This window comes from Cytobacillus sp. IB215665 (assembly GCF_033963835.1).
Classification (GTDB): Bacteria; Bacillota; Bacilli; order Bacillales; family SM2101; genus Nanhaiella.
In genome coordinates, this window is record NZ_JAXBME010000015.1 from 57,672 (window position 1) to 115,342 (window position 57,671).

A 57,671-nucleotide genomic window follows, 5' to 3' on the forward strand; every position below is an offset into this window, starting at 1 on the left:
ACAGCAGTTTCAAAAAAAGCATTTGATGAAGCTTATCGTGCAGTAAAACGCGGTGGAAAATGTGTTGCTGTCGGACTACCTCCTGAAATGATCGAAATACCAATATTTGATACAGTTTTAAATGCTGTTAGTGTAGTGGGATCGATTGTTGGAACTAGAAAGGATTTACAAGAGGCTTTACAATTTGCTGCAGATGGCAAAGTGAGAACAACAGTAACGAAAGCTAAGTTAGAAGATATTAACGACATATTTGCTGATCTTGAAGCGGGCAAAATTAACGGACGAGTTGTTATGGAAATATAAAAAGACTCTTTTCGTAAACTTTGTTGCTATTGTTATCCAATTAGTACCAAAAAAAGTGGTTTAACATGGACAGTCATTGTTGTACAGAAGAAAAGATGCCACGAACTCTAGTAGTGTACGTGTTTGGTTCTTATTACGAAAAGCAACAATAAATGCGAAAACAGCCTATAAAAAAGAAGAAGAAAGCTCAAAAGCAAAAAATTGCTTTTGAGCTTTTCTATATTTATAAGGTTCCCTCAGCTGAATCAACGGTATGTTTTAATAACATTGATATAGTTACAGGTCCAACTCCTCCTGGAACTGGAGTGATTGCACTAGCATATTTTAAACAGCTATCATAATCTGCATCACCAACATTTCCTTTGTTGTAACCTGCATCAAGTACGACAGCACCTTCTTTAAGCCATTCCCCTTTAATAAAATTAGGTTTGCCAACTGCAGCAACGACAATATCTGCTTGTTTAATAATGTCTGCTAAATTTTGTGTTTTTGAATGACATGTCGTTACAGTCGCATTCCTGTTGAGTAGCATCATTGATACTGGTTTTCCTAAGATAGGGCTTCGTCCAACAACAACTGCATGTTTACCTTCAATTGGCAAGGAATAAAAATCGATAATTTCTAAAATAGCTGCAGGTGTACACGAAGGATATTTTCCAAAGCCGAACGATGTTTGTCCAAAACCGAGACTAGTAACACCATCTACATCTTTTTCAATATCAATTGCTTCAAAGGCAGCCCGTTCATCTATTTGGCTTGGCACTGGGTGCTGCAATAAGATGCCATGTGTAGAAGGATCATTATTAAGCTCCTGAATGATTTGTAATAGTTCTTCAGTTTGAGTTTCTTTTGGTAGATGAATGCGTTTTGAGAAAATGCCTAACCGGTCGCACGCATTCCCTTTCATTTTTACATAAGTGGCAGAAGAAGGATCATCTCCAACTAAAATTGTAGCTAAACAAGGAATAACGCCTCGCTCTTTTAATGCAGATACACGCATTGTTAAGCTGTCTTTTACAGAATTGGCAACCTTAGTTCCATCTAAAATCAATTTTTCTTCCAACTTTATCCCTCCTATATTATATACAAAGAGGCTGGAGAAAACGTAATAGTGCTTAATAGTCTAATATTTTCATGTATTCCTGTTTAATGAGAAGCCTAATTTTGTTTTAATGTATGGTTCCTACATTCTTATTAATAAAAACTCCTAGACTAAATTTGGCACATACGCTGATCCAGATGCCTCTGCCCAGACGACACGGCAATTTCTTTTACAGCTCCCTCGTGGTTCATTCCACAATTGTCGTCAGTAACTGTAAAAAATAACGGCTCTTTTTTCGTAAACTTTGTTGCTAATGTAATTAAATTCAACAGTATGTTGAGGATATCATGCAGCTTTCAACAAAATAACAAGAAGAATAGATGCCTGTACGCTCGTTCGTATACTGTATTTTCTTTGTTAGAGAAGCAACAGTCAATGCAAAATATGATAGACCATGTTTATTGTATAATAAATCACGAACAATATCTACAAAATCACATCTTAATGTTCAGTTTTTTATGTATAACTAATATTATTGTCACATTTCACGAACCCACTGTGATATTTTGTTAGTCAAGTCTTGAGAAGTGTCTGCATTTGTATGGGATTTGAGTGAAGAATAAAGTATGCTTTTAAGCGTTTCAGCGTCCTGTTCATAATCAACTTTGAAAGACCACTCAATAATTGGAATGGCGATAATAGTATATTCTTCTTTTTTATTTTCGTATAAGTATATTTTTTCTTGTTGGTTATTGATTATAGCTTTGCGAATTTTCATCTTCATCATCCTTATTATCCATAATGTTTTAGTAAATAGTAGCCTGCTTTATATACTAATTTGTTGTTGCTTTCATTGTGCACAACAGAAGCAGCTTTTCCATACATTTATTTTTGATGAATTTATATGATTTGTAAAGTCTGTAAATGAATTTCATAAAAAACGAAATAAATGAAGGCGTTTTCAATTATGTGAATAGGTGTGGCAGTTTTGTGAAATAAATGTGAAGTTTTATTTTGAAATTGTCAAAAAGTATCTTGTCGTGATGTTAATTAATGTGAGATTTATCACATTTTTCAATTATTTAAAATGGTACTTTTATTATGATAGTAATGTTTTTAAGATCTTTGCTCAAGGAGGGGGGATCATTCTGAAAGGTATGAATCTGCTAAAAACATTAATAGGTGGTCTAGCTGCTTACGAATTACTTTCACTTATGAAAGGTGGAAACAAAACTGTTCTTCGTCCTCCTGGAGCAGCTGAAGAAGATGAATTTTTAGCACTATGTGTACGTTGTGGAAAGTGTAATCAAGCATGTCCGTATGACAGCATTAAGATGGGTACTGAGGCGCATGGTTTCGGCTTAGGTACACCATTTATTGAAGCTAGAGAAAATCCTTGTAGATTATGTGAAGATTTCCCTTGTGTTGAGGTTTGTCCTACAACTGCCTTATCAGGAATTAACCAAGTTGAAGACGTTCAAATGGGAACAGCAATCATTGATCCTGAACATTGTATCGCTTATGAGGGGGTGCGTTGTGAAGTATGTTATCGCGAATGTCCGCTTATTGATGAAGCGATTAAATTAGATATTTACCTAAAACCCGGTGACGATATTCATGCAGTGTTCGCCCCAATCATTGATGTCGATAAATGTGTAGGATGTGGGATTTGTGAACAAAGATGTGTTGTTGACAATCCTGTTGCAATTCGTGTGAAGCCACGAGAAGTAAGAGGATTGTTTTAGCTTTTATAAAAAGAAACAGAATTTGTAATGGGGGAGGAGTTATTTAATGGAGTTAACACGCAGATCTTTATTAAAAGCAACTGCAGTTTCCGCAACATTAGCAGTTGCAGGCTGTAAAAAGGATGAAGCGACAACACCAGTAGAACCACAAAATGATCCTGTCGTACAGGAAATGGCTAACGTTGAACCTGATGAATGGAAATCAACGGTATGTCGCTTCTGTGGGACTGGTTGTGGAGTACTCGTTGGTGTAAAAGATGGTAAAGTTGTTGCCACAAAAGGTGATCCTGAAAACCGTTCGAGTCGTGGCTTAAATTGTATTAAAGGCTATTATGTAGGAAAGATTCTTTTTGGCAAAGATCGCTTAACTAAGCCATTAATTAGAGAAGACAAAAGTAAAAAAGGAACGATGGAAGGTTTTCGAGAGGCATCTTGGGAAGAAGCTTTAGATTTAGTTGCAAATAAATTAAAAGAGAATCACGCTAAAGATCCTAAATCTATTGCCTTTTGGGGGTCTGGTCAACAGACGATCACTGAAGGGTACGCATCAGTGAAGTTATGGAAAATAGGATTGTTAAATAATAATATTGATCCAAATGCACGTCTTTGTATGGCAAGTGCAGTTGCTGGATTTATGAAGACATTCCAATCAGATGAACCAATGGGATCTTATCGTGATTTAGATGAAGCTGATGTATTTGTCACATGGGGAGCAAATATGGCAGAGATGCATCCAGTTCTATATTCTCGCCTAACTGCAAGAAAATTAAGTGGTACGAATGTCAAACATTATGACTTAACAACGAGACCATCTCGTACATCTGAAACTGCGGAATCAGTACTTGTCTTTAGACCACAAACTGATTTAGCTATTGCGAATGCCATCGCCAACTATCTTATAGTCAATGATGCGTATGACAAGAAGTTTGTTGAAGAACATTGTCAGTTCAAAGCAGGTACCGAAAACCTTGGCCATACATTTGATGACAATTATGAAGCTACAGAGGTAGGAAAGGTTGCAGGGAAAGACTGGAATATAACATTTGAAGAATATAAACAAATGGTGAGTGAATACACGCTTGAAAAAGCCGCAGAATTATCTGGTGTTCCAGCTGCACAGATTGAAGAATTAGCAAAAGAGTTCGGTGATCCGAATAAAAAAATCATGTCACTTTGGACGATGGGAATGAACCAGCATACAAGAGGGACTTGGATTAACAATTTAGTATACAACCTTCACCTTATGACTGGTAAAATAAGTAAACCTGGTAACGGCCCATTTTCATTAACGGGCCAACCAAGTGCGTGTGGGACAGCTCGGGAGGTTGGTGTATTTGCACATCGTCTACCAGCTGACTTAGAGGTGAAAAAACCGGAACATAGACAATTTAGTGAATTGATTTGGAATCTTCCAAAAGGATACTTAGATCCGATTGAAACACCAGGATATCATACGGTCAAAATGTTCCGAGAATTGGGTAACGGAAATGTTAAGTTTATGTGGAGTATGTCAAACAACTGGGGACAAACGATGCCTAAGCTCAACCGCTTCAGAGGGAATGACCCTGACGGAAAAGGTGTCAAGGATGGATTTATCGTCGTATCTGAAGTTTATCCGACTCGTTCAACTGAGATGGCAGATGTTGTTTTTCCAGCATCCATGTGGGTGGAGAGAGAAGGACAATTTGGTAATGCTGAAAGACGTAGTAATGTTTTTGAAAAATGTACCGAACCGCCAGGTGAGGCAAAATGGGATTTATGGGCAATTGTTCAAGTAGCAAAACGTGTGCTTGAAGGTAAAAAAATAGGTGGTAAAGATGCCTTTGATGTTATCTTCGGCAATATTTGGGATTATGACAAAAATGATTTACTTGAGGACCAGCATGAAGTAAACAAAATACTTTGGGAAGAGTACCGAATGTTCTCTAATCCACATACGCATGAAAATCCTGAAGTACAGGAGCTCGGCAAGCAATTAAAGACTAAAGCAAAACAGTTAGCACCATATGAAGAGTACTTTAAGCAACACGGTATTTGCTGGCCTGTTCGTGAAGTGAATGGCGAATGGCTAGAAACAAATTGGCGTTATTCGTATGGAAAACAAGAGGATGGTTTTGACCAATACAATATTGAGGAATTCGGTCAACCAGGAAGATATAAAGACATTGATTTTTATAAATCTACTGATCATAGACCTACGATTTTCTTCCGTCCATTTGAGGATGCATCTGAGATTCCAGATAAAGAGTATCCGTTTTGGTTATGCACTGGTCGCGTGTTGGAGCATTGGCATAGCGGTTCGATGACGAGACGTGTTCCAGAATTACACCGAGCAGTACCTGAGGCATTTTGTGAAATTCACCCTGAGGATGCAGAAGCATTGGGCATTAAAACAGGTGATATGGTCAAGGTTATTACACGTCGTGGTGAAGTGAAAGTGAAAGCTACGACAAAAGGGCGTGGAAATCCACCTAAAGGTCTTATCTACGTACCATTTTTTGCGGAAGAAACATTAATTAATTTAGCAACACTAGACACATATTGTCCGATTTCTAAACAACCCGACTATAAAAAATGTGCAGTTAAGATTGAAAAGGCGTAGGGGGTGAGCACATGAAAAAAAGAACTTTGTTATTATTTGTAATTTCTGTATTAGTCTTTGGTCTTATTGGTTGTTCAAATGATACTGCAGATCCGGTTCAGCAAACAGAACCAGAAGTAACTGAAGAACCTGTCGTTGAGACAGTCACATTACCACAATTATCATCTGAGGACAGAGAAGATGCTGCATCGATGGTATTACAAGGAGCACCACCAATGCAACCAGATGACCATATTGACAGATGGAACCCTGAGTTACGATATGAAAGCTGTACTGCATGTCATGGAAATGAAGCAACAGGTGCGCCTACACCGCCTGCCGACCATTATGTAGATGACAAAATAGGCAATCCAATCTATAGAGATAACTGTATTCAGTGCCATGCTACACAAAACGATACAAAACCTGCTTTTAACCAACCTTAAATGAAAATATTACATCAATAATAAGGGGTATAGGTGATTGTTAGTTTCTAAAGGAAAACTTTGCAGTCTATCTATTTATTTCTTAGGACGAAAAACAACAACAAAAATATGTCATAAGTAGTACAACAGGCCTCACAATTTCAATATGCTGTACAGGAGTAATAATTACTCAGCATATAGATTTTATTCATTGTGAGGTCAGTTTTATTTATTTTTTCTCATCAAGATGTATGTGTAAAGGGGGAGATTTTATGGTGATTTCTGGCATCCTTATTGAAACGATTATAGGAAAAGCAACGGCAACTGCTACCGAACTTGAAAAAATTACTGGAGTAGAGGTTCATCATATTGAAGCTGAATCAAAAGTAATTATTACTCTAGAGGCAAATACGATTAATGATAGCTATGAAACATCGAAGTTATTTCAGGGAATTGAGGGTGTGCTAACGGTATGTCTTGTGTATACAAATTTTGAGGAGCAACAAAACTCTGAGGCAGATGTTATACAATGACTGAGAAAATGACTAGGCGCAGTTTCTTTTCACTTAACATTAGTTCAACAATCGGTTTTATAGGGAATTTTATTGCACCACAAATAGAACAAGAGAGGGACTTTATTCGACCTCCAGGTGCAGAAAATGAATTGGCCTTTTTAACTTCGTGTACACGTTGTGGTATTTGTAAAGATATATGTCCAGAAAGTACGATTTCTCTTTTTTCTATGAAACACGGAGCAAAGCTTACCAACACTCCCTATCTTGATCCTAATGATACTGCATGTACTTTTTGTGAAAAGTGTATTGATCATTGCCCTACAAGCGCGTTAAGTAAAGATGGCTTGATGCAAAACCCTGCCATAGGCAAAGCTGAAATCAAACAACAAAATTGTTTGGCTTTTCGTGAAGTGATGTGTGACTATTGTGTGAGGTCATGTCCAATTGATGGAGCATTAACGATAATAGATGGGAAACCTAAAGTTGATGATAAACTTTGTAATGGATGTGGACTGTGTGTTTCTAGCTGTATTCAACAGTACAAAGGGATATTTGTAAATACTATATAAGCTTACTTTGGAGGGATCAAGTATGTTATCGAATATTGGTGTACCAGGCCTTATCCTCATTCTCATCCTTGCTCTTGTCATATTTGGACCTAACAAGCTTCCAGAACTAGGGAGAGCAGTTGGGTCAACATTAAAAGAATTTAAAAAAGCAACAAAAGAGTTAGTTGACGATACAGACAAAGAAGTGATAGAAGTAAAGCAGGTGATTGAGGAAAGCAATGAATCAGTAAAGCAATAACTCTTTCAATGCATAAGAAAGCTCTGTTAACATTCCAAAAAATTGTTGTTTTCTAAGAAAACACTATTTTACTTTAAACTAGAGTTCGTGTTTATTTTTCTTCTTTAAAGTGGTGTCAACCGTATAAAACGTCAACAAGGTTAATGATAAAAGCAAAATATATAATGAGAACAAGGGAACCTCATGTGAGGATGAGATGGATGAGATTGAAAAGAAAATCATATCATAAATGGACAGTTGTACGAAGGTTAGTGCAGTTTGGAATTTTATTGTTGTTTCTTTCTCCATTGTTTTTCGTAGACATTGAGGGTGAAAACTTCTTTTTCGGTTCATTATCATCCTCTAGTTTTTTTGGAATTGTTTTATCAGATCCTTTTGCTACACTACAAGTAATGCTTGCTTCAAAAACCTTTCATTTAACTTTTATCGGTAGTGCGTTAATTATTTTGCTGTTTTATGTACTGATCCGTGGGAGAGTATTCTGTAGTTGGGTATGTCCAGTCAATACGATGTTAGATTTCATTGATAAAATCAGGTTAATTATCCAGTTGCCTGATAAACACATGGATAGGCATTTAAAGGTATACCTTGCTGGACTTATACTACTATTATCATTGGTAATTAGTGTGCCAGTATTTGAGGTTTTCTCACCAATCGGATTTACGATGCGAAACATGTTATTCACTGGTGGAGTTGGTTTTTGGCTATTGCTTTTTATCATGTTATTTGACCTGTTCATTTCAAAAAGAGGCTGGTGTCGATATATTTGTCCTCTTGGAGGCTTCTATCAAGCCATTGGTAGAGTTGGAATGTTTCGAGTGAAATTTGACCATGATTTATGTACTGGCTGTGATCGTTGTAGACAAGTTTGCTTCGCTGATCCAGATATCTTAGAACCTGCAATTAATCGTGAAGAGCAATACGTATCTGCAGGTGATTGTAGCCTTTGTGGCATGTGTGTTGATCACTGTCCAACAAACGCCTTAATAATAGCGATGCGAAAAAACGATGATCTCAAAAACGAGTATTGGCATGATGAACGGATGAAAGCATAAAAATACTATGTTGTTAAAGGTATTCATCAACAACATAGTATTTTTCTTATCATTGCAAAAATTCTTCAGCAATTTTTCATTTCTTTTTCGGAATGGTAACCGTAATGGTAGTTCCCTCATTTATTTTACTTTGGATGTTAAGCGTGCCGTGATGAAGATCAATAATTTTTTGAGATATTGCAAGTCCAAGGCCTGTTCCTTCTTTGTTGGCATTTGTTTGATAGAACATTTTCGTAATGTTAGATATTTCTTCTTCCTCAATACCGTTGCCTTCGTCCATTACAGTAACGATTACATTATCATTCGTTTCAGTACATGTAATAGTAATGCTACTGTTTTGTGGAGAATATTTAATTGCATTATCCAGTAAATTAATGAGCACTTGCTTCATACGATTCGGATCGATCTCACTTAATACTTGGATATCTGAGGTTTCGAAGATAATTGATATATGTTTGTTTAAGGCCTTTGCTTTCATTTGAGAAGTTACATCATTAATTAGGCTTGAAAGGTCTATAGTTGAAAGATTTAATCTAATCGAATCTCTGTTATATGCAGAGAAATCTAACAGGTCTTCTACTAAGCCTATTAATCGATCTGTTTCCTTTTGAATTATTGATAGTCCAAGAGTTGTCTCTTCTTTATTTGCTAAGTCCCCAGAGAGCATTGTTTCACTCCACCCTTTAATACTTGTAAGGGGTGTGCGAATTTCGTGGGATACTGAAGATATAAATTCGTTTTTCATTTTATCATTTTTCGTTAATTCTTCAGCCATATAATTAAAGGTCTTTGCTAGTGTACCAATTTCATCAATGTAAGATTCTTCTATTCTACTTTCAAAATTACCTTTCGCAATTTTTTTTGTTGCGCCCGTTAATTCATAGATTGGCTTAGCAATGGAGTTTGCTAAAGTATAACTAATAAGAAAGGTTGCAATCATAACGACAACACCTATACTGATCGATATCAAATAGATATTTTGAACTGCCCTGTCTACATCTTCTAAGGAAGTAATATAGCGAATCACAGCGTAAGGTTCGCCTTCATCTATGAGGGGAGTAGAAACAGCGAGCAGTCTTTCATTTGCTACATCGTTATTCATGTACCAAGAAATTGTTTTGCCCCTTAATGCCTCTTGAACATCTTTTGTTTTAATAAGCGATTCAATTCCAAAGCCACTCGATGTAGTTAAAACTCTTCCTTCTTCGTTAATGACTTGTAAATCTGCTCCTTCATGTATGAGGTTATCTCGAATAATGGACAAGTTCTGATCCAAATTCTGTTTTGTAATGTTCATTTGTCTATTAGCTAAGGAAGCTGAAATTTCTGCATGGTTAATTAACGATTTTTCTATCCCATCATAATAATAAAAGTGAATGATACCGATAAAAATACCTTCAAATAGCGCTACTGTTAATAAAATAACGAGCGTATAATGTATAACAATGCGTCTCTTAATTCCAGTAATCATATTTCTTTATCGCTCCACTGGTATCCGTAACCCCAAACTGTGGATATAAGAGTAGGGTGAGAAGGGTCTTTTTCGATTTTTTGTCGCAATCTACGAATATTTACATCAACTATTTTTGTATCACCTGGATAATCAAGCCCCCATACTTCATCAAGTAAATCATTTCGATTAAAAGGCTGTTCTTTGTTCTCGATAAGTAGCTTTAATAAAGCAAATTCGGTCGGTGTTAAGTCTATAAGTTGATCTCCTTTTTTAACTTGCTTTTTCTGAGGGAAAAGTTCAATAAATAAATCATTACTAACATTGTTATGTTCCGAAATTTTCTTAGTTAACATGTTAACCCTTCTAATTAACGATTTAATTCGAGCTAATAGTTCTTTCGGACTGAATGGTTTATTGACATAATCATCAGCTCCAGTGATTAAACCTTGTACACGGTCAACTTCTTGAACTTTTGCTGTTAGCATAATAATACCAACACTTTCGTTTTGCGCTCTAATATGTTTACAAACCTCAAACCCGTCCATCCCAGGTAACATAATATCTAATAAAATAATAGAAATTTCTGGATGTTCACGAGCGATTGAAAGGCCTTCTTCACCGTTATCTGCTTCAAGAACATGATATCCTTCTCGTTTCAAATTAATTGTTATAAAGCTCCTAATACTTTCTTCATCTTCTATTACTAATATTGTATACATATGTCCACCCTCCAATCTCTTTCTGAAGTTAATAGTGAATTAGCTTAAAATGCTTCTGGAGTGTTTTATCAAAAAATGACGTATAAAAAACTCTCGTTTTTGTTCTAGCGAGCATGAATTCTTCTTTGGCTTGTTGTGCCTCAGATATAGGTGAAATAGTAATATCAAATAACTTTTCTCCATTACTTGCTTTAATAAAGGTGATGCGAGAGCTTATATCACCTTGTAATAATGTAAAATCACTATCCCATTCTGAAGGTATTTCAAAATAAAATCCATTTTCATAGTTATAATACCTTTCATTAACGAGGGATAGAGAGGTAAGGCCATCCCATTCAAAATATGTGGTGATATAAGGAATCATCCGATAATGTATGTCCTCGTAAAAAGCTGGAACTCGCTCCTCGGCTATTTCCAAAATGCCGTCATGGTTAGTGTCCTCACTATTTATCATATTAAATTTGTAGAATCTATATTGATCATTAAATGCTTGTTGAAGCGTGTTATTTTCTACTGTGATGATCTCAGTACTGTAACTATTAGGACCAAGCGAATAATCAAGTAACACGCCTTTTTTTGAATCAGTCACAAAGCCATTGATGACATTGTAAAATCCTAGTGTGGAATTTAATCTTAATTCATCAAGCACTATAGGTTGGTTATTCTGAAAGTTATATAGGGACAATACTGGGACAACATAAGGATTGGTAGATTCTAGTTCATATTTTACAACTATAAAATCTAATTGGTTATCCTGGTCTAGATCATCAATAACATATGTGTATAGTGGTGTATTAAGGATTTCTTTTAGCATACCCTCGTTATATTGAAATATGGACATTTGTTTTTCACTGTAGCCATTTTCACTTGTAGTACTGATAATTACTTCAGGGTGTCCATTATTTGTTAAGTCGAAAAATGTTAATTCTTCAATATATTCACCGTTAAGCTCAATTTGATCAACTACTGCCCAATCGTTGTTATTCTGTTTAAGTATTAAGCCAATTAATATTTCAGATTGTTCTTTTTCTGTATAAAAAACTACACCTTCGTCATATTTATCGTCGTCAAGGTCGATTAAGGTGATTGTATTATTACTTTGCGTCTGCAATGGAGTTATTAATGTTGCATCGATAGGTAATAGCGTATCGATCGTGTTTTTTAAACTAGCTCTTTTCTTATCTAGTTGAGGTGGTTTCATTAGTTCGACGTTTGATTGAATAATATTACAGCCAGTTAGAAGAATAACACTAAATAAGAACGAAGCATAATAAATCTTTTTCATTAAGGAATCCTCCTTAAATAATTGTTAATATTCCTTCAAATAAACTTTGTTATTTTTAGTTAAGGACTGTTTTCGCATTGTTTTGTTATTTTACTTCCTAAGAAATTGTCACGTACATAACGAGAGTTCGTGGCAGCTTTACCTGTAAAACGATCTATCGAATAAAACCACTTCATGCGGTTCTATTTTTTCAACAATAGCAACAAAGTTTACAAAAAGAGCCTAAGTTAATTAATGAAGAACGTTTAAAGGAATTGAATTCATATCCCTATTTTGAGGTCAATTCAATTACTTTTTTTAGTACTCCATTACTTCGATAGTACATTAAAATGTTGTAGAAGCGTTTCATCATCAAAGTTAGTATAATAAACTCTAGTATTTGTTCTTGCAATTTCTATTTTATTTGGTAACTCCTCTGCATCGGATATTGGAGATATGAAAATATCGAACAAAGGTTCATTTTCATTGATAGTAATAAAAGTGATTTGACTATCGTCGTCTGATAGATGCAATGTATAATTTTGTTCCCAATCTGTTGGGATGTCAAAGTAGAAGCCATTACTATAGCTATAAAATCTTTCATTAATAAATATTAAGTCTGTTTTTCCATCCCATTGATAGAACCTAGTTATATAAGGAATCGTTGCATATGAATTATTCTCATATCCGGCTGGTATTCGAAGTGTTGCTATTTCCATTATGCCATCATTATTTATATCCCCACTCTCGACGTGATAATCTTTCCACAAGGGATCAGGCTCTGTATAACTTCTTTGTAATTTGTTACGTAACGTTTGGTTTTCAACAGCAATGATATTTGTAGAAGCAGAGCGGCTTCCAAGTCCAACATCAAGTAAAATTCCTTTTTGGGTAGGCGTAACAAGACCACTGACAACATTGTAGTATGATCCTTCAAAAGGAAGTGAAATACTGTCAATAGAGACAAAGTGTTCATCTTCATAATGATATAAAGTGAGTACTGATGAAATGTCTTCATCGTGATAGATCGTAACGAAGTCTACGATACCATCTTGATCTAAATCATCAATGACAATATTAGCTAGCTTGTCAGTATATATATTCATCATTTTTCCATTGTTTAATTTGAAAAGGTTAAATTCCTTTTCTCGGGAGAAACGTGGGTATTCAACGGAAGAGCCTATAATCATCTCAGGGAATCCATCGTTAGTAATATCTGCAAAATCTAAATTCGTTAAATAAACACCATTAAAATTGATTTTATCTAGAACTTCCCAACCCTCATCCGTCTCCTTAAATATTAAGCTTATTAAGTGTTGTTTATCTTGTTCTGTTTGATAAATGACTACAGCTTCATCATTGCCATCTTTATCTAAATCTACGAGAGTGATCGTATTAAAATCGCCACTTTCTGTCGTACTAATCAATGTATCACCTTCACTTAATAATGAATCAACATAGTTTTTTAAACTTGCCTTTTTACTATCTAATTGAGGTGGCTTCATTAATTCGACATTTGGCTGAATAATATCACATCCAGTTAGCAAAATAGCACTAAATAAGAACGATAGAAAAAACATTTTCATGAAGGAATCCTCCTGAATATATAAATAGTTTCCCAAATGTTCTACGTATTATTTTCAAAGATCCCGCTCTTGCTTTGGTAGTTGTATTTTATGCTAAATAATTATCACTACTATTATAGAGAAAAACAATTAGGAAACAATTACAGAACTATTCCATCGGTATTATATCGAAAAACAGCGAACGAAGGGTAACAAAATAGTAACAAACTGTTGAATGTGATTATTGGAAGTCGTAAATATGAGTTTATGGATGTTTATTAAACTTCCTAGACTCGACATAGAAAGCTTGAATGATATGATATGTATATTATGTATATAGTTTGACAATTATTTTGTCTAAGGAGAGAGGAAGATGAATAAAGCATCACAAATGTATTGGGATGAATTTTGCAAGTCCCAAGGTGGTCATGATGAGCAAAAATCAGTAAGTGCATGGCAATTTGGAGCTAATCCAGACCATTTAGCTCAATTGGTAATAGATGGTATAAAAAAAGCGACATGCTCTAGATTAATATTTTATGAAATTGAAAACGAGCCACTACCTGCTGTTGAAGATTTTAGTATTGTATTAAATAGTAAGGCTCTTTTCGTAAACTTTGTTCCTTCTTTCACTTATATTTGAGTAGTTGATGTGTATGATTTGTTTCTTATATTCTTTAGCGATGGAAAGATGCCCACGTGAAATTCTTCTCTAACGAATTAAATAATTTAGGGATTTAATTTTCAGAGGATATGATCATTGTTTGTGAGCGTTTTAAATTAATCGATGTAAAAAACAATTGATTTAACGCTTGGAATTTATTCCAAGCGTTATTGAATATTTCTAATTTGTAATGATATTTAGTTTTTTCAAAGACTCTTTTCGTAACCTTTGTTGTTTTTTTACTACAAAATTTTGAGAACTCAATAATTTTATAAGTAAAAAAGATGTGCCTAACGTTAGATATTTACGTGTTTATATCTAAGAACAAAAAGCAATAGCCTTTTCAAATATGGTTTAATTCGAAGGATTAATTTTAGATAACCTTTGAACTTTTCCATAAGTTATCGTTCTCCATATCCATTCAAACGGTCCGAATTGAAATCGACGAAGCCAAATGTAGCTAAAAATGATTTGGATCGGAAAGATAATAATGGTTACGATAAGACCTTGCCATAAGGTGATTTTCCCATATAACCCAAAGCCAAAGAATAGAATGAAACAAATTATTGTTTGACCAAGGTAGTTGGTCAGTGCCATTTGACCTGCATAACGCAGCGGCTGTAATAACTCTTGCCATAATTCACTTTCTAGCAACAGTATAATTGTCACAATATAAAAAATAGAGAGTACCATTCCGCTAAAGCTTACAAAAAAATAGTTCTGCGCACTAAACATAAAAGTTACTGATTCATGCTGGCTGTACAGATAAATGATCATAGCTAATGATGGAATACTAAGCAGCAAGGTGATGAGCTGAGTTCTTTTAAGCTGTTTTTTCAACGCTGATACTCTTCGGAATAAATCGATTTTACCAGCGAACAAGCCGAGTAAAAATGTCCCTAATATGTCTGGTAAGATTAGTGGAAGGTTACCTAATAACAATGGTACCTCGTTGGATATTCTCCAGTTCATTAATTGAACATAAGACATTGTTTGAAAGGCATGCTTTTTTTCAATCCCCTCTGCCATTGTCTCTTGAACAATTTCTTCATTTAAATTTACATCTGTGAATGATTCAGATAGTTGGGCAAATAACGCTGAAACTCCCATAAGAAACTGAAATGAAAGAAGAAGGACGAAAGCCCAAATTAATATTGTTTTTGCTTTTCTACGATAAAATAGTAGTAGAAGAAAGCCTGCTACCGCGTATGTATGTAATATATCGCCATGCCAAAAAAAGAGGATGTGAAGTACTCCAAATAGCAAAAGTGCCAATAATCTTTTTGAAAATATCCAATTAACGTTTGCCCCCCTCGCTTCGGCACGAGTCATAAAAATATAAAATCCTAGACCAAATAGAAACGAAAAAATAGTATAAAATTTTGTTTGAACGAATAAATCAAATAATAGCCTTATCGTTTTATCGATTCCTGTATATGTCATAAACTCACTGCCAGAAAAAGAAGGCATATTTACTAAGAATATACCAAACAGTGCAAAACCCCTAATAATGTCTAATGATACGATCCTATCTTTTCCTAAAGCGGATACGCTATTCATGTTATTTCCTCCTTATGTAGACATAATGTATTACAATTATATAGTATTAATTAGGAAAATGTTACAAATAATGAAACTAAAGCTAGTTATAAACGTATTATAATAGACCTATAGTAAATAGGAGGGGATATTATGGAAGTTGCTTTGCAAATTAAACAACTTACGAAAGACATAGGCAATAAGAGAATTATAGATGATTTGACATTTGAGGTTTATCAAGGCGAAGTATTTGGTTTTCTTGGTCCCAACGGTGCAGGAAAAACAACGACTATACGGATGCTTGTCGGTTTGATGTCTATCACTTCAGGTGAGGTTCATATTAAAGGAATAAACCTAAAAAAGAACTTTGAAGAAGCACTTAGTCAAGTAGGCGGAATTGTTGAAAATCCTGAAATGTATAAGTATTTATCAGGTTATCAAAATTTAGTTCATTACTCACGAATGATCAAGGGTATAACAAAGGAACGAATTGACGAAGTTGTTCGTTTAGTTGGACTCGAAAACAGAATAAAAAATAAAGTGAAAACCTATTCTCTCGGTATGCGCCAACGTCTAGGGTTAGCACAAGCATTGTTACATAAACCATCGTTGCTAATACTAGATGAACCTACAAATGGGCTTGATCCTGCAGGGATTCGTGAAGTAAGAGATTATTTACGTAAATTAGCGAGAGAGGAAGGATTAGCGGTGATTGTCTCAAGTCATTTGCTATCCGAAATGGAGCTGATGTGTGATCGGATTGCGATCATTCAGCATGGTAAGTTGATCGGAGTTCAGCAGGTGAATGAATTTGTTAACGAGGGTGAAAAACTGAGTGTGTCGTTTTCAGTTGACTCTATCGATCAAGCACAAGCAACGATTGACGCAGAATTTCCGACTATTAAATCTCATATTCAACACGATAGAGTAGAAGTTGAAATTGACAGAGAAAGTATACCTGAGCTCGTTGCAAGTCTTGTACATAAGCAAGTGAAAATATATGAAATTGAACAAAAATCAAAATCTCTTGAAGATAGATTTTTAGAAGTGACTGGAGGGAATGTCATTGACTAATATGCTCTCACTTATTAGAAATGAAAATATGAAAATATATCGTCGTATATCTACATGGGTATTGCTGGGCATATTAATTACATTTGTAACCATTTTTGGAGTAGCCTTAAAAGTAAATACTCCTGAAGGAATTACTATGTGGACATTCATTGAAGAATCAAGTGGTTTAACAGCAATCATTACATTGTTTACTGTTATTATTGCAGGTGGAATTGTTGCTACAGAATTTACACAAGGTACGATTAAGCTACTTCTCATTCGTCCTGTTAGTAGAACGAAAATACTGCTATCAAAATATTTGTCGACGATGTTTTTTGCATTAACGACACTCATGCAATTATTTGTTACCGCCTTTTTGTTAGGTGGATTATTATTTGGATTTGAAAGCTTTACAGACCCATATATTGCCCCTGAAAGTACAGTAGAAAAATCTATGCTCGGGCATGTATTAAGCTTATACGGTTTAAATTTTGTGGACGTTGTGATGATGTCAACATTTGCGTTTATGATATCTACTGTGTTTAGAAGTAGCTCATTATCAATAGGGCTGGCTATATTCTTAATGTTTGCTGGTACTACAGCTGTCATGCTTTTAATAGGTATTGGATATGAAGAATGGGCGAAGTATTTATTATTTGCCAATACAGACCTTTCCCAACATATTAACAACCGTCCATTAATAGAAGGGACGACAATGAGGTTTTCAATTAGCGTCCTCATAGTATATTTTGCTAGCTTTGTTGGGCTATCTTGGGTCGTCTTTAATAAAAGAGATGTAGCTGCATAGTACTTGGTTGTCCAATAAGTTTTTATATGTGAAGCATCCAAAGGGAAATTGACCTTTGGATGCTTCTTCGATGATAGAGAAGCTAGTGCTTAATAAGTAATTCCGTTAAAAAAATTATATAGTTGTTACAAACATAATAGTTGTATAAAAATGATAGTAACCGTATTCCACACAACGGACAGCTTGTAGAACAACTTATTAAGGGAATTATGGAATTTTTAGACGACAGTTATTAAGTTATAGGGCAGGATCATTTAGAAACAAGGAGTGGTTAAAATTAGAAATACTTCAAAATTATTAGGAATAGTAGGAGGTTGCTCCAGCATAATTTTATGGACTATATTTAACTATTATAATCCTTATTCAAACCTAAAAGATACTGAACCGATGGTAATTACATTTATAATGTTGTTCCTTCCTGCTTGTTTAGCAATTATAGCTTCTATCAATTTTAACAAATATGTAATGTTAATCGCATTTTTGTGGTCATTACCAATCAGTTTATATACAATGGGTACCCCTGGAATTTTTGCCTTATTTGGAGTTACGAGTATTACTTATTTAATTAGTTTTCTTTTTATGATATTAGCTAAGAAAAGGGATGCATTAGGTCATTGATTTTAATCTAGTGGCTGGAAATGTTCAGTAACAGCTGAAAAGTCCCCGTTCAAACTATCAAATTGATAGAATAATACATAGGAAAAAGTTATATAAAGTACTTATATGGGAGACGTGATGAAAAAATCATATAAAATTATATGAATTTCAGTATTTTTAATGAGTATATTAAGGTGACTAAAAGTCTGCAAGCAAGAATCGAAGACTTAGATGCAATTGAGATAGATTAAAGAAATACTAAATGAAGAGTAATACCGATAATATTAAATATCTTAAGCTTCTAAATAAAAACTTTAAGGACTTATTAGGAGGAATATGGTGGATAGGCAACGTACATATTTTTACGGATTTATAGTTGGGTTTGTATTGATAATTTTACCTGTGCCTCATTTTTTCTTTTGGGAAGATATTATGGATATAGTTGATGTGGTATTTCAATATAGTGGATTTATATTGTTAATGGTTTGTGTATTTCCTTTGGTAATTGAAGTCTTTCGGAATTTTTATCATAAATATTTTCAATAAAATTAAGAGCGAAGCATTTATTAAAAGTAAGAAGGTTGGATATTTATTTTTTATTAGGTAGGTATTGTTGAAGTTGAGAAAAATAATATAGTAACATTAATGTACATTGTATAACTAATAAAAAACCGACCTCAATTTTGAGTTCGGTTTTTTTAAAAAAGTAAAGTTTTCATAATGCTTGTATAATAAGTCTCTTTCAGCTGCATGAATTGACCTATTTTACTTCGTCAATTAGGTGTGAAAGACACAGCAAGTGGATCTTTACCAACCGGCACTGTTGCAATAACCTAGTGCGTTTTCACATCTATGACCGATATAGTTGTAGCACAGCTGGTATATATAATTTTATAAATAGCACAAACAATCAAGTGATTGTTTGTCATTTTACTAGTTAGTTACTGTGGTTCATTGATTCTTAAAGGCTGTTCTATTGTTGTTTATCCTTCCTAATTTTTTAACTTAATTCAATATGACTGGTTTTATCTGTTTAGTGTAATTAAAGAATAATAAGGGATTCGCACCAAAGAGATTAATGCTGCCGTCCTTCATAACAAATACATGATAATGAAGGCCTGGTCCTTCTATTCTGTATGCATAAAGTGATTCGATTAAATGTATATCATCTAAATTATTTATGTGGGTTATTAACGGGGTCCCCACAATATTATGGTCTTTCATCTCACCGGAATTATTGATTGTAACGTTCCCTGTAATTAAGTGAATATTCTCAAGTACTTTCTCATGTATAAAGTTACTGTCTTCATCTAGACTTATTCCGTATAAATTTCCCTTGTCATCTAATGCACGTACTGAACCTGCTAGAACAGTTTTATTATGTCCGCTATCTGGAGCATAATCATAGCTTAAGTCAACGATATTGTGTAAATTCTCAATCGGTTTCATAATAATTGTGTCATCTAATATTTGATCTTCGTAATAAACCGTTCCGTCCGTTGTTAAAATAAACGTTTTATTAAAGTTGTAAATATTTTTGATTTCAATATGTTGGTCTTGGTCAAAGGTAATTGTTTTATAGTGGTTATTGTTAAAGGTCGAATGATATAGTTTATCATCTTCACTTTGAATTGCTATGTCTGATCCATATGCATATATGTTTTTAATTGGGAAATCAGTTTTCAAAGTTTCACAGCTTTCTTCAGTTAAATCATAGATTATTTTTCCACTAGAAGTTAAAAAAATAGTTTGTCTCATATTGCTTATCATCGTTTGTACATCTTCAGAGATGTCTAATTGTTTTATCTTCACATCTTCGGTTACAGTCCAAACCTGTCCGTCACGCAGTATATATATTGTCTTACTATTGGGAAGAATTTGGTCTATGTCTGACATTGTCCCGATTGCAGTAAGGTGTTGAAAGAGAGTAGGGGAAGTTCCAAGCTGTCCTGTCATATTATTTCCCCAAGAATAAACATTACCCTTACGACTCAATGCTAATACGTGGTCTGTACCTACTTGTATATCAATGATGTCAGTCAAGCCTTCAATTTGTATTGGAGTGTCCAGTTCAAATGAATTAGAATTTACTATAAGTCCATTTTGATCCCCCCACCCCCAAACAGTTCCATCGTTCTTTAATGCAAAATTGGCATGAGTATTATGAGCTATTTTTTTTACATCATCTAATTTTTCAAATGGTGTTAACGTAGGTGGTTGCTCATGTTCTTTTTGGTAGATTAGCCATTTTCCTGATTGCAATTTAATAAATGTACTATTGATGTTAAATCCTTCAGCGACGCCAATTACAGTATCAGCAATATTTACTTGATCAGCAATTGGCTCCTCCGCATTACTAAAAAAACTATTATTATATTCTTCAGTCCATAAAGTACCATCCGTTTTTATTGCAAAAAGAGTATTGCCAATATTAAAGAGTTTACTCACATTTGTTATATTTGATAAAGGAGTTGCTGAAAAAGTGTTTGTATTGTATTGAAAGTTGACATGAATAATCGTACCGTCCTCTGTTAAAGCAAAAAGCGTGTCTTGTCTTACTTCATTAATTCCTACAATATTTGTTAATGAAGATAACATAAATGGTTTACCACCTTCATTTAAATACCATACTTCACCTGATTCGGTTAATATAAATTCACCTGATATTGAAGTGGCTTGTGGAATATCGTTTATAAGTTGAGGAAAGGCCGGATTCCTATCTCTAGGGTACTCATCTCTAGAGCCCCAAGCATATACGTTGCCATTTTCATGTAATGCATAAGATGTTCCATAATGTGCTCCATAACCTGCTTCATCGATAATTGTTTTAGTTGATATTGCTTTTATATCTGTTAATAATTCTCCTTCAATGAATGGATGCGAAAGAAGTAAATTTGTGTTGCCGTTATCTTGCTTTAATAACATGTCAGCAGAGCAAGGTGTTGCTATAAATTGAGCTTTTGGTTCTTCATCGGAAGTTTCTTCAACATCACTATTATCTTCCTTTACTTGATCTCCTTGAGTGGAGTCACTAGAAATTGATTCCTCTTGATTTTGATTAGTAGCTTGATCTTGTTGAATGGGACGATTACATGCTGTGCTCAAAAAGATGACTAATAATATAACATAACGAAGTAGTTTTCTTTTTGTAAGCATCTTTTGCTCCTCCTTATGTAAATGTAAGCATTCGGACATATAAATACAGGCTCTATTTACAAATTATAGTAAATACATTGTTAATTATATATTAAGCTATGATTTGATAAAATGATTATTTTGAGTTTTCAAATATTATTATTGCGCTATTATCAAACACATAATCTAATGAAATATTGTCTTTTTAAGAGGCTCTTTCGTAAACTTTACTGCTCTCATTAAGCCGATTGAAAAACTTTGCATTGTCATTGTTGTATTGAATGCTAAATAACTACTATTTTACAAGTAATAACAATTAACACAAAAAGAGCTTTATAAAAAGGTATAGCTCCCCTAAAAACCTTGTTGCAACTATTTAGAACATCTAACGAAGCAATGTTGCTGCTAGCTAATTTTTTACGTGTATGTTTTAGTACAGTCAAAATAAAATACAAAGTTGCAAGATCATATCACTACAATGATATTTCGATGACCATGGAATAAAATGCACTATACAATGATGTTGTAAATAAAAGCTCTTTTCAAAAACTTTGTTGCTTTTTTCACTTATATATGAGTAGGTGATGTGTATGATATGATTTTTTTTTCAGAGAAGAAAAGGCCATGAAATCAAGTTGTGTACGTGTTTACTTCGTAATAAGAAAAACAACAATCAATGCGAAAACAGCCTATATTAAAGAATTATAGGGAGATGTTATTATGGATGCAAAAGCTTTAATTCTTCTTGATCTAACGGAATGTAGGCGTAGATTCCTCATAGTTGCTAGAGGATTTTCAGATGATTTATTATGTTGGAAGCCTGATGTCGAGGCATTAACAGTTGGGGAAACCATTAGGCATGTACTATTGCATGATTTCTCATGGCTTACAATCTTGCGTGAGCATAGATTACCTTCTGAAGAAGAAAGGAAACAATTATGGGGAAAACCATTCGTTACAATTGAAAGTGAAATAGCTGGCAGCAATATATATCATGATAGCTTGCTATCGTATGTTAATGGAATACCTTCTTCAACATATAGTTCAAAGATGGTTAAATGGCCGCATAAAGATATTGAAAGGTCATTAGGAGACACACTAGAAAGAAAATCATATCATGATGCAGTACATACTGGACAGTTACTTCAATATATGAGAATGCTGCAAATTGAACGACCTGATATATGGGACTAGATCAGTTAACAGTATCTGGTCTTCGCTATATGTGAGTATATTTTTTAAATCAGGTGGAGGGTTCCTCCACCTGATTTGCTTATTCATAATCTAATATCGTTTAATCGACAGACTTATCTATGCGATTTACAGTCTCAGATTTACTAATAGGAAAGGCAATAATAAATTTGGTACCGTGCTGTTTTTTAGTGTCAACGGTAATTTCACCACCATGTAAATTTACGAGCTGTTTAACGATAGCTAAACCTAATCCAAACTCTCCGTAAGGATTATTTCTACGTGAAATATCAGCTTTGTAAAAACGATGCCAGATCATTTCAATTTCTTTAGAATCTATGCCGATCCCTGTGTCCTCGATTTCAATGATTACCTCGTTATATCCCTTCATTCCTCTTAACCAGATCGTACCATCAGACGTGAACTGAATGCTGTTTTTCGTAATGTTTATTAATATTTGCATTAATCTGTCATAATCAGCATGGATATATATGCCCCTATCAACCTGTATGATTACCCGATTATTCTTTTCCTCTGCTTGAGTAATTAAATGCTCTTTAATAATTTCGAATATTTCTAACAGCTGTATGTCGACTTTATGTAATTGAATTTGAAGTGAACGAATATTTTCATAATCCAAGTTTTCATTTACAAGTCTAATAAGTCTCTTTGACTCTGTACTAATTAAGTTCAGGCCTTTATCTTTTTCTTGCTCTGGAATCATGTTATTTTTTAAACCTTCAATTATGCCACTTATTGTCGTTAATGGTGTTCGCAATTCGTGTGATACATCTGCAATAAATTGTCTACGCCGTTTTTCTAGTCGATTAATTTCATCATTTGATTCTCTTAACTTTGAAGCCATTTGGTTAAAGTCTGCTGCTAATTCACCTAGTTCATCTAGGGTTGTATCTGGCACATTAACATTATAGTTTCCATCTGCAATCATGGAAGTAGCTTCACGAATGTGTTCGATTCGTCTAACATGCAATTTTGATAATAACCAGCTTAATAATAAAGAAATAGATAATGAGATAATAACTGTGTACAGTAAAGCTCTATTCAATGAACTAATCATATCCTGTGTATTGCTAATAGGTGCAATTAATAAGATGCCCCCTTGCACTTTTTGATCGATAACATAAGGAATAGCAACCAATGATGCTTCTTGATCAAAGCGTTGTATATCATGCTTTATAACTACCGTATCGCCGTTCGATATTTGCTGCAATTCTTTTTCGTCTAACTGTATTTGTTTAAAACGATCAGCAAATGGGGATAGAATGGATCCCTTATTATCAAACATTATTAATCGAATGTTCCTTGCCCTTAATACTTCGTTATATTGCTTTAAGGGTTTCTCAGTCTCAATGCTGCTTTGATCTATAACACTTAAAATTTCATCACCAAATGACAGCAATTCATCAACTTTGTTTTGAAAGATTAAGTTTTCAACAAAATGAGTAAATAACAAACTTAAAATTAACAATGCAATAATTAAAATACTAATGTGACTTCCAATAAGTTGATATATATACTTAATTCTCATTACTTTCGACCAATTCATCAAATTTATAACCTACACCCCATACTGTGTGGAAAAAAGGGCGGGAGTTGGTACCTAGTTTTTTGCGTAATCTTTTAATATGTACATCAACAGTTCTTTCGTCACCATAATATTGATAGCCCCAAACTTTTTCTAATAAATGCTCTCTTGAAAACACTTGTCTTGGATGTTGAATAAAGAAGTACAAAAGATCAAATTCTTTTGGTGTTAAATTTGAAATTAATGTATTATCTAAAAATACTTCACGCGTATTTTTATTTATTTTTACAAAGTCAGTTTGAATCTCATCCGTTTCATTACTTTGCGGCTGTCCTTGATGATATCTTCGGGTAACTGCTTTTATGCGTGCCATTAGTGTAAGTGGACTAAATGGTTTCGTTACATAGTCATCAGCTCCCATATCCAAACCTAACACTTGATCTGACTCACTATCTTTAGCTGTTAACATAATGATAGGAACGGTACTTTGCTCTTCTCTTATTTTACGACAAATACTTACACCATCCATATTCGGAAGCATCCAGTCGATAATCAACAAGTCCCAATTTTCTTTTTTGAATTGGTGATAGCCTTCTAGTCCATCATTTACAAATTTTCCTGACAATCCTTCTTTTGAAAAAAACATTTCTAGCATAGAGCAAACACTTTCATTATCTTCGATGACTAGAATCTTCATCTTACACCTCCAATAAAAATTACTTTATTTAAAGTTAAATTGAAAAATGACTATTTTCAACCTCTATCTAAAATATTTCGTTTTCGTTAAAGGTTACGAAATAGTTCATTCATAGTTTGGACATATATAGGCGTTAAGATTTATACATTCATATAAAAAAGTCCAAAGATTGGAGGGTATTAATTATTAATAAAGGCTCTTTTGGTTATTACTGCAAACTAGAATAACTAGAAAAGATATGGAATTATCTTCGTTTTACTATGAACTCTAGTTTTGTGCGTTGTAAAAGTAATACGAAAACATCCTTAGAAAAAAAGCACAAGACATATTAATTAGATATAAATAATTGTAAATGATTAGGAGGAATAAGAATGAATTTCTTAAAACGTGCTTTCTTGAGTGTAACTGCTCGCAAAGGAAAAAGTATGTTACTAGTATTTGTTTTTTCAGTGATTTGTGTTTTAGTACTGGCTGGTCTATCTATTCAAACCGCAGCTCAAAAGTCTAGCGAATTAGCGAGACAACAGTTAGGTGGAGAGGTCACCTTACAAGTCGATAGAGAAAAGCTCATGGCAGAAGGAGGGCAACAACAAGCTGGAGGTAGACAACAAGGGCGTATCCAATCTGTCCCAGTTCCAGTAGAGTCTGCTACAGCATTATTATCATTAGATAACATAAAAGGATATAACTATTATTCCTCAGCATCTGGGTTGGCTGAAGATTTCGAACCGATTGTAAGTGAAACGACTGATGAAGAGGAAACGAACGCAGGGCAAGGGGGCTTTAATAATTCTGGAAATATGCGTGGAGTCCAGGCAGATCTAAGTGTTCAAGGGGTATTATTTACAGATTCGGTCGAGGCCTTTTTAAATGATGAAGCTTCGATTGTCGAAGGTCGCCATTTGACGGAAGAGGACATAGGGGAGGACGTTGCATTAATAGAACAAAATTTAGCTATTGCAAATGATTTAGCTATTGGTGACACGATAACGATTCAAAGAACAGATGAAACTAGCTCGGTAATGCTTGAGGTTGTCGGAATCTATGAAACAACAGAACTAGTAGATGATCAAGCAGCAAGCTTCGATTTTTTGAACCCATATAATAGAGTATACACGCCTTATACTACTGCTTCTAGCTTGAAGAGTGAAGACTATGAAGGCGCTATAGATTACGCAGTATATTTTATGGACGACCCTGCAAATATTCAAACCTTTATTGATGAAGCATCTCTTGAAAGTACTATCGATTTTGATGTTTTTAAGCTAGATGCTAACGATCAATTATATGAACAGATGATTGGTCCTATCGAAAATGTTGCATCATTTTCAACCAATGTCGTTTATTTAGTAACGATTGCTGGTGCAATTATTTTAGGGTTAATTGTCATGATGTCAATTCGTGAACGAAAGTATGAAATGGGTGTTTTATTAGCGATAGGTGAAAAGAAATGGAAGCTAATTGGACAATTTTTAGTAGAAATTTTAGTTGTAGCAGTTATAGCACTCGGTATATCTGCTGTAAGTGGAAATGTCGTTGCAGGACAAATAGGTGATCAGCTGTTATCACAAGAAATACAACAATCTGAAGAAACAGCGTCAAATCCTGCTTCTTTCGGACAGAGAATGCCAAGGCAAGTACAACAACAAATAGATGTTGAGCCAGTTGATGAGTTGCAAATAGATGTGACAGCTGGAGATTTAAGTATGCTAGGGATGATTGGCTTGTTAATTGCAATATTATCAACACTAATTCCATCTATGTCAATATTAAGCCTTCAACCAAAAACAATTTTATCAAGGCAAGATTAACTGAGGAGGAAATGAAATGAGTACCCTATTGGAATTCATAGACGTAAATTATTGGTATGAGCATGAAAATGAAAAGCAGACAATTTTAAATAATGTTAATGTAAGTTTTGAAAAGGGGAATTTTTATTCGATAGTTGGGCCTTCTGGTTCAGGTAAAACAACCTTTTTAGCTATGGCGAGTGCACTAGATATGCCGAAAAGTGGAAAAATTTTATATGAAGGAAAAGATATAAAAAAAATTGGTTTATCTAACTTTAGAAACAAATACGTGTCGATCGTTTTTCAGTCATATAATCTACTACCTTATATGACAGCTATTCAAAATGTTATAACCGCAATGGAGATTACTGGATCAGATGAAGCAAATAAAAGAGATTTTGCATTGAGTATGCTTAAAAAGGTAGGTATTACTGAAAAACAAGCTGGACAAAAGGTGCTTACGCTTAGTGGAGGACAGCAACAGCGTGTTTCTATTGCACGTGCATTAAGTTGTAAATCAGATTTAATAGTCGCTGATGAGCCGACTGGAAATTTGGATGAAAAGACTGCTAAAGATATCGTTAAACTATTTCAAGATCTAGCACATAAAGAGGAAAAATGCGTCATCGTTGTTACACATGATAACAATATTGCAAATGTATCAGATGTTACAGTTAGAATTTCCAAAGGTAACTTTAGAGTCATATATAACAATCAAGCTTCTTCAATTAAGTAAGAAGAAAATTGCTCCCCATTAAATATTAGGGGAGCAACTTTTTATTTCTATGTAATTTCTCTTAAATTGAATAAGTTAGCCATTCTCCCTTAACTCCACCCATTTTTTTATAGAAGTTTTGAGCACGGATATTATCAGGTGCTGTTTCCCAAGACATAAAAGCAAAGTTATTAATATCCTTGTACTCTACACACGTTTGAAAAATCTTCTCTGCAACCCCAGTTCCGCGATAGTTATTTCTTACATATAGATCATTTAGTACTACAACCTTTTGTGCGCTTAATGTACTGTATGAAAAGTATAATGTAGCAAAGCCAATTAATTCTCCATGGTGCTCTGCTACAAATTGAATTCCTTCTTTTTGTTGAGTGAGCATATTTATTAGGTTGTCGATCTTACTTGATGGTGGTTGCTCCTTTTGATAAAAATCACAAATATACTCAAGCATTAAAGCTTTAATTTGTTCGTTGTCTTCTAGATGAGTTGGTCGGATAATAGTTTCATTCATCATATCCATCTCACTTTTCACTCCCTTTTCAAATTAGTAGTAGATGTATATATTATATTCTTTATCTAATTAATATAATAACTAGAATTTTAAAAAAATTATGCAATTTTACCACATGTCTTAAATGTGGAATTCTTAAAGCACGTTGATATCTGATTTTCTTCATTTGTCTAAATAAGAAAGGATGTTTCGAATGAATGGTTTCGTAATAAAACCTATAAAATTTTTAAGACTATAACAATTTAATAATACATATCAGTTACTCAAAGTTTACGTAAAGATCATAAGAAAAAAGCACTCCTTAGTATCTACTTATGTAATACTTTGTTAATCTTTTCGTTATGCTTTTATAAGGTTCTTTCTATACTCTATGAACTATGATGAATTACATTTTTAGAGAGGGGTATAAAAGTGCAAAAAAACAAATGGAAAATAACGATGATCCTATCGGTGAGCCTAGTTATCATTGTTGTCATGTATTTTTTATTTGGATCTAATCAGCAGGCAGCTACTGTGAAACAAAGTTATGATGAATCAATGTATGCGAAAGCGACGTTTGCAGGTGGTTGCTTTTGGTGTATGGAGCCACCGTTTGAAAAGCTTGATGGTGTGGTAGATGCCGTATCAGGATATACTGGCGGTCAGCAAGAAAACCCAACATACAAAGAAGTGTCTGCTGGAACAACAGGTCACATTGAAGCAGTTGAGATTATATATGACCCCCAAGAAATAACCTACGAAACTTTATTAGAGGTGTTTTGGAGACAAGTCAACCCAACAGATTCAGGTGGGCAGTTTGTTGATCGTGGAGAACAGTATCGAACAGCAATCTTTTATCAAAATGAAGAACAAAAAGAGATAGCAGAACAGTCAAAAAGCAGCTTGAATGAATCTGGACGATATAATGATCCGATTGTAACAGAGATTCTACCAGCTGCAACATTTTATAAAGCAGAGGAGTATCATCAAGATTACTACAAAAAGAATAGCTTAAAGTATAAATTTTACCGACATAACTCGGGAAGAGATCAATATTTAGATGAGACTTGGGGTGATGATAGAGAATTTGACATTCCTAAAGCATTTATCAAGCCTTCTCAAGAAGAGTTAAAGGAGAGCTTAACACCGATACAATATAAAGTAACTCAAGAGGATGGTACGGAAAAGGCATATGATAATGAATTCTGGGATCATAAAGAGGAAGGGATTTATGTTGATATTATTTCTGGAGAACCATTGTTTAGTTCATTAGACAAATATGATTCAGGAACTGGGTGGCCGAGCTTTACACAACCTCTTGAACCAAATAATATCGTTGAACATGAAGACCGCAGCTTGTTTATTACACGTACAGAAGTAAGGAGCAAAAATGCAGATTCCCATCTAGGTCATGTGTTTACTGATGGACCGAAACCGACAGGATTAAGATATTGTATAAATTCAGCTGCTCTACGATTTATATCAACAGACGATTTGCAAGAAGAAGGGTACGGTGATTATATGGATTTATTTTAAAGATTTGGAGAGTAAAATGAGGGGTTTGGATAGTAAAACGATGATTTGGACAGAAAAATGATGTTTGGATAGTAAAGTAGCGAGTTTGGACAATAAAACGATGATTTGGACAGAAAAACGAGGTTTGGACAGAAAACCAGTGAATTTGGACAGTAAACCAGTGAATTTGGACAGTAAACCAGTGAATTTGGATAGTAAAGCAGTGAATATGGACAGAAAAGCAGCGAGTTTGGACAGAAAACCAGTGAATTTGGACAGAAAAGCAGCGAATTTGGACAGAAAAGCAGCGAGTTTGGACAGAAAAGCAGCGAGTTTGTTCAGGAAAAACGAGGTTTGTACAGTAAAATAGCGAATTTGTACAGTAAAATAGCGAATTTGGACAGTAAACCAGTGAATTTGGACAGTAAACCAGTGAATTTGGATAGTAAAGCAGTGAATATGGACAGAAAAGCAGCGAGTTTGGACAGAAAACCAGTGAATTTGGACAGAAAAGCAGCGAATTTGGACAGAAAAGCAGCGAGTTTGGACAGAAAAGCAGCGAGTTTGTTCAGGAAAAACGAGGTTTGTACAGTAAAATAGCGAATTTGTACAGTAAAATAGCGAATTTGGACAGAAAAGTAGAGAATTTGGACAGAAAAGCAGCGAGTTTGGACAGAAAATCAGTGAGTTTGTTCAGGAAAAACGAGGTTTGGACAGTAAAATAGCGAATTTGGACAGTAAAATAGCGAATTTGGACAGTAAACCAGTGAATTTGGATAGAAAAGTAGCGAGTTTGGACAGTAAACCAGTGAATTTGGACAGTAAAGTAGCGAGTTTGGACAATAAAACGTGAATTTGGACAGTAAAGCAGTGAATATGGACAGAAAAACAGCGAGTTTGGACAATAAAACCAAGGTTTGGACAGAAAAGCAGTGAGTTTGGACAGAAAACCAGCAAGTTTTGACAAAAAAATTGAATTTGGCTAGTAAATCTAGCTAGTGGATAAGAATATGGTTAGTATGAGCAACATAGTGAGTTAGGCGAGGATCTCAGGGGTTTCACCTCAATAGGAAAACCCCCTACTGCTTCTATGTTTCAGCTGAATATTCATCACCATGTGAATCTTTTGGCTCTTCTAAAGCAAACATACAATATAGAAAACTTAGTAATGCACCAACAGACAAAATAATAAAAAATTGTCTAGGAGTAACGAAAGTGAGTAATGTTAAGTAGACAACGGCTCCTACATTTCCATAAGCACCTGCCATACCGGAAATTTGGCCAGTCATTTTACGTTTAATAAAAGGGATAACGGCAAAAGTAGCTCCTTCTGCTCCTTGGATAAACATGGAGGTTAAAACAGTAATGGTAACAGCTAGAACAATAGGCCAACTTGAGTTGATAAATGCCATCCCAAGTAATCCTATGGATATTCCTAACATATAAGAGAGCATGATTAGTTTTCTACTTCTAACATGATCAGATATCCACCCACCTAACGGTCGTGCAAATAAATTAACAAAAGCAAAAGATGAGGCTATTAATCCCGCTGTTGTCGGGGTTAAAGAGAATGTTGTTAAGAAAAAAGTTGGCAACATTGAGACGATTGCCAATTCAGCACCGAAGTTTGCAAAATAAGTTGTGTTAAGCGCAGCGACATTTTTAAAGCGATAGCCTCCTGATTTTGTTTCCTTTGATCTTAACAAAGGTATATTCACTCTTAATATTTGAATGATTTGATAAGTGAGTACAATGAGCAGAACAACATAAATAACATATAAGGTATTTTGCGGAATGAAGTTTAAATTTTTTAATCGCCATGCGAGCAATCCCAAAACACCTACTAACGGAATTGTCCAAACAATTAATTGAATTAAATCACTCCAAGAGCTTACTTGCATTGCTGCTATTTTTTCTGACCGAAGAAATTTTTTACCTTCAGGTGTGTCAGTTACGATGAAGAAATAAATGATGCCATAGATGAGGCAAATGACGCCTGTATAAGCAATTGCATATCTCCATCCGTTGTCACCACCGATAATTTGTATAGCTATCCAGGGCAAAAGAACAGCAGCTGCAGCTGAGCCGAAATTGCCAAACCCAGCGTAAAAGCCTTCGGCAAAGCCAACTTTTTTTGGAGGGAACCATTCTGAAATGATTCGAATCCCAATGACAAAGCTTGCACCAATGCCACTCAAAACTAGTCGAGATACGAAAAGCTGCATCCATGAATTTCCGAATGCAAAAACAAAGGTAGGAAAAGCCATGATAATGAGTAATGCAGAAAAAACGATTCTAGGTCCATATTTGTCAAGTAACATCCCAACAACTATTCTTGCTGGGACAGTTAGAGCAACGTTAATAATAGCTAATGCCGCGAGGTGATCATCTGTCAACCATCCTACAGATTCAACCATCGTTGTGGCTAGAGGTGCCATATTAAACCACGTAAAAAAAGAAATGAAAAAAGCTATCCACGTAAAATGTAATACTCGAATTTGTTTGTTTTGAAATTTCATTAATTCACTAGGTTTCATGCGGAATTCTCCCCCAAATAATCACAAATAAAAAAGGTTATTAGCATTTGATCTCAGCATTTTTACGAGAATAGTAATACCAGCAAATTATTAAGCTGATCGCGTAATATACAAGAAATATATATAAAGCAAAATTGGCAGAGCCCGTTGTGTCAATGGACCAGCCAAATACTTTTGGGATTAAAAATGCGCCGTATGCTGCGATAGCTGCGATAAAACCTAACACTGGAGAGGACTCTTTTGCTGGAAAAATAAAAGGAACCATACGGAAAGTAGAGCCATTTGCTATTCCCGTAGTAAAGAATAGGATAAGAAACATGATTAAAAAACCGGTGAAATGATGAATTTGTAAGAAATATATTACACCTATCGTAGCAATGATCATAATAATAATGTCCCAAAAGGTAATAAGTGCACCACTGCCTACTTTGTCTGATATCCACCCTCCAACAGGACGGACTGCTGCTCCGATTAATGGTCCTAAAAATGCTAATCCGACTGCATTCTGTTCGGCAAATTCATTTTGAATTAACAATGGAAAAGCTGCGGCATATCCAATAAATGACCCAAAACACATCGTATACAACCAAGTCATAATCCAAGTGTGCTTTCTTTTGAATATAATAGCTTGTTCCTTAAAAGATTGTTTTGTTCCCGGTAAGTTGTCCATGCCGACTACTGCAGCTAGTGTAATGATAATAATCGGAATTACCCATACAAACGCTGCATTTTGAATCCAAATGGTTTCACCATTATCTAATGTTTGCGATGTCCCAGTAAAAGCTCCAATAATGCTTGCTGTTATGACGATTGGAGTGAGGAATTGTACGACACTCACACCTAGGTTACCAATACCAGCATTTAATCCTAAAGCCGCCCCTCGCTCTTTTTTTGGATAAAATGGATTAATATTTGCCATGGATGAAGAAAAATTCCCGCCACCAATACCACATAATGCTGCTAAAGTTGCCATCATCGTAAAGGACGTTTCTGGATTGTTGACTGCAATGCCAATTCCTACTGTTGGTAAAAGCAAAAGAGCTGTACTAATGACTGTCCAATTTTTTCCTCCAACAATCCCAGGCATAAAAGTAAAAAAAATACGAAACGTAGCTCCTGTTAATCCGGGAAGGGCTGCCAACGTAAATAATTCTGATTGGGTAAAAGAAAAGCCTACATCATTTAACCTGACAGCAACGACTGACCATATTTGCCAAACAACAAAGGCTAATAGTAGGGCAGGGATGGATATCCATAAATTCCTTCGAGCATGTCTTCGACCTTCGCGCTCCCAAAAATCCTCATTTTCTGGTTCCCAGTTTGTAATCCTAGCCATGCCAATCCTCCGTCCTAAATATTAATCTTTGTTATCATTCCTTTTGGTTCATATTTGTATACGTTTATATTCTAAGTAACGAACAACATTCACTTTTCTGAAATGAGCATGATATAAATAGCATTTTATTAATAGACATTTGCTGTTTTTCGTACTAAGCAATAAAATAACAACATGAATTTTCTATCACTTTTTCTTATGTGAAAATATAGCGAGGTATAATCCCATCCGTTCCGAAAAAATTCATAATAAAAGAGCAACCTTAAGAAATCTTAAAGATTGCTCTTTTGTTACGGCAGTTTTCGGATTGATTGTTGATTTTCGCACTAAATCTATTCGTTGTATATTAGTTGATTTTCGTAATTACGGTGGTCGATAGACTTCATTTTATTGCCATTGTTAGTAATGAAAGCATCAACAATTACGGAAAGAGTCTAGTTAATTAAGACAAGAGTATCTCCTCATCATGGTTATGTATATCTAAAACAATTAATATAGCTTTAAAATGATCGATCACTTCTTCTGTTAACCCTTCGTTTTTTAGCATGTCTTTTACGTCCGTTACTAATATTCGTAGCAAGTCATGATCTCGCTTTAACATAGTTAATGGTTCTTTTAAATTTGGATTCTTATCAAGAAGATCAACATAAAATCCTTCCTCTTCAGAATCTGCGTGAGCGATCGTTCTAGTCTCCCAATGTTCAACTAACACTTTTGCAACAGTTTGTGCGTATTGGTGTTGGTCGTCTTTATATAACTTCACTAGCATATCAAGTAACTCTTTCCCCTCAGTGACTGCTCCTTCATGAATTGATTGGTGAGCGTCTAATTTTCTTAATGATGGTCCCGACATCTTCATTCACCTCATTATTCGTGTTGTTAATGGTTAACAGTATAAACACCTTATTAACTTTTAAACATCTAATCATTTTAGAATATTTACTAAACGATTTGGGCAAAAGAATGCCATAGCGATGATTTCTAAATAAGGAAGGATGCGGAAAATGAGTAAAAAGAAGCTCCCACTTCTAAAGAAACTTACATATTTCGGGAAAACAACTGAGCTTACAGACCACAGTGAACTATCACCATATGATAGGGAAACGGAGAAGTACTATCGTAGAAGGTGGCAACATGACAAAGTAGTCCGGTCCACACATGGTGTGAATTGTACTGGCTCTTGTAGCTGGAAAATACATGTGAAAGACGGGATTATCACGTGGGAAACTCAACAAACTGATTATCCTTCAACAGGCCCTGATATGCCTGAATATGAACCAAGAGGCTGTCCTAGAGGGGCTAGTTTTTCATGGTATATTTATAGTCCTTTAAGAGTGAGGTACCCATATGTAAGAAGCAGTCTTATTAAATTATGGCGGCAGGCAATGAAGGAAAACACCAATGCTGTTGATGCTTGGGCGAGTATTATCGAAGATCCTGACAAGGAAAGGCAATATAAATCTACAAGAGGAAAGGGTGGGTTTGTTCGTACCTCATGGGACGAAGTAAATACACTTATCGCTGCACAGTTATTATATACGATTAATAAGTATGGACCAGATAGAATTTTTGGCTTTTCCCCGATTCCAGCTATGTCAATGGTTAGTCACGCAGGCGGTGCACGATTTTTATCATTAATAGGTGGTGCCATCCTTAGTTTTTATGATTGGTATGCTGACCTTCCTCCAGCATCACCACAAGTATGGGGTGAACAAACAGACGTACCGGAAAGTTCAGATTGGTACAATTCTAGTTATTTACTAATATGGGGCTCTAATGTACCACAAACTAGAACACCTGACTCACATTTTATGGTAGAAGCGAGGTATAGAGGAACGAAAGTCGTCTCAATTAGTCCTGATTACGCTGAATACGTTAAATTTGCAGACAATTGGTTGGCTGTCAATCCAGGTATGGATGCTGCATTAGCAATGGCAATGACTCATGTCATACTTAAGGAATTCTACGTCGACAAAAATACGCCTTATTTCGATAATTACGCAAAAATGTATACTGATCTACCTTTCTTAATCAAGCTTGAAAAAAAAGGAGAATCCTATGTAGCTAATCGTTTCTTAAGGGCTAGTGATATTGGACAGAATATAGCTCATGCCGAATGGAAGCCAGTCGTTATAGATAGTGAAACTAATCAACTTCTTATACCTAATGGAACAATAGGACATCGTTGGGAGGATAATGGTAACTGGAATCTTAACTTACAACAGTCATCAGAAGATGGACAGTCTATTTCACCATTATTAACGCTTCTTAATAATGAAGATGAACTGCTTTCGATAACAATTCCTTATTTTGATGAAAATGAGAAAACAACACTTGAACGGACTATACCTGTAAGAATAGTTAGTGATGGAGATGGCCAAGTTCAATATGTGACAACTGTATTTGATTTATTACTTGCAAAAACAGGCGTAAGTCGTAATTTACCAGGAGATTATCCAACAAATTATGATGATCCAAAGCCATATACCCCAGCCTGGCAGGAAGATAAAACGGGGATTAACAAAGAGGTTGTTGCACAAATTGCACGTGAGTTTGCGCAAAATGCAATTGATTCAAATGGTCGATCCATGATTATTATGGGTTCTGGAATTAACCATTGGTATCATTCAGATGTCATTTATCGAGCGGTGCTAAATCTTGTATTGCTAACTGGATCTCAAGGTGTGAATGGTGGCGGATGGGCTCATTATGTAGGGCAAGAGAAGGTGAGGCCATTAGAAGGCTGGCAAACCGTTGCAACTGCACGTGATTGGGGTGGACCACCACGCTTACAGAATGGTACATCATTTTTTTACTTTGCAACAGAGCAGTGGAGGTATGAGGATCAATCAGTTGATGACCATATCTCTCCAACGATTGATAAACCAAGATATGAACATTTAGCAGATTATAATGCGTTAGCGGCTAGATTAGGGTGGCTTCCCTCCTATCCACAATTTCAGGAAAATAGTATACATCTTTATAAAAAAGCTAACGCAAAGACAAATGATGAAGCTGTGAAGTATGTAGTAGATAATTTAAAAAACGGCAAACTTAAGTTTGCTATTGAAAATCCGAGTAATCCTGCTAATTTTCCGAGGTCATTAATTGTATGGCGTGCTAATTTATTAGGCAGTTCTGCTAAAGGTCATGAGTATTTTTTGAAACACCTCTTAGGAACACACCATGGTTCTTTAAGTGTTGCAAATGATGAATTACATACTGCTGAAGTCGATAGTCAAGAAATTTCAGCTGAAGGGAAACTCGATTTGTTAGTTAATATAGATTTTCGTATGACTGGAACGGGGTTGTATTCGGATATTGTACTGCCTGCTGCTACTTGGTATGAGAAATATGATATTAGTAGCACTGACATGCATCCATTTGTACATCCGTTTAATCCAGCGATAGCACCCCCTTGGGAAAGTAAGTCTGATTGGGATACATTCAAAAATCTGGCGAAAAAATTATCTGAATTAGCAGAAGAGATTTTTCCAGAGCCAACGAAAGATATTGTTGCAACACCTTTATTACATGATACGAAAGATGAAATTTCACAATTATTTGGACAAATACCTGATTGGAAGCATGGTGATGTAGAACCAGAGCCTGGTGTAAATTTACCGCGTATACACGTTGTAGAACGGGAGTACACGAAGGTATATGAGAAATATATTGCATTAGGTGGTGTAATTAAGGATAGCATTGGTGCTAAGGGTATTGGTTGGGATGCAAAGGAAGAGTATGAAAAGTTAAAAGCAATAAATGGTGTAGCAAGACAAACAAAGGATTACAAAGATTGTCCGAGTCTGTATACGGATCGAAATGTAGCTGAAACGATACTAACGTTGTCTAGTACAACGAACGGCTCTCTAGCAATGAAAGCATGGGATGTCATGGAGAAGAAAACTGGGCAGCAGTTAAAAGATTTGGCTATCGAACGTGCAGAAGAGCACATTTCCTTTGATGAAATAACTGCTCAGCCTCAAAAAGTCATTTCATCACCAGTATTTAGCGGTACAGAGACTGGAAATAGACGTTATTCACCTTTTACGACAAATGTAGAACGTCTCATACCATGGAGAACATTAACGGGTAGACAACATTTCTATTTAGACCATGAAACCATACTAGAATTTGGTGAAGAACTACCTACATTTAAAGCACCTCTTCGTAAATTAGCATTTTTAGATCAAGATCACCGACCGAATCACGGTAATGAAATTGAGTTGCGTTATTTAACACCACATTTTAAATGGTCATATCACAGTACTTATGGTGATACGTTACCGATGCTTACTTTATTTAGAGGTGGTCCACACGTCTGGCTTAATTATGAAGATGCCAATACTGCAGGGATTAACGATAACGATTGGCTAGAGATGTATAACAGAAATGGTGTCGTAGTTGCACGAGCAGTTACAAGTCATCGTTTGCCTAGAGGGGTAGCTTATATGTATCACGTCCAGGACAGAACGATTAATGTGCCAGGTTCACCAACTACGAAGTTGCGAGGAGGAACATTTAACAGTCCAACGAGAATCCATATTAAACCTACACAAATGATTGGTGGATATGCACAGCTAAGTTATGGCTTTAATTATTACGGCCCAACAGGTAATCAGCGAGATGAAATGGTCATGATCCGCAGGCTAGAGAAGGGTGAGGTGAACTGGCTTGAAAGTTAAAGCGCAATTTGGAATGGTTATGAATTTAGATAAGTGTATTGGATGTCATACATGTAGTGTTACTTGTAATAATACATGGACAAATCGCCCTGGTGCTGAATATATGTGGTGGAACAATGTCGAAACAAAACCTGGCATTGGTTACCCGAAAGAGTGGGAAAATCAGGAAACTCATAAAGGGGGATGGGAAGTAAAGAACGGAAAATTGGAGCTGAAGGCTGGTGGCCGAGCGAGTAAGCTTCTCAACATTTTTTATAACAAGGATTTGACACAAATTGATGACTATTATGAACCTTGGACTTACGATTATGAAACATTGATTAATAGTCCAGAGCGTGAGCATCAGCCTGTGGCACGACCGAAATCACAGTTAACAGGTGACTATATGGATATACAGTGGGGGCCAAACTGGGAAGATGATTTAGCAGGTGTTCATATTACAGGTGAAAATGATCCTAATATACAAGGGATTGAGGACAAAATCAAGTTTGAATATGAACAATCGTTCATGATGTATTTACCACGTATTTGTGAACATTGTCTTAACCCACCTTGTGTATCATCATGTCCTTCTGGATCAATTTATAAAAGAGATGAAGATGGCATAGTCTTAGTTGATCAAGACTCGTGTCGGAGCTGGCGATTTTGTATGACGGGTTGCCCATATAAGAAAGTATATTTTAATTGGAAAACGAAGAAGGCAGAAAAATGTACATTTTGCTTTCCGAGAATAGAAAGTGGTTTACCAACAATTTGCTCTGAAACGTGTGTTGGAAGGCTTCGATATATAGGCCTAGTCTTTTATGATGAAGAACGTGTGAAAGAAGCAGCTTCTGTAAGTGATGAGAAAAAGTTATATGAATCTCAGTTGGATATTTTCTTAGACCCACATGATCCGGAAGTTATACGTAATGCAATAAATGAGGGAATTTCAGAAGACTGGATTGAAGCGGCTCAAAGATCACCTGTGTATAAGCTAGCTATTGAACAAAAGATTGCACTTCCACTTCATCCTGAATATCGTACGTTACCGATGGTTTGGTACGTACCGCCACTTAGTCCGATGATGGATGCACTCGGTGGTCAAGTTGACTCAATTGATCCAAGAATTGTGTTTCCTACAATTAAACAATTTCGCATTCCAATTGAATATTTGGCTAATCTATTAAGTGCTGGAGATACAGCGGTTATAGAGGCTGTATTAAAAAAATTAGTGGCGATGAGAAGCTATATGAGAAGTGTAAATATCCAAAAATCATTTGACTCAAATATTTTAGAGTCAGCTGGCTTAACCGAACAGTCAGCTCGTGACATGTATGAGCTGGCTGCTATTGCGAAATACTCCGATCGATACGTAATACCCTCATCTCATAAAGAAAAAGTTGGAGATATGTATTTTGGTCAAGGGTCAACTGGTTATGACTTTATGGAAGGTTGTAATGATTGTAGTGTGAGTGAGAATAACGAGGATTTATATTTGTATGGAGAAAAGTATTGGAGTGATATACAGCATGCTCAAGATGGAAGACAGTAAGACTATATTTAAACTTGCATCGATTTTTTTACATTACCCTTCAAAAGAATGGGTGGGTGATGAAGAGATTATTAAAGCAATTCATAGCATTGGCGATAACAAAGTGCAGCAAGCATATACTAATTTTATTCAATATACAACCAATCATTGTTTGACTGAGTTGTGTGAAACATATGTCAACACTTTTGATTTTAATGACAAAACAACACTGTATTTAACGTATGACGTGTTTGGTGATAACCGTGAAAGAGGTCAAGCATTCGTGAAACTTAGGTTTGAATTTGCGAAAGAGGACTTTTATATCAAAAATGATGAATTACCCGACTTTTTTCCTTTAATTTTAGAATTCGCATCGGAAGCTTCTGAAGAGAGTGCTATGAAAATGTTTAATATTCATAGGAAATCGATAGAGCGTTTACAGAAGGAATTAACAAGACTAGCAAGTCCTTATGAGCATGTATTAAACGGTTGTATACTAGCTATTGATTCACTAATAGAACAAAAACAGGCAGGATAGCTTGAGTATAAAGTGATTCTCAATAAGTCCATGGAGGGTTGGAAATGTCATTTTGGGATCAATTTTGGTGGTTAATATACCCTTATATTGTCATAGCCATATTTGTGTTGGGCCATATTTATCGGTACAACACAGATCAGTTTGGGTGGTCAGCGAAATCTAGTGAGTTTTTGGAAAAGAAGAAATTAAAATGGGGTAGTTTACTTTTTCATTGGGGAATTATTATCGTTTTCTTTGGCCATGTTGCAGGGTTGCTCGTTCCAAAGGGATTTTATGATTATGTTGGAATTTCAGAGGAAATGTATCACTTCGGGGCAGTGTGGTTTGGCGGTGCAGCTGGTGTAGCTACCGTAGTTGGTGGTTTTTTATTATTTTTGAGAAGGATCACTGTACGTAGAATTTTAGTTAACAGTTCAAAAAGCGATTTGGTCGTGTTAGTTCTCTTAGGGGCAGTTGTTCTTACCGGCTTTACAAATACAGTTGGTTATACGGCAACAGGAGGAGAATTTGATTATCGAGAATACATTGGACCGTGGATAAGAGGGATTTTAATGTTTCGACCAATTCCTGAGCTGATGATAGGCGCACCGTTCGGCTTTAAGATACATATCATCAGTGCAGTAGCACTTTTTGCGATTTGGCCATTTACGAGGCTTGTACACGTATGGAGTGTTCCTCTTACATATTTAAATCGCAAATATATTGTATATCGCAGTATGACTAAGAAGGGATAAACGATGCAGTTGAGGCATTGCTTAAGGTATCTTCATGTATGCTCAGGCAAAGCAGCGAGCTTCATAATTTCTTTTATCAAGCAGAAGCGTGTCACTTCATCGACACATTCGAAGACGGAAAGTGAATTCTCAGTGCATGTCGGAGCTGACAGAGGTGCGTTTTAGCTTCTAGCTCCACGCATGTTATAAGCACGAGGTAATAAGAGAATTCTTCAAGAAGGTTAAATAACAAGCTACTAGTCAGCTAATCTTATATTTGTCTAAGTGAATACAATGATGGTAATTGTGAATAATAACAACGGGAATTTAAACTACTGTATACAATTAGGAGGTTAGCCAGCATGATAAACATGTTAGTTGTTAGTATGTTCGTAATGTCTATACTAGGTGGTGGGTTTTTATTAAATGAAGGGGCTTTTGCGAAAATGACTGATGAAGTCCTTATAGCAGAATCAAAAGGTACCAAGAAAACTGAAGAACAGCCGAGTAAAGATATGGAAAATCTAGAAGAGAAAATGAAGATGCAAATGGCAAAATTTAAAGCTCCAAATGGCGAGGGATTGTATGATTTGTTTAATAACAAATTTGAAGATCTAGCATGGACATTTGAGAGCGATGATTATAATGTAATGCTGTTTCAAGGAAAACATAATGATAAGCATTATAAAATTTACTTTTTCTATAAAGAGGAAACTATCGACATGTATGTAGATGGTGAAAAGAAAACGAGAGAAGAATTTGATGAATGGTTAAAGAAGTTTATTAATACGTAAATATTAGTATAAAACAATCAATCAAAGCTCCCTGACATCAACATCAGGGAGCTTTTTCATCATTGCCTAAGTAAAAGATACTTACTTATTAGTAATTTGCTAATTTCGTTAACAATAATTGGAATGATAGCAATGACAATAACGATAAACCATTGCTCTAGTGATAGGTAAGTAAGGTTAATGAATGGATGGAAAAAAGGTATTTTGACTAATAGAACTTGTATTCCGAACCCGACGATAAAAGCTCCTATTAAATATTTATTTGAGAAAAATCCTTTTTGAAAGATAGTTTCTTTCTCATGTTTTAAATTAAAAGAATGGAAAAGCTGAGCAAAGCTTAATGTTAGAAATGCCATCGTTTGTGCGCGAATAATTGATTCAGCTGATAATTGTGATTGTTCTGTAAGAAAACTTACTTCACCGTTTAATCCTATTGAAAATGCAACTAATGTAGCAATACCTATAACCAACCCATTAAGTAGTGTGTATCTAATTTCTTTATTTGTTATGATTCGTTGTTTCGGATCTCTAGGTTTATGATTCATTACATCTGCATTACCTTTTTCAAAGCCAAGAGCAATTGCTGGGAGAGTGTCGGTAATTAAGTTTACCCATAGAATATGGATGGCAGTTAAAGGGGCTGGCCAACCCATTAGAATACCAAAAACGAGTGCCACAATTTCCCCTAAATTACACGACAGCAAATAAAGGATCGACTTTTTAATATTTACATATATATTCCTACCTTCTTTAACTGCTGATACAATTGTTGAAAAGCGATCATCAGTTAAAATAATATCCGATGCTCCTTTTGCTACATCTGTACCTGTTATCCCCATCGCTACACCTACATCAGCTTTTTTGAGTGAAGGTGCATCGTTAACTCCATCTCCAGTCATTGCTACAATATTGCCATTAGATCTAAGTGCATCAACGATACGCACTTTATGTTCAGGTGAAACACGAGCAAACACTTTAGTGTCTAATATGCGCGATTTTAATTGCAACGCTGTTAACTTATCGAGCTCTTGACCTGTCATTGTTTCGTGTTCATGTTCAGCTATTCCTAATTGTTTTGATATAGCTAACGCAGTCTTATGGTTATCTCCAGTTATCATCACTAGCCTTACGCCTGCTTTTTTACAAAGCTCAATTGATTCTTTTACATCTAAACGAGGAGGATCAATCATACCTACGAGTCCAATAAATATAAATTGATCTTCTTGAATTTCATCATATTTCTTCTCATTCGTTATCATTTTATAAGCGAAGGCTAATACGCGTAGAGAAGCGTTTGCCATTTCTTTAGCTTGTTCAAGAATATTGTCTCGGTTATCATTTGACATAGTACAAATTTGATCATCAATTAAGATGTTAGTTGATTTCAGAAGGATATTCTCAAGAGCCCCTTTTGTCAACATAAGAACATCTTCGTTAACACGATGCACTGTTGTCATCAATTTTCGTTCAGAGTCAAATGGTATTTCGTATAATCGTTTAAAACGATGATCAAAATCATCTTTTGAATACTGAAAATATTTTCCTGCTATGAGGAGTGCTACTTCAGTAGGGTCACCTGTTTGTTCTTTCTCAGATAATGATGCATCATTACATAATAGCATGACTTTTATTAACATATTTGAGGACTTTAATTGACCATTTAAGTCCGACCAGTCTATGTATTTCCCATTAATAAAAGTTTTAGTAACCGTCATTTTATTTTGAGTTAATGTGCCAGTTTTATCTGAACATATGACACTAACAGATCCTAATGTTTCTACTGCAGGAAGCTTTCTTACAATCGCATTCTTTTTGATTAGTCTTTGAACGCCAAGAGCTAGAACAATCGTAACAATTGCAGGTAGGCCTTCTGGTATAGCTGCCACGGCTAAACTCACAGCTATTAGAAAAATCTCTGTTACATTTCTTTCTTGAAAAAAACCTATAAGAAAAACGAACATAGAAATGATAATTGCTGCATAGCCTAGTAGTTTTCCAAGCTCATCTAATTTTTTCTGTAAGGGGGTTAACGACTTTTTTTGCTCTCTTAATAGGTTAGCAATTTTGCCTATCTCTGTATTCATGCCAGTACCTATTACGATACCTAATCCCCTTCCGTAAGTAGAAAGAGTAGACATAAATCCCATATTTTGTTGAATTGAAAGAGGAATATTATTAGTACTTAAACACTCTGAGTCTTTTTCAACTGGAAGGGACTCCCCTGTTAGAGCAGACTCTTCAACCTTTAAGTTTACAGTTTCGAAAAACCTAATATCTGCTGGAATGTAACGTCCAGTATCTATGACGACAATGTCTCCTATTACAATATTTTTGGAAGGGATTTCTTGAATGATGCCGTCACGTTTCACAATAGCTTTAGGTGTTGACATTTTTGTTAATTCTTCCAATGCTTTTTCTGCCTTAGATTCTTGAATAACTCCAAGTACTGCATTGATAGCGATGACAATAAAAATGACAATTGCATCGCTAATCTCCCCGACGATAAATGAAACGATAGCCGCAGCTAGTAGAATATAGATTAAAGCACTATTAATTTGTCCCCATAATAACTGCAACAAAGTTGATTCTTGTTGCTCTTTAAATTCATTTGCCCCATTACGCTCTAGTCGTTGTTTAGCTTCAATACTAGATAGGCCTGAATCGAGATTTGTGTCTAACTCAGTAGCGATGTCATTCACTTCTTTTGCATACCACACGCAAACCATCCTCTCGAATAGAAAATACATATGTACATATTCTCCGATAGCATAAACTATTCATGCTAAAAATAACAAAATTCAATAAAATGTAAAAATTATAAACTATAATGTCTATTAAAATTAATGATTTTGACCATTTTATTTTATATAGAACAGATGCCGTTGCTATATTTCAATATAGACATACCTTGGTAGTGTAAGTAAATCCGCTATAGAAGGAGGGAAAGAAATGGAATATACAGATAAAGATTACGACAAGTTGCTTGCGATTTTAGCTCAGCTCCAAGCGCAATTCCAGGCACAATTACAATTACAAGCAGAGATTCAAGCGCAACTTCAAGCGCAGCTCCAAGCTCAAGCTCAGGCTCAAGCACAAGCACAAGTTGATAAAGACAAAGTTTGGGTAAAAAATGGAACTTCATCTATTGAATTACCTGACTGGTGGTGCCATAAAGCAGACGCTTAATTGATAGTTCTTTATTTAGAAATAAAGGAGGGGAGAAGGCATGGGAAGTAGAGATGATGTGTTTAATAAGATTATTGAGTTACAGGCACAACTCCAAGCTCAATTAGAAGCACAAGCACAATTTCAAGCGCAATTACAAGCACAGCTTCAGGCTCAGGCGCAATTACAAGCTCAGGCACAAGCACAGCTAGATAAAGATGAAATTGAGGTTAAAAACGGAGCTTCTAGTATCGAGTTTTGCAAAAAAGGTAAAAAAGATGACAAGGATTAAGTTGAAAATGTATGCATCAGTTTGATAGTTGTAATTATATTACTTTGGATATTTAAACTAGCTTAAATGCTAAAGTCCCATCAAACTGAATCGTAATAGTTGAAAGACCTCATTTCTATTAGAAAGTTTATTAATCAGGTGGAGGTTTGTCACCACCTGATTCATTAACAGTCATGAATTCCGGCATAATGATTTATATTTTTCGTACTCGGACATAAACTCGTTTACAGAAAGATTTTTGATACTTTTCTTCTTAAAACAATCTCCACTAACTTATATGTCCAATTAGCTGTGGCAATGTAGTTAAAATACCAATGAAGTTACGATAGAAGCGGTAGTAAACAAATCTAATTGTTATTACTATCAAGTGTGTGAACAAGTACCAATAAGGAAATTCTATTGAAAATGTAAAAACATGAATATTTTCACGACAAAATAGGAGGCTGTCTATACAAGAAGCCAAATCTTTTCGTATACATATAAACAAAGGGGGGATTTAAGGGTGATAAACCAAAGAGAAGTTGAGCAGCTTATTGATAAAACTGTAGCAAAATATATGAGTGAATTTTCGAAGCAAATTGAAAGTCTTTTAACAGCAGACCTTAGAAATGAAAATGGAAACTCAAAAATTATAAAGAGTGGAAATTCATTTGTATATGTTGATAATTCAGCTGTTGCATATGCAATTGTGTTGTTATTTCAGCATTTTTCATCTAACGGAACGACTAATCATAAAGATATCCAGGGTTTAGTAGACCGTTTAGAAGGCATGATTACACATAATCGTGAAGAACTTGAAAATTTAGTGCAGTCTTTTAAAGAAGAGTAGGTTAACATCTAGAAGCAGGAATAGAGGTGAAATAAAGATGAAAAAAAGAGTTTACATGAATAAAAGAAATCTTTCCTCATTAAAGTTTAATAATGATGGAAAAATACAAGTAGTCGAACAAGGTCAACCTATGGATAGTAAAGAAGTTGATCTATGTGTAAGCCAAACTGAAAATCAATTAATTATACCAACTAGCGCTAATAATACTCTTACACCCTATACTGCTGAAAGTTATGAAACACACTTACCGATGGCAAAATCTTATGAGCAACCAACTCATACTTTTCCAAGACGAATTAGCATAAGATCGGAAAATGGAAATTCTATTATTAAATATTAATTTTATACTGACGATTTTTTTTCGTAAGTCTCTTTGCTAAAACTTTGTTGCTTTGTTCACTTAAATATGAGCAACTGACGTGTAATATAGATCATTTTACTAGTCTTTAAAGGTGGATAAATGCCGAGGTTCTTAGCTCTTAATCCGAAATCAGCTTTTAATAAGAATATATGAGGAGTGATTTAAGCATGTTATTTAATACTCCTTTACATATGTTGAATTGCGTCTAACTTGTTAATTTTTCGTAAAAAGAAAAATAATTATCAAGTTTTTTGTTTTTTTTGTTATAATACATATGCATTTAATTTGTATTATTAGAAGGGAAGGTACGTTAGATGATAAAATCTAAGAAAAAACTAGCACTTAGTACCGCTTTAGCTCTTAGTATGACTTTGCCACAAATGGCGCCAGCTGTAACTCATGCAGCTGAAAATGAAGATATCGTTAAGCTAAGAGTAATGGAAACAACAGACATACACGTAAATCTAGTAAACTACGATTATTATAAAGATGCAGAAGTTCAAGACTTTGGGCTTGCAAAAACAGCAACATTGATTAAGCAAGCACGTGAGGAAGCGAAAAACAGTTTATTATTCGATAATGGGGATCTCATTCAAGGAAATCCTTTAGGTGATTATGTCGCAAAAGTCGATGTGCTTGAAGATGGTGAAACACATCCTGTATATAAAGCGATGAACTTATTAGATTATGATGCTGGTAATATTGGGAATCATGAATTTAATTACGGTTTAGACTTTTTAGGGACAAGCTTAAAAGGTTCAAATTTTCCGTATGTAAATGCGAACGTTTACATTGACGATCAAGATGGTGATGCAACAAATGATGAGAATTATTTCACACCATACCTTATTTTAGACCGTGAAGTTGTCGATGAAGATGGCGAAACACATACATTAAAAGTAGGTGTCATTGGATTTACACCTCCTCAAATTATGAACTGGGATAAGAAAAATCTTGAAGGTAAAGTCATCGCAAAAGATATCATAGAAACTGCAGAAAAGTTTGTCCCTGAAATGAAAGAAAAGGGTGCTGATATCATTGTTGCCATCCCTCACTCAGGCATAGGGAAAGCAACCGATGAAGGAATGCAAGAAAATGCTACATTTGAATTAAGTAAAGTAGAAGGTATAGATGCAATTCTATTTGGACATTCTCATTCCGTCTTCCCGAGTGAAACATATGCAGACATAGAGGGTGTTGATGTTGAAACTGGTAAAATTAACGGTGTAGCGTCTGTTATGCCAGGTTACTGGGGAAATCATTTAGGATTGATTGATTTCACACTTGAAAAGAAAGATGATAGTTGGACTGTTGTAGATTCACAATCTTCTGTACAAGCTATCTATGATAAAGAATCAAATACGCCATTAGTTGATGCAGATCAATCAATTGTTGACGCAGTGCATGAGGAACACGAGGGAACTATTGAATGGGTTAACAGTCCAGTAGGAACGACAACAGCACCAATTAATAGCTATTTTGCGCTCGTTCAAGATGATCCTTCAATCCAAATTGTAACGAATGCACAAAAATGGTATGTCGAAAACTATGTTCAAGGTACTGAATATGAGGGCTTACCGATTCTTTCGGCAGGTGCACCTTTCAAAGCTGGTGGACGTGGAGGAGCGACTTATTACACTGATGTTCCAGCAGGAGAAATTGCGATTAAAAATGTAGCAGATATGTATTTATATCCTAATACGCTGCAAGCTCTTCTTATTAATGGGGCGGATGTGAAAGAATGGCTTGAAATGTCAGCTGGACAATTTAATCAAATTGATGCATCTTCTACTGAAGAGCAAGAGTTAATTAATGTAGCATTCCCGACTTATAACTTTGACGTAATTGATGGTGTTTCTTATCAAGTCGATGTAACACAACCTGCAAAGTATGATGATAAAGGAAATATCGTTAATCCAGATGCAAGCCGTATCGTAAATTTACAATTTGAAGGCAAAGAAGTTTCAAGTGAACAGAAGTTTATTGTCGTAACAAATAACTATCGAGCTACTGGTGGTGGTAATTTCCCTGGTATTAGTGCTGACAAAGTTATCATTGAATCACCGGATGAAAACCGCCAAGCGATAATCAATTACATTTTAGATAAACAAACGATTAACCCTTCAGCTGATATGAATTGGTCATTTGCACCAATTAACTCTGAGCTGAATGTAACATTTGAGACTTCTCCTGAAGCTACAAAATATTTAGAGGGAGAAAAAATCGCTTATATTGAAACACTTGAAAGTGGTTTTGCGAAATTCTCAATCGATTTAGTTGGAGATCAGCAAGGTGACGACGACAACGAAAATAACGAAAATAACACTGATGACAACGAGAATAACAACAACGATAACGAAAGTGATACTGAAAGCAAACAATTTACTGATGTACCTGAAAATCATTGGGCGAAACAGTATATTGATGAATTGACAGCTATGGAAATCATCAAGGGAAAATCAGCAACAATATTTGACCCGAATGCAAATGTCACTCGTGCTCAATTTGCATCATTAATTGTACGCTCTCTTGGTTTAACTTCTACAAATGAATCACCATTTAAAGATGTCTCAGCTGAACAAGCAGCAGAAATTACTGCAGCGTTTGAAGCAGGCATTGTAACAGGGAAAACATCAACAATATTTGACCCAAGTGCATCAATTACTCGTGAACAAGCAGCAGCTATGTTAATACGTGCTTATAATGTGAAGATGGATACAACACACACGCCGTCTACAGAATTATCATACAGTGATGCAAGTAGTATTGGGGATTGGGCAAAAGACTATGTTACCTCAGCAAATGAGCTAGGCATGATGACCGGTTACCTAGATGGTTCTTTTGGTCCAAGCAATACTGCTACACGTGCACAAGCAGCGAAAGTGATTTATATGTTATTACAACAATAACAAATGATAGAAAAAAGGATGACCTTTTCAGTGTCATCCTTTTTTCTTTCGTTTAACTATAATACGTTAATTATGTATAAAAAAAGTTGATTATAATTGCTTAAGGAAATATTCTCTTAAAGGTATTTTTCTACCTTCAAAATCCCAATTGCGATACAGGGTGAAAATATGTTGTATATCTCCATGTGCTCTTTCTTCTACTAGGTTCTTTACTAGTAAACTGCTTCTCCAGTAATCAAACATTATACTAGCCAAACTGCCTTCATATGAATTATATCCAAAATCTTCGATAGAATGTCCGCCGTATTTCTCACTAAATACGTTGACTAACTCATTTTCAACTTGAAATACTTCTTGAAAGTCTTTTTCGCTTAATAAATGCTTTCTTGGTATGTAGAAGCACATTCCTTCTTCAAACCAATAGTCGTCTTCACGGTCATCATCAAAATCTCCAAGAAACAAATCAGAGTGATGTGTAAGTTCATGTGCTAAAATCACCAATATATGTTCAATTGAGAGATTGTTATAGAAACTATGTATGTGTGGAAGGCCTTTGTCTTCTAACTGGCGGATAAATAATTTCTTCCATTCGTCTACATCTGGAGTCATATATATTACATCTTGCTTGGTGAATGCTGGTATCGGTATATTTGAGAAAAAGCTAGTAACAAGGTCTTCTGATGTCCAAACTACACCTTTTGGCACCTGAGATAACGAGTAGTTATCTTCTAATATTTTGCGATAACTCTTTAGAGCATTAAATAAATAATGAGCATTATCTTTAATATCTTTAACTTTATCCTCTTTTTCAAATGCAAAAACTTGTTTCATTTGTAAATTTCCCCTTTAATAGATCACTATTGTTAATTGAAAAATATCTATTATTTATATTATATTTTAACACAATATTCCATTAATCTTTATTTTACGTTCACACCGATAATTAGCTAGAAAACAGTCAATAACAAAGAAATGTATTATATGTTAAATTTGTGAGGATGATATATGACAAACAGATTAATCTTTACATTTTTTTAACTACAGCTTAATATAAGTAAGTCTATAATATGTTTATATAGGTTTTTTTAGTAGGATTCTTTTCGGCATATTTGTAGTTATTATAACAAATTGGTACATAAAGAAGTGGCTTTATAGGTTGGTCATCGGTTTTATAGAAGAGAAGTTGCCACGAACTCTAGTTGTTTACTTGTTTATTTCCTAATAAGAAAAACAATAACTAAAGCGTAACAAGCTTTTAGTATACTATGTTCCTACCTTTACTAAGGCTCATTACGTAAATTTGTTGCTATTGCTACGAAATTTGGTCAGTAACATTTTTTTCATCATTTTAGCAAAGAAAAGATGCTATAAACTCTAGTTGTGTATATGTATAAATGTTAGTACGAAAAATAACAATGCGAAAACAGCCTTTACTAAATTACTCTAAAAAAGTTGTAGGAGAGTAGATCCCACAACACTCTAGTCATATCGTGCTGTATGAACAACAACAATTTAAATCTAACAAGCTTAATATGAGGAACTTATTCTAACTTTAATACATACATCTTTTTGGAGGTTGCACATTTATGAATAGTCTTAACAATGAACCATCTAAAGGGAAGAGGTTACGAGAAATTTTCAAAATCTCATCTTTATTAGGATTCACCTCGTTTGGAGGACCTGTAGCCCATTTGGGGTTTTTCCAAAATGAATACGTCAAAAAAAGAAAATGGCTGGATGATCATAGCTATGCTAATTTAGTTGCTCTTTGTCAGTTTCTTCCTGGACCAGCGAGTAGTCAGGTGGGGATTGCGATTGGGATGATTCGTGGTGGCTTGCTAGGTGGAGTGATTTCATGGTTAGGGTTTACACTCCCATCTGTTATTGCCCTCGTCCTGTTCGCTTATATATATCAAAGCTTTGACTTAGGTGGTGCAGGCTGGATACATGGGCTGAAGATTGTGGCGGTGGCAGTTGTTGCCCAGGCTATCATGAACATGGGGAAAAAGCTAGCTCCAGACCGACCTAGAATAACTATAGCAATATTGAGCGCTATATTTATACTCATTTTGCCGACAGCCATAAGTCAACTAGCATTAATATTAATTGCTGGTTTGGTGGGATTAATTCTTTATAAAAACAAACAAAACTCTCCTATGAAAGAGTTAAAAGTTGGGATTAATCGCAAAATTGGTGTTTTTGCTTGGGTATTATTCTTTGGTTTATTAATAGGGCTTCCTATCCTTAGACAACTATCAGCAAGTCAATCGCTTGCCATTTTCGATACGTTTTATCGCGTAGGATCACTCGTTTTTGGTGGTGGTCATGTTGTATTACCAATGTTAGAAAGAGAAGTTGTTCCTAGCGGTTGGATTACTAAGGAAACCTTTTTAGCTGGATATGGAGCAGCGCAGGCAGTACCTGGTCCATTATTTACTTTTTCAGGGTATTTAGGTGCAATTATTAACGGATGGAAAGGTGCTACAATAGCTACAATTGCGATATTTTTGCCATCATTTTTACTTATTATTGGAACATTACCATTCTGGGACATGATTCGTAAGTATCCTTATATACAGTCTGTGTTAATGGGAGTAAATGCAGGTGTATTAGGAATTTTATTAGCTGCTCTTTACGATCCAATTTTTACTAGTGCTATAGCTACACCCGTTGATTTTGCACTTGCAATTGCAGCATTTACATTACTCGTTTATTGGAAAGTTCCAGCATGGCTTGTCGTTATATTAGCAGCCTTAGGTGGAGCCATCGTAGGAATTTTATAATGGATTTGAGCTAGATGACAATGTCACCGCTACCCATAGAATGTGGGGAATGGTGACATTGGTCAGATAGCTTTTTTAACTAGGGATATGTCCAATATATTGAGCTTTTGGACGGATGATTCTATTGTTTGCAGCTTGTTCTAATACATGTGCCGTCCAACCTGCCATTCTACTTGCTGTAAATGTTGGTGTATAAAGGTTTACAGGCATCTTCACTGCCCGGAGCACAGCTGCTGCATAAAATTCTACATTTGTATATAACTTACGTCCAGGCTTATATTTTTCAAGTAAAGCAATTGCCTCCTCTTCGACATGAATTGCTAAGTCAAACCAGTCATCGTCCTTTACTAGTTGCTGAACAATGTTTCTTAAGGCAAATGCGCGAGGGTCATGAGTTTTATATACTCTATGGCCAAACCCCATAATTTTTCTTCCTTGTTCAAGTTGCTCAGTTATCCAGCTGTTAGCGTATTGTTTTGAGTTAATCTCATTAAGCATGTCAACTACATCTGTAGGTGCACCGCCATGTAGTGGTCCTTTCATCGCACCTATCGCCCCAACTATTGCTGAGATAAGGTCAGATTGTGTTGATGTGATCGTTCGTGCTGAAAAAGTTGATGCATTCATTCCATGTTCAGCTGTAAGGATAAAGTATGCTGATAATGCTTTTGCATGTGCCTGCTTTGGTATGGCTCCTGATAACATGTATAAATAATTAGAGACATGATCTAAAGTTTTATTAGGTTCAATGTAATTCGTATTTGTCAAACGATGATAGCGGTAAGCTATAATTGTTGGAGTCAGAGCAATAACTCTAATTGCGTCATTTTTAGCTGGAGGCCAATAAGTTAATTGTCCATCTAAACAAGAAATAGCAGTACGTAATACACTCATCATATCCATTTCAACTGGTAATTTATCGATAATGATCGTAACATCCTCTGGTATGTTACGATATGCAGTTAATTGATTTTGTAATTGTATTAACTGATCATTTGTTGGTAGCTCTCCATACAGAAGCAAATAAACAATTTCTTCATAAGAATGATTTTCCGCCAACTCTTGTGCATGATAGCCTCGGTAGATCAGTTTCCCCTTGTGTCCGTCAATAAAACTAATTTCAGAATTTGCTACGATAACACCTTCTAACCCTTTGTTCATTGTCAACATACATTCCTCCTAGGTAATCATAATATACTAATAGTTTATAACGTTGCTTTAATTACGAATATTAAATAATATAAAGTATATTAATAAGGAAATTTAATTAAAGGAGGACTTTATGGATATTCGTTGGCTCCAAACATTTATTGTTGCTGCAAAATATCAAAATTTTCGTATTACTTCAGAAAAATTATTCATGGCACAACCAACTGTAACTTTCCATATTCAAAACCTAGAAAGGTTTCTTGGTGTTACTCTTTTTAGTAAAAAAGGAAGAAATATTGAACTTACTTCAACAGGCATGAAGTTTTTACCATATGCGAAAAATGTAGTACAAAGTTTAGAAATTGGCATAGATGAACTTGAAAGCTGGCGACAGGGCTATAATCGCAAATTAACGATTGCTTCCTCGCCATTAATAGCAGCTTCTATTCTTCCTAATCTACTTAGAGTGTTTATTAAAAAACATAGAGAAATAGAAATTGCTGTAAAGGTTATGGAATCAGAGGACATAGTTACTGCTGTGAAAAATAGGGAGGTTGATATTGGTTTATCTCGCAAATACGTTGTAGACTCATCTTTACAAATAACAAAAATTATTGATGATCCTGTTGTATTAGTTATTCCTCATGATGGATGGGATTTTGACGCAGGCATACCATTTGATATAGAAGAGATTATAAATAATTATTTGATTTTCACACATAATCATCCGGATTATTGGGAGGGGCTTCTTCATCAACTTAGAGATAGGTTTGCTAAAATGCGTAGAATGGAAGTCACTCAAGTAAATGTAACGAAGCGATTTATTGAAGAGGGGCTAGGCATATCTTTTCTGCCTCGGTCAACGATTATTCGTGAAACGTTAGAAGGTCGGTTGTTAGAAGTCGAAATACAAAATTTTTCTATGCCAAAAGCAGCAACATATTTAATTGTTAATCATTCTGAAAGCGATGAAGTTCTGTTATTTAAAGATAGTTTAATACATTTTTACCATGGTAATACAAAAAATAAAAATAATGAAAATTAGAATGAATCTTCAGAAAAGAATCATGTATAATTAACTTATTCGAATAACTATTTCTTAATAATTTACTTACTAGTAAGTAAATGTTATTTTCGTCAAAGTAGTTGTTATTTTTTTTATTATGTTGGAAGCTATCATGTAAAACAATTGAAGTTGAAGGTTAGTGCAAAAACAACAGTCGAAAAGAAACAGCATAAAAAAAGGGGGGAGATTGATATGGGAAAGGTTGAAGCATTAAAGGTTAAGGATGTAAGAACGAAAAATTTGTTAATGTTTTTGACGTTTTCAATTACTCTCATAGCTGGCTTATTGAATGCTTTAGTTAATGACGGTGGGAATGTAAAAGTTATTTTATATATTAGTACGATCATGTTAAACACGATTACTTTTCTCGTCTATAAAAAGTTTAAAAATGAAATAATTTATGCGTACATAGCAGTTATTTTATGTTTTATTCCACCTATCATTATATTGCCAATTAGTAAGTCAACAATTACCATATTGCTTATTGCTTTTTACACAGCGGTATTTTCAGCAATACAATTACAAAAGAGGCTATTTGTAGTTGGATACACACTAGGTTTTATTGTTTTGATCGGCATAATATATTTCGAGCCTAGCGACATGACATTTTATTCAGATTCATCAGCAGCGCTATTCTTGACGTATATACTAATAGGGGTGTTACTGTTAGTACTCACAACTTTGAGTGAAAGGCAGTATCGAAATTTGCATGAACACATTGAATCAACCGAAGCTCAAGCACGAAAATCAACAAAACAAAAGACAACCTTACAGGACAGCATAAAGGAAGTGATTGATAATATAGAAAGAACTTATGAACAATTAAATCAAAACCTTATTTCGCAAAATGAAATGAGTACTGCTATTAGTGAAGTATCGGTTAGTAGTCAAAAACAGACAAATCATATACTCGATATTGCTAATCATTTAAGGCAAACTAGATCACTCATCACAGAAGTTCATGAAACATCAGAAATTGTGAAGAACGATTCTGAAAATGCTCAATCGGTTGCACAAGAAGGAACTGATAAGATGAATGAATTAGCACATGAAATGAATAATTTGCATAATAGTGTACGTGAGATGAATGACACTTTTCTAATACTAACTGAAAAAATTAATGACTCAAATAGTTTGACTGATACAATTAAATCAATCACTTCGCAAACTAATTTACTCGCATTAAATGCATCTATTGAGGCTGCAAGAGCTGGAGATGCTGGGAGAGGATTTTCGATTGTTGCTGAAGAAATCCGCAAGCTAGCTGAAGTTACTGAGCAAACAACCGTACAGATTGAAAATAATTTAAAACAAATAAATGACAGCAACAGCTTAGTTCAGGAAAAACTCATGGAAAGTAGTGATAAATTAACGATGAGTTTGAAGACAACGAATAGTAGTACTTCTTACTTTAACGAAATTTATCACTCATTGGTTGAACTATCTAACAGGATGGAAAAACTTACAGGAGTATCAGAAAATGTTCAATTAAAAACAGTAAATGATGAGAATTCAATAGAGGAGTTTTCTGCACTTCTTGAACAAACGTCAGCTAGTTTACAACAAATGTCTGCAACAATTGATCATTTAAATGATGATAATAAAAAAATTATTAATTATTTAACCGAAACGGATAACAAAGTGCAAATAATACGTAATCAATTTGATATCAAGTAATATAAAGGAACGTGTTTACTTTCCTGCTCATTTGTAATATTATACAAAGAAGATTAAAATTGTAAGTTAAAGGCATTGAAGAGAAAAAGTAGGGCATTTTTTTCTTAACAGAGAGCTTCGGTAGCTGAAAAGAAGTAAGAAAAGATTGTTTGAACAATGGTCTCTGAGCTTTACACTGAACGATGGAGGCTTTAAATTACTATTTAGTAGGCTGTGACGGGATTTGGCACCTGTTATCAATGTCAAGGTATAAGAGTATTGTTTGTTGCTCCGTACTGTTTGAGGCTAATAATAAAAGGTTATTATTAGTGAATTAAGGTGGTACCACGAGATTTTTCCCTCGTCCTTAGACAAAATTGTCTTTAGGGCGAGGGTTTTTATTTTTCACTGAATTGAATCCCCTCTTTGCGTAAGGGTATGTCAATTTAGGAATTCCCTTCCCCACCTAATTAAACAGTTGTTCAAATTTGATTGACTTCACAGTTGTATAACAAAAACTGTTGTGTTTAACAAATGTGTAAAAAACTAGATGTGAAAATAACGTGATAGTAGGAGGTTTGTTAATGAGTATTTTTATTGGTGGGGCATGGCCTTATGCTAATGGTTCATTGCATGTAGGACATATTGCAGGATTGTTACCTGGAGATGTATTAGCGAGATATTTCCGTTTGAAAGGAAAAGAAGTATTATACGTATCAGGAAGTGATTGTAACGGAACACCTATCTCAATAAGAGCAAAACATGAAAAGGTTACTCCGACTATGATAACTAATAGATATCATGAGGAGTTTGTCGATTGCTTTTCCAAGCTAGGGTTTTCATATGATATTTACACTAGAACTGATCAACAGCAGCATCATGAAGTTGTTAAACAAGTTTTTCTAAAGCTTTTAGCAGAAGGTTTATTGTACACAAAGTCTGAAGAACAAGTGTATTGTGAAATAGACGAACAATTTTTGCCGGATAGATATGTTGAAGGGGAATGTCCAAATTGTGGAAATAATGCTAGAGGAGATCAATGTGAAATTTGTTCAGCAATTTTTGAACCGATAGAATTAAGAGCAAAGAGATGTAAGCTTTGTGGTAGTACACCGACAATTAGGTCAACTGAACATTTTTATTTCGCATTATCGACAATTCAACAGCAAATTGAAGAATTTTTTAATCCTATAAAGCACAAAGGAACTTGGCGAGAAAATGCGGTTCAATTAACTGAGAGATATTTATTAGAAGGACTGAGAGATCGTGCAGCAACTAGAGATTTACCAATTGGTGTACCTGTACCGTTAGAAGGATATGATGAAAAGAAAATATATGTTTGGATAGAAGCAGTAACAGGCTATTTGTCTGCGAGTATGCAATGGGGAAAACAAAACAATGATGATGATTGGCGAAGATTTTGGAATGAAGAAACATCCACATATTATGTACATGGTAAGGATAACATACCGTTTCATTCAATTATCTGGCCGGCAATATTATTAGGTCTTGGAGAGAAAAGTTTACCAGATTATATTTTTTCAAGTGAGTATATGACCCTTGAGAAAAGAAAAATTTCAACGAGCAAAAACTGGGCAGTATGGATACCGGATTTACTTGAGCGGTATGATCCAGATTCAATCAGATATTATTTACTCATTAATGCACCAGAAAATAGAGATACTGATTTTTCATGGCGAGAATTTATATATAGTCATAATAGTGAATTGCTAGGAGCATTTGGAAACTTTGTTAATCGAAGCTTCAAGTTTATCGAAAAGTACTTTGATGGAAATGTGCCAGAAGGTTATATTGACGCAACAATTAAGAGTGAACTGCAAAATTTATACCAACATATAGGACAATGTATCGAGCAAGGTCATTTTAAACGAGCAATTGAAGATATATTCTTGTTTATACGACAAAGCAATAAGTACTTTGACGAACAAAAACCTTGGATACAAATTAAAGAAGATAAGAAAAATTGTGAACAGACACTATTTACATGTATACAGATCATTACAAACTTATCAGTGCTGTTACAACCATTTTTGCCGTTTTCATGTAAGAAAATTGCAGAAATGTTGCAATTAGATCATATTTCATGGGC

The 57,671-nt window shown here is 34.9% G+C and carries 49 protein-coding genes, 1 pseudogene, 1 riboswitch and 1 other annotated feature (2 of these 52 cut by a window edge); of the genes and pseudogenes, 33 read left to right on the forward strand and 17 right to left on the reverse strand.

The window, feature by feature from the left end; genetic code table 11:
- On the forward strand, window positions 1–303 hold the final stretch of the coding sequence (gene adhP / locus SLH52_RS16790; protein WP_320210482.1) for an alcohol dehydrogenase AdhP. The gene continues 708 nt to the left of window position 1, outside the view; the window shows 303 of its 1,011 coding nt (coding positions 709–1,011); its start codon lies off the left edge, out of view; the stop codon is at window positions 301–303.
- A gap of 223 nt (window positions 304–526) precedes the next feature.
- On the opposite strand, the gene SLH52_RS16795 is transcribed toward adhP, so the two are convergent.
- A complete protein-coding gene (locus SLH52_RS16795) occupies window positions 527–1,366 on the reverse strand; it encodes a bifunctional 5,10-methylenetetrahydrofolate dehydrogenase/5,10-methenyltetrahydrofolate cyclohydrolase (RefSeq protein ID WP_320210426.1) in 840 nt (279 codons plus the stop codon).
- A gap of 177 nt (window positions 1,367–1,543) precedes the next feature.
- A riboswitch (ZMP/ZTP riboswitch) is annotated at window positions 1,544–1,627 on the reverse strand.
- A 256-nt stretch (window positions 1,628–1,883) separates the two neighbouring features.
- Window positions 1,884–2,123 (reverse strand): YueH family protein, encoded by a 240-nt coding sequence (locus SLH52_RS16800; protein ID WP_214483583.1) that lies wholly within the window; start codon window positions 2,121–2,123, stop codon window positions 1,884–1,886.
- A gap of 379 nt (window positions 2,124–2,502) precedes the next feature.
- Here SLH52_RS16800 and SLH52_RS16805 point away from each other — a divergent pair, with 379 nt between their 5' ends.
- From SLH52_RS16805 to napH, 7 genes are all read left to right on the forward strand, one after another.
- Window positions 2,503–3,090 (forward strand): 4Fe-4S dicluster domain-containing protein, encoded by a 588-nt coding sequence (locus SLH52_RS16805; protein ID WP_214483582.1) that lies wholly within the window; start codon window positions 2,503–2,505, stop codon window positions 3,088–3,090.
- A gap of 46 nt (window positions 3,091–3,136) precedes the next feature.
- Window positions 3,137–5,692 (forward strand): nitrate reductase catalytic subunit NapA, encoded by a 2,556-nt coding sequence (napA, locus tag SLH52_RS16810; protein ID WP_320210427.1) that lies wholly within the window; start codon window positions 3,137–3,139, stop codon window positions 5,690–5,692.
- Between the two features lie 11 nt (window positions 5,693–5,703).
- Window positions 5,704–6,117 carry a nitrate reductase cytochrome c-type subunit gene (locus SLH52_RS16815; protein ID WP_320210428.1) on the forward strand — a complete coding sequence of 138 codons (414 nt, stop codon included), beginning with the start codon at window positions 5,704–5,706 and terminating at the stop codon, window positions 6,115–6,117.
- A 251-nt stretch (window positions 6,118–6,368) separates the two neighbouring features.
- The gene (locus tag SLH52_RS16820; RefSeq protein ID WP_320210429.1) at window positions 6,369–6,629 is read left to right on the forward strand and encodes a chaperone NapD; all 261 of its coding nucleotides are present in this window, start codon (window positions 6,369–6,371) and stop codon (window positions 6,627–6,629) included.
- Window positions 6,626–7,180, forward strand: coding sequence for a 4Fe-4S dicluster domain-containing protein (locus SLH52_RS16825; RefSeq protein WP_320210430.1), 555 nt, complete (start codon window positions 6,626–6,628; stop codon window positions 7,178–7,180). Before SLH52_RS16820 ends, SLH52_RS16825 begins: the two co-directional genes overlap by 4 nt.
- 22 nt (window positions 7,181–7,202) lie before the next feature.
- Window positions 7,203–7,418, forward strand: a complete 216-nt coding sequence (locus SLH52_RS16830) for a twin-arginine translocase TatA/TatE family subunit (RefSeq protein ID WP_320210431.1) — start codon at window positions 7,203–7,205, stop codon at window positions 7,416–7,418.
- A 200-nt stretch (window positions 7,419–7,618) separates the two neighbouring features.
- A complete protein-coding gene (napH, locus tag SLH52_RS16835; RefSeq protein ID WP_320210432.1) occupies window positions 7,619–8,473 on the forward strand; it encodes a quinol dehydrogenase ferredoxin subunit NapH in 855 nt (284 codons plus the stop codon).
- A gap of 76 nt (window positions 8,474–8,549) precedes the next feature.
- Here the strand turns inward: napH and SLH52_RS16840 are convergent, their stop codons facing one another.
- From SLH52_RS16840 to SLH52_RS16855, 4 genes are all read right to left on the reverse strand, one after another.
- Window positions 8,550–9,944, reverse strand: a complete 1,395-nt coding sequence (locus tag SLH52_RS16840) for a HAMP domain-containing sensor histidine kinase (RefSeq protein ID WP_320210433.1) — start codon at window positions 9,942–9,944, stop codon at window positions 8,550–8,552.
- On the reverse strand, window positions 9,941–10,645 hold the full coding sequence (locus SLH52_RS16845; protein WP_320210434.1) for a response regulator transcription factor: 705 nt from the start codon (window positions 10,643–10,645) through the stop codon (window positions 9,941–9,943). Before SLH52_RS16845 ends, SLH52_RS16840 begins: the two co-directional genes overlap by 4 nt.
- Window positions 10,646–10,673: 28 nt before the next feature.
- Complete coding sequence (locus tag SLH52_RS16850; protein WP_320210435.1) at window positions 10,674–11,930, reverse strand: hypothetical protein; 1,257 nt, start codon at window positions 11,928–11,930, stop codon at window positions 10,674–10,676.
- A 308-nt stretch (window positions 11,931–12,238) separates the two neighbouring features.
- Window positions 12,239–13,495 (reverse strand): hypothetical protein, encoded by a 1,257-nt coding sequence (locus SLH52_RS16855; protein ID WP_320210436.1) that lies wholly within the window; start codon window positions 13,493–13,495, stop codon window positions 12,239–12,241.
- A gap of 352 nt (window positions 13,496–13,847) precedes the next feature.
- Between SLH52_RS16855 and SLH52_RS16860 the strand changes: the two are divergent.
- A pseudogene (locus SLH52_RS16860) lies at window positions 13,848–14,278 on the forward strand (hypothetical protein); the annotation flags it as partial.
- Between the two features lie 214 nt (window positions 14,279–14,492).
- Here the strand turns inward: SLH52_RS16860 and SLH52_RS16865 are convergent.
- Window positions 14,493–15,698: a DUF418 domain-containing protein gene (locus tag SLH52_RS16865; protein WP_320210437.1), complete on the reverse strand. Its 1,206-nt coding sequence runs from the start codon at window positions 15,696–15,698 to the stop codon at window positions 14,493–14,495.
- Between the two features lie 132 nt (window positions 15,699–15,830).
- Here SLH52_RS16865 and SLH52_RS16870 point away from each other — a divergent pair, with 132 nt between their 5' ends.
- From SLH52_RS16870 to SLH52_RS16880, 3 genes are all read left to right on the forward strand, one after another.
- Window positions 15,831–16,751 (forward strand): ABC transporter ATP-binding protein, encoded by a 921-nt coding sequence (locus tag SLH52_RS16870; RefSeq protein WP_320210438.1) that lies wholly within the window; start codon window positions 15,831–15,833, stop codon window positions 16,749–16,751.
- Window positions 16,738–17,538 carry an ABC transporter permease gene (locus tag SLH52_RS16875; protein WP_320210439.1) on the forward strand — a complete coding sequence of 267 codons (801 nt, stop codon included), beginning with the start codon at window positions 16,738–16,740 and terminating at the stop codon, window positions 17,536–17,538. The genes SLH52_RS16870 and SLH52_RS16875 overlap by 14 nt, the downstream gene beginning before the upstream one ends.
- A 936-nt stretch (window positions 17,539–18,474) precedes the next feature.
- The gene (locus SLH52_RS16880; protein WP_320210440.1) at window positions 18,475–18,681 is read left to right on the forward strand and encodes a hypothetical protein; all 207 of its coding nucleotides are present in this window, start codon (window positions 18,475–18,477) and stop codon (window positions 18,679–18,681) included.
- A gap of 459 nt (window positions 18,682–19,140) precedes the next feature.
- On the opposite strand, the gene SLH52_RS16885 is transcribed toward SLH52_RS16880, so the two are convergent.
- Window positions 19,141–21,291, reverse strand: a complete 2,151-nt coding sequence (locus SLH52_RS16885) for a hypothetical protein (RefSeq protein WP_320210441.1) — start codon at window positions 21,289–21,291, stop codon at window positions 19,141–19,143.
- A gap of 699 nt (window positions 21,292–21,990) precedes the next feature.
- Here SLH52_RS16885 and SLH52_RS16890 point away from each other — a divergent pair.
- A complete protein-coding gene (locus SLH52_RS16890) occupies window positions 21,991–22,464 on the forward strand; it encodes a DinB family protein (protein WP_320210442.1) in 474 nt (157 codons plus the stop codon).
- A gap of 100 nt (window positions 22,465–22,564) precedes the next feature.
- Here SLH52_RS16890 and SLH52_RS16895 read toward each other — a convergent pair whose 3' ends face one another.
- Together SLH52_RS16895 and SLH52_RS16900 are read right to left on the reverse strand one after the other, a co-directional pair.
- Window positions 22,565–24,028, reverse strand: a complete 1,464-nt coding sequence (locus SLH52_RS16895; protein WP_320210443.1) for a HAMP domain-containing sensor histidine kinase — start codon at window positions 24,026–24,028, stop codon at window positions 22,565–22,567.
- Window positions 24,000–24,704: a response regulator transcription factor gene (locus SLH52_RS16900; protein ID WP_320210444.1), complete on the reverse strand. Its 705-nt coding sequence runs from the start codon at window positions 24,702–24,704 to the stop codon at window positions 24,000–24,002. The genes SLH52_RS16895 and SLH52_RS16900 overlap by 29 nt, the downstream gene beginning before the upstream one ends.
- 371 nt (window positions 24,705–25,075) lie before the next feature.
- Here SLH52_RS16900 and SLH52_RS16905 point away from each other — a divergent pair, with 371 nt between their 5' ends.
- Entirely contained in the window at window positions 25,076–26,515 is a 1,440-nt protein-coding gene (locus SLH52_RS16905) for an ABC transporter permease (protein WP_320210445.1), read from the forward strand.
- A 16-nt stretch (window positions 26,516–26,531) separates the two neighbouring features.
- The gene (locus SLH52_RS16910) at window positions 26,532–27,230 is read left to right on the forward strand and encodes an ABC transporter ATP-binding protein (protein WP_320210446.1); all 699 of its coding nucleotides are present in this window, start codon (window positions 26,532–26,534) and stop codon (window positions 27,228–27,230) included.
- 61 nt (window positions 27,231–27,291) lie between these two features.
- Here the strand turns inward: SLH52_RS16910 and SLH52_RS16915 are convergent, their stop codons facing one another.
- Window positions 27,292–27,747: a GNAT family N-acetyltransferase gene (locus tag SLH52_RS16915; protein ID WP_320210447.1), complete on the reverse strand. Its 456-nt coding sequence runs from the start codon at window positions 27,745–27,747 to the stop codon at window positions 27,292–27,294.
- A gap of 528 nt (window positions 27,748–28,275) precedes the next feature.
- On the opposite strand from SLH52_RS16915, the gene msrA reads away from it, so the two are divergent.
- The 4 genes from msrA (at window position 28,276) to SLH52_RS16935 (ending at window position 30,085) form a co-directional block, all read left to right on the forward strand.
- Entirely contained in the window at window positions 28,276–29,253 is a 978-nt protein-coding gene (gene msrA / locus SLH52_RS16920; RefSeq protein WP_320210483.1) for a peptide-methionine (S)-S-oxide reductase MsrA, read from the forward strand.
- A 64-nt stretch (window positions 29,254–29,317) separates the two neighbouring features.
- Window positions 29,318–29,602, forward strand: a complete 285-nt coding sequence (locus SLH52_RS16925) for a hypothetical protein (protein WP_320210448.1) — start codon at window positions 29,318–29,320, stop codon at window positions 29,600–29,602.
- Window positions 29,587–29,832, forward strand: coding sequence for a hypothetical protein (locus SLH52_RS16930; protein ID WP_320210449.1), 246 nt, complete (start codon window positions 29,587–29,589; stop codon window positions 29,830–29,832). The genes SLH52_RS16925 and SLH52_RS16930 overlap by 16 nt, the downstream gene beginning before the upstream one ends.
- Window positions 29,833–29,941: 109 nt before the next feature.
- Window positions 29,942–30,085 (forward strand): hypothetical protein, encoded by a 144-nt coding sequence (locus SLH52_RS16935; RefSeq protein ID WP_320210450.1) that lies wholly within the window; start codon window positions 29,942–29,944, stop codon window positions 30,083–30,085.
- Window positions 30,086–30,320: 235 nt separating this feature from the next.
- On the opposite strand, the gene SLH52_RS16940 is transcribed toward SLH52_RS16935, so the two are convergent.
- The 3 genes from SLH52_RS16940 to SLH52_RS16950 all read right to left on the reverse strand — a co-directional run bounded on the left by SLH52_RS16940 (window position 30,321) and on the right by SLH52_RS16950 (window position 33,958).
- The gene (locus SLH52_RS16940) at window positions 30,321–31,769 is read right to left on the reverse strand and encodes an MFS transporter (RefSeq protein WP_320210451.1); all 1,449 of its coding nucleotides are present in this window, start codon (window positions 31,767–31,769) and stop codon (window positions 30,321–30,323) included.
- Between the two features lie 40 nt (window positions 31,770–31,809).
- Window positions 31,810–33,105: an MFS transporter gene (locus SLH52_RS16945; protein WP_320210452.1), complete on the reverse strand. Its 1,296-nt coding sequence runs from the start codon at window positions 33,103–33,105 to the stop codon at window positions 31,810–31,812.
- A 442-nt stretch (window positions 33,106–33,547) separates the two neighbouring features.
- Window positions 33,548–33,958, reverse strand: a complete 411-nt coding sequence (locus SLH52_RS16950) for a hemerythrin domain-containing protein (protein ID WP_320210453.1) — start codon at window positions 33,956–33,958, stop codon at window positions 33,548–33,550.
- Window positions 33,959–34,109: 151 nt separating this feature from the next.
- Here SLH52_RS16950 and SLH52_RS16955 point away from each other — a divergent pair, with 151 nt between their 5' ends.
- From SLH52_RS16955 to SLH52_RS16975, 5 genes are all read left to right on the forward strand, one after another.
- A complete protein-coding gene (locus tag SLH52_RS16955; protein WP_320210454.1) occupies window positions 34,110–37,793 on the forward strand; it encodes a nitrate reductase subunit alpha in 3,684 nt (1,227 codons plus the stop codon).
- On the forward strand, window positions 37,783–39,327 hold the full coding sequence (narH, locus tag SLH52_RS16960; protein ID WP_320210455.1) for a nitrate reductase subunit beta: 1,545 nt from the start codon (window positions 37,783–37,785) through the stop codon (window positions 39,325–39,327). The genes SLH52_RS16955 and narH overlap by 11 nt, the downstream gene beginning before the upstream one ends.
- Window positions 39,305–39,844 carry a nitrate reductase molybdenum cofactor assembly chaperone gene (narJ, locus tag SLH52_RS16965; RefSeq protein WP_320210456.1) on the forward strand — a complete coding sequence of 180 codons (540 nt, stop codon included), beginning with the start codon at window positions 39,305–39,307 and terminating at the stop codon, window positions 39,842–39,844. Before narH ends, narJ begins: the two co-directional genes overlap by 23 nt.
- Window positions 39,845–39,888: 44 nt before the next feature.
- Window positions 39,889–40,578 (forward strand): respiratory nitrate reductase subunit gamma, encoded by a 690-nt coding sequence (narI, locus tag SLH52_RS16970; protein WP_320210457.1) that lies wholly within the window; start codon window positions 39,889–39,891, stop codon window positions 40,576–40,578.
- Between the two features lie 341 nt (window positions 40,579–40,919).
- Window positions 40,920–41,351, forward strand: a complete 432-nt coding sequence (locus SLH52_RS16975; protein WP_320210458.1) for a hypothetical protein — start codon at window positions 40,920–40,922, stop codon at window positions 41,349–41,351.
- 59 nt (window positions 41,352–41,410) lie between these two features.
- On the opposite strand, the gene SLH52_RS16980 is transcribed toward SLH52_RS16975, so the two are convergent.
- Window positions 41,411–44,068: a calcium-translocating P-type ATPase, PMCA-type gene (locus SLH52_RS16980; protein ID WP_413785554.1), complete on the reverse strand. Its 2,658-nt coding sequence runs from the start codon at window positions 44,066–44,068 to the stop codon at window positions 41,411–41,413.
- Window positions 44,069–44,300: 232 nt separating this feature from the next.
- Here SLH52_RS16980 and SLH52_RS16985 point away from each other — a divergent pair, with 232 nt between their 5' ends.
- The 5 genes from SLH52_RS16985 to SLH52_RS17005 all read left to right on the forward strand — a co-directional run bounded on the left by SLH52_RS16985 (window position 44,301) and on the right by SLH52_RS17005 (window position 48,907).
- A complete protein-coding gene (locus SLH52_RS16985; protein WP_320210459.1) occupies window positions 44,301–44,537 on the forward strand; it encodes a hypothetical protein in 237 nt (78 codons plus the stop codon).
- 40 nt (window positions 44,538–44,577) lie between these two features.
- Window positions 44,578–44,808 carry a hypothetical protein gene (locus SLH52_RS16990; RefSeq protein WP_320210460.1) on the forward strand — a complete coding sequence of 77 codons (231 nt, stop codon included), beginning with the start codon at window positions 44,578–44,580 and terminating at the stop codon, window positions 44,806–44,808.
- A gap of 502 nt (window positions 44,809–45,310) precedes the next feature.
- A complete protein-coding gene (locus SLH52_RS16995; protein WP_320210461.1) occupies window positions 45,311–45,637 on the forward strand; it encodes a hypothetical protein in 327 nt (108 codons plus the stop codon).
- 37 nt (window positions 45,638–45,674) lie between these two features.
- The gene (locus SLH52_RS17000; RefSeq protein ID WP_320210462.1) at window positions 45,675–45,977 is read left to right on the forward strand and encodes a hypothetical protein; all 303 of its coding nucleotides are present in this window, start codon (window positions 45,675–45,677) and stop codon (window positions 45,975–45,977) included.
- A gap of 335 nt (window positions 45,978–46,312) precedes the next feature.
- The gene (locus tag SLH52_RS17005; RefSeq protein ID WP_320210463.1) at window positions 46,313–48,907 is read left to right on the forward strand and encodes a bifunctional 2',3'-cyclic-nucleotide 2'-phosphodiesterase/3'-nucleotidase; all 2,595 of its coding nucleotides are present in this window, start codon (window positions 46,313–46,315) and stop codon (window positions 48,905–48,907) included.
- 90 nt (window positions 48,908–48,997) lie between these two features.
- On the opposite strand, the gene SLH52_RS17010 is transcribed toward SLH52_RS17005, so the two are convergent.
- Window positions 48,998–49,738, reverse strand: coding sequence for a hypothetical protein (locus tag SLH52_RS17010; protein ID WP_320210464.1), 741 nt, complete (start codon window positions 49,736–49,738; stop codon window positions 48,998–49,000).
- A 755-nt stretch (window positions 49,739–50,493) separates the two neighbouring features.
- On the opposite strand from SLH52_RS17010, the gene SLH52_RS17015 reads away from it, so the two are divergent.
- Complete coding sequence (locus tag SLH52_RS17015; protein WP_320210465.1) at window positions 50,494–51,690, forward strand: chromate transporter; 1,197 nt, start codon at window positions 50,494–50,496, stop codon at window positions 51,688–51,690.
- 75 nt (window positions 51,691–51,765) lie between these two features.
- Here the strand turns inward: SLH52_RS17015 and SLH52_RS17020 are convergent, their stop codons facing one another.
- Window positions 51,766–52,860, reverse strand: coding sequence for a citrate synthase/methylcitrate synthase (locus SLH52_RS17020; RefSeq protein ID WP_320210466.1), 1,095 nt, complete (start codon window positions 52,858–52,860; stop codon window positions 51,766–51,768).
- Window positions 52,861–52,972: 112 nt separating this feature from the next.
- Between SLH52_RS17020 and SLH52_RS17025 the strand changes: the two genes are divergently transcribed.
- From SLH52_RS17025 to metG, 3 genes are all read left to right on the forward strand, one after another.
- Window positions 52,973–53,884: a LysR family transcriptional regulator gene (locus tag SLH52_RS17025; protein WP_320210467.1), complete on the forward strand. Its 912-nt coding sequence runs from the start codon at window positions 52,973–52,975 to the stop codon at window positions 53,882–53,884.
- A gap of 213 nt (window positions 53,885–54,097) precedes the next feature.
- Window positions 54,098–55,582 (forward strand): methyl-accepting chemotaxis protein, encoded by a 1,485-nt coding sequence (locus SLH52_RS17030; protein ID WP_320210468.1) that lies wholly within the window; start codon window positions 54,098–54,100, stop codon window positions 55,580–55,582.
- Between the two features lie 66 nt (window positions 55,583–55,648).
- Window positions 55,649–55,933 (forward strand) — a binding site (T-box leader).
- A 212-nt stretch (window positions 55,934–56,145) separates the two neighbouring features.
- Window positions 56,146–57,671, forward strand: the 5' portion of a protein-coding gene (metG, locus tag SLH52_RS17035; RefSeq protein WP_320210469.1) for a methionine--tRNA ligase. It continues 106 nt past the right edge of the window; 1,526 of the gene's 1,632 nt are visible here — the first part of the coding sequence; it begins with the start codon at window positions 56,146–56,148; its stop codon lies off the right edge, out of view.

Excerpts from the sequence above, each read along its gene's own strand:
- SLH52_RS16895 (WP_320210443.1), bottom strand. The coding sequence starts at position 24,028 with ATGAATTGGTCGAAAGTAATGAGAATTAAGTATATATATCAACTTATT.
- SLH52_RS16905 (WP_320210445.1), top strand. The coding sequence starts at position 25,076 with ATGAATTTCTTAAAACGTGCTTTCTTGAGTGTAACTGCTCGCAAAGGA.
- SLH52_RS16990 (WP_320210460.1), top strand. The coding sequence starts at position 44,578 with ATGGGAAGTAGAGATGATGTGTTTAATAAGATTATTGAGTTACAGGCA.
- SLH52_RS16890 (WP_320210442.1), top strand. The coding sequence starts at position 21,991 with ATGGATGCAAAAGCTTTAATTCTTCTTGATCTAACGGAATGTAGGCGT.
- SLH52_RS16955 (WP_320210454.1), top strand. The coding sequence starts at position 34,110 with ATGAGTAAAAAGAAGCTCCCACTTCTAAAGAAACTTACATATTTCGGG.
- SLH52_RS16915 (WP_320210447.1), bottom strand. The coding sequence starts at position 27,747 with ATGGATATGATGAATGAAACTATTATCCGACCAACTCATCTAGAAGAC.
- SLH52_RS17000 (WP_320210462.1), top strand. The coding sequence starts at position 45,675 with ATGAAAAAAAGAGTTTACATGAATAAAAGAAATCTTTCCTCATTAAAG.
- SLH52_RS16840 (WP_320210433.1), bottom strand. The coding sequence starts at position 9,944 with ATGATTACTGGAATTAAGAGACGCATTGTTATACATTATACGCTCGTT.
- SLH52_RS16900 (WP_320210444.1), bottom strand. The coding sequence starts at position 24,704 with ATGAAGATTCTAGTCATCGAAGATAATGAAAGTGTTTGCTCTATGCTA.
- SLH52_RS16865 (WP_320210437.1), bottom strand. The coding sequence starts at position 15,698 with ATGAATAGCGTATCCGCTTTAGGAAAAGATAGGATCGTATCATTAGAC.
- SLH52_RS16855 (WP_320210436.1), bottom strand. The coding sequence starts at position 13,495 with ATGAAAATGTTTTTTCTATCGTTCTTATTTAGTGCTATTTTGCTAACT.
- SLH52_RS17010 (WP_320210464.1), bottom strand. The coding sequence starts at position 49,738 with ATGAAACAAGTTTTTGCATTTGAAAAAGAGGATAAAGTTAAAGATATT.
- SLH52_RS16950 (WP_320210453.1), bottom strand. The coding sequence starts at position 33,958 with ATGTCGGGACCATCATTAAGAAAATTAGACGCTCACCAATCAATTCAT.
- SLH52_RS17005 (WP_320210463.1), top strand. The coding sequence starts at position 46,313 with ATGATAAAATCTAAGAAAAAACTAGCACTTAGTACCGCTTTAGCTCTT.
- SLH52_RS16820 (WP_320210429.1), top strand. The coding sequence starts at position 6,369 with ATGGTGATTTCTGGCATCCTTATTGAAACGATTATAGGAAAAGCAACG.
- narJ (WP_320210456.1), top strand. The coding sequence starts at position 39,305 with ATGCTCAAGATGGAAGACAGTAAGACTATATTTAAACTTGCATCGATT.
- SLH52_RS16985 (WP_320210459.1), top strand. The coding sequence starts at position 44,301 with ATGGAATATACAGATAAAGATTACGACAAGTTGCTTGCGATTTTAGCT.
- napA (WP_320210427.1), top strand. The coding sequence starts at position 3,137 with ATGGAGTTAACACGCAGATCTTTATTAAAAGCAACTGCAGTTTCCGCA.
- SLH52_RS16800 (WP_214483583.1), bottom strand. The coding sequence starts at position 2,123 with ATGAAAATTCGCAAAGCTATAATCAATAACCAACAAGAAAAAATATAC.
- SLH52_RS16940 (WP_320210451.1), bottom strand. The coding sequence starts at position 31,769 with ATGAAACCTAGTGAATTAATGAAATTTCAAAACAAACAAATTCGAGTA.
- SLH52_RS16945 (WP_320210452.1), bottom strand. The coding sequence starts at position 33,105 with ATGGCTAGGATTACAAACTGGGAACCAGAAAATGAGGATTTTTGGGAG.
- narI (WP_320210457.1), top strand. The coding sequence starts at position 39,889 with ATGTCATTTTGGGATCAATTTTGGTGGTTAATATACCCTTATATTGTC.
- SLH52_RS16910 (WP_320210446.1), top strand. The coding sequence starts at position 26,532 with ATGAGTACCCTATTGGAATTCATAGACGTAAATTATTGGTATGAGCAT.
- SLH52_RS16975 (WP_320210458.1), top strand. The coding sequence starts at position 40,920 with ATGATAAACATGTTAGTTGTTAGTATGTTCGTAATGTCTATACTAGGT.
- SLH52_RS16830 (WP_320210431.1), top strand. The coding sequence starts at position 7,203 with ATGTTATCGAATATTGGTGTACCAGGCCTTATCCTCATTCTCATCCTT.
- SLH52_RS17020 (WP_320210466.1), bottom strand. The coding sequence starts at position 52,860 with ATGTTGACAATGAACAAAGGGTTAGAAGGTGTTATCGTAGCAAATTCT.
- SLH52_RS16815 (WP_320210428.1), top strand. The coding sequence starts at position 5,704 with ATGAAAAAAAGAACTTTGTTATTATTTGTAATTTCTGTATTAGTCTTT.
- SLH52_RS16845 (WP_320210434.1), bottom strand. The coding sequence starts at position 10,645 with ATGTATACAATATTAGTAATAGAAGATGAAGAAAGTATTAGGAGCTTT.
- SLH52_RS16825 (WP_320210430.1), top strand. The coding sequence starts at position 6,626 with ATGACTGAGAAAATGACTAGGCGCAGTTTCTTTTCACTTAACATTAGT.
- SLH52_RS16875 (WP_320210439.1), top strand. The coding sequence starts at position 16,738 with ATGTCATTGACTAATATGCTCTCACTTATTAGAAATGAAAATATGAAA.
- SLH52_RS17025 (WP_320210467.1), top strand. The coding sequence starts at position 52,973 with ATGGATATTCGTTGGCTCCAAACATTTATTGTTGCTGCAAAATATCAA.
- SLH52_RS16870 (WP_320210438.1), top strand. The coding sequence starts at position 15,831 with ATGGAAGTTGCTTTGCAAATTAAACAACTTACGAAAGACATAGGCAAT.
- napH (WP_320210432.1), top strand. The coding sequence starts at position 7,619 with ATGAGATTGAAAAGAAAATCATATCATAAATGGACAGTTGTACGAAGG.
- SLH52_RS16885 (WP_320210441.1), bottom strand. The coding sequence starts at position 21,291 with ATGCTTACAAAAAGAAAACTACTTCGTTATGTTATATTATTAGTCATC.
- SLH52_RS16805 (WP_214483582.1), top strand. The coding sequence starts at position 2,503 with ATGAATCTGCTAAAAACATTAATAGGTGGTCTAGCTGCTTACGAATTA.
- SLH52_RS17015 (WP_320210465.1), top strand. The coding sequence starts at position 50,494 with ATGAATAGTCTTAACAATGAACCATCTAAAGGGAAGAGGTTACGAGAA.
- SLH52_RS17030 (WP_320210468.1), top strand. The coding sequence starts at position 54,098 with ATGGGAAAGGTTGAAGCATTAAAGGTTAAGGATGTAAGAACGAAAAAT.
- SLH52_RS16850 (WP_320210435.1), bottom strand. The coding sequence starts at position 11,930 with ATGAAAAAGATTTATTATGCTTCGTTCTTATTTAGTGTTATTCTTCTA.
- msrA (WP_320210483.1), top strand. The coding sequence starts at position 28,276 with ATGTATGCGAAAGCGACGTTTGCAGGTGGTTGCTTTTGGTGTATGGAG.